Raw genomic sequence first — 56194 nt, 5'->3', positions numbered from 1 at the left:
GCACGAACTCACCGCCGCCGACCACGACCGCGTCTACCGACTATGGGATGAACTGGCCGCATTTCCCTCCGCCGAAATCGACAGCGCCTGGCGTCATCTCGCCGAAACGATCGCCGGCTGGATTGGCGCCAACACCGGCTTTTGGGTCGGCACCGTTCGCCTGCTCGACGGTGAGGCAGCCGAGGAGGACCTACTCCACGGTTGGCGGGTGAAAGTGATCACCTTCCTCCACCCTCCCAGCGAGGAAGAAGTGCAGGCCGCCCAGCGGGCCGTCGCTACCCGCCCGCCCGACCTCGGCATGGCCACCGTCGCTGCCGTCCGCGGCAGCGGCCGCTTTCGCGTTCACCGCCTGCACGATGGCTTCGTCGATTTAAAGGCGTTCCGCGAGACCGACTACTTTAAATCCCACTTCGTCGCCTTCGGCGTCGACGATCAACTGTGGGTCGCCGCGCCGATCAGTCCGCAAACCGAAGCTTATTTCGTTTTCAATCGCGCCGGTACGACGCGCTTCACGGAAGCCGACGCCGCCCTTGCCGGCTTCGCGCTCCGCGGCCTTAACTGGTTCCAACGCCAACTCTTTTACAGCCACGGTCTGCTCGTCGCGCAAGACCCGCTCACCCCGACGCAGCGCGACGTGCTGCAACTGCTGCTCTCCGACAAAACGGAAAAAGAGATCGCCGCGGAAATGGGCCAAAGCTTCCATACGACGCACACCCACGTGAAAGAGATCTTTCGCAAGTACAACGTGAAGAGCCGCGCCGGCCTGATGGCGGTGTGGCTGACGTAGCGTTCTGAGCGTCGCGCCGGCAGCAAGTCAAAACCTCGAGGACGGAGCCCATTCCCATGCCACCTCGCATTCTTGCCGTCGCATGCATCGCGCTGCTCTGCCTATCGAGCGCTGTCGCCGCAAGCAGACTCAACGCCGACGAGGTTGCCGCTGGAGCGCCAGACCATCGGCTCCTTGTCGCCGAAGTCGTCGACGATGAATCGGGCGAGCCCATCAAAGAATTCCTCGCGCTCCCCGGCGTGGGGCGCCTCAAGGTCTTAGGGTATCGTTGGCAGTGGCAGCCCCATCGAATCCGCAAATTCCAAGATGGGCGACTCGTCTGGCCTCCCGACGGAGAACGCGGTTACACGCAAGAGCAAGGCTTACGAATTGAAGCGGAAGGTTACCTGCCTTACGTCACTCCCACGATCAAACAGGCGGGGGAGCCCGCCGAGCCCCGTCGCAAGGACGAACAGCCTCCGGAACTCTCGCCGCCTTTAGTCATTACTCCCGGTCAGCCGGCTTCGCTCAAAGTCCGGCTCAAACGCGATCCCGGCATCGAGGGCCGCGTCGTCGACGCGCAAGGCCAGCCTCTTGCCGACGCGACGGTCGCCATCGGCATGGGGCACTTCCGCGGGCTGCACATTCGCGACGGCAAGCTTTACATTTGGCCTCCACAACGTCCGGACGAATCGTTGCAGGATGCCTGGTCGCGTCCCCGCCAAGTGCAGACCGACGCTGCCGGCCGATTCTGCATGCCGAGTGAGGTCGAAACGGCCCGCGTGCTTGTTGTGCATCCCTACGGCATGGCTGCGTTGCCTTACGAGGAGTGCGTCAGCGGGCACGACATTGAACTGCAGGCCTGGGGCGCCATCGAAGGGCAGGCGATCTGGAACGGCGTCCCCGCCAGCGGCGAGAAAATCCACCTCTTTGCCAAGAACCACCTTAACGAGGTCGTAGCAGACGTCGACGGCCGATTTCGCTTTGAACACGTGCCACCAGGCAAGGTGACGCTTGGCCGCGATTCCCTTCCTTCGGGCGATTGGACCTTCATCGCGACGAACCCCAATGCGACGGTCGATTTGCCTCCCGGCGAAACCATCGCGTGCACGCTCGGAGGAACAGGCCGGCCCATCGTCGGAAAGGTTGCCGGCTTCGATGATTGGCGGAACGTGTCGGTGAGCGTCCATCTCGATCTGCACTGGCCTTCATACAGCGTGCGCTCGGAAGATGATCCAACCATTTCTGCATTTTACGGCTTTGTTTCCTCAGAGTACTACCGGCACTACGACAAGCCGCCGTTCGGCATCGAGTCCGATGGATCGTTTCGTCTCGACGACGTTCCGGCCGAGCGGTACGCGATCGTCGTCACTGAGCGACGCGGCGACGAAATCGTTTGCCAAGGCGAGGGGCGTTTCCTCGTCAAAATGATGCCGACGGGAGCGAGCGCCGAGCCTCAAGACGTCGGCGTCATCGAGATTGCACCAGGTGTCCGTACCACCAGCAAGAAAATCGAGCTTAGCAAACCTGCGGCGAGCAAATGACGTAAACGCGGACCGCCCCGGCAAGCTGCGAGGCAATGCAAATCCGCAGTCCCGTGAAAGCGGGCGCGAGAGCTCGGATCGTCCTCCCGGGAGTCTTGTCGGCTCCAGCGTCCATGTGAAAAATGTGGATGTAACCAACGCAATAACACATTCCTCGATTTGTCACGTCCATCTACGATGTAACTAGGGATTGCGTCTTTTCTTCTTCTCCAGCGACGTCGCCCCTCGCCGCCTTTCGTTCTTATTGGGTTCGATTCTCTCTCACGAGACGGCGTGGTTTGCTAGCTCAAGGCGTGAGGTTCACATGTCATCGCGACAGCCGTTTCGCCGTGCTCACGGCGGATTTACGTTGGTCGAACTGCTGGTGGTGATCGCCATCATCGGCGTTCTAGTGGCCTTGTTGCTCCCAGCGGTGCAAGCTGCTCGGGAAGCGGCGCGTCGCAGCCAGTGTGCGAACAACCTGCGGCAGTTTTCGCTAGGGTGCCTCACGCACGAAGGCGCCATGAAGCGGCTGCCGGCTGGTTTCACGACGATGGCCGCCGGCGGCGACGTTCATCACACGTGGGCTGCCTACGTTTTGCCTTACCTTGAGCAGGGGGCGATGTTCAGCAATATCGATTTCAAAATCGCGTCGTGGGAGGCATGGGCAAAGGTCGGCTACGGAGACACCCAATCGCCGGCGGTCCCGTGGTTGTGGACGCAACTCGACATTCATCTTTGTCCCTCCGACCAACAGCGGAACATCCACACCGGCATTCCGCGCGCTTTCGCTCACGGAAATTACCTAGCCAACATCGGCTGGGGCTCGCCTTGGCAGCAAGTTGACACGGAAGCCGCATATGAGACTCGGCAGGCTCAAATGGTGATCAACGCCGCCAACTCGAATGATCCCGCGCAGAGCGGTGATTTGCGCGGCCCTTTCGAAAAGGTTTTCACTCCTCAGAACAAAGGCTTGTCGCTCAAGGCGATTACCGACGGAACGAGCAACACCGTCATGCTCGGCGAGGTTCGGCAGTACCCAGGCAATGACGGCCGCGGGCTGCTCTACCTTGGAAGCGGCCTCTACGATCATCGCTTTCCGCCCAACACGGCGTCGCAAGACCAGATGGAATTCTGTAGTGAAAAAGACGAAACGGGGGGCGTCAATCCAAGTGCGCCGTGCACCAACGCACTGGGCAAAGATTATCCGCGTCCTACGGCCCAAACGTCGCGCAGCCAGCACGCCGGCGGCGTGAATGTTTCGTTCTGCGACGGCCGCACGGTTTTCGTCAACGACGCCGTCGATCTCGCCGTCTGGAAGCGAATTTCCACCCGCGCCGGCGGCGAAGTCGCCAGCGAACTCTAACCGCAGTCCATGCCGTGCCTAGCCCCGGGCTCCGCCCGGGGGTGAGTCTCCACTCCGGAAGACGCAGTCGCGCGTGACGCCACCCCCGGGCGGAGCCCGGGGCTAGAAATACGCCACTCTGAACTTAGCCAGGCATCATTCGCATGATTCGCAACGCATCCAACGTCGCTCACGCTCAACGCCTCGCGTCGATGCTCTGCGTGCTCCTCGCCCTATCAGCAATCACCGGCTGCAATTCCGCCGGCTCGGGCCGCGCTGCCATCTCCGGCAAGGTCACTTTCGACGGCCAGCCGCTCAAATCGGGTGAAATCGTCTTCGAACCGCAGGGAACCGGCCGTCTCGGCATCGCCCAAATCATCGATGGCGCCTACCAGATGCCCGCCCAGCAAGGCCCCACACCCGGCAAGTATCTCGTCCGCATCACCGCCAACCGCCCCACCGGCAAGGCGGCGTCGCCCGCAGCCGATCCCTCCGGCCGTTCCACCGGCGTCGCATACGAACAGTACATCCCGGTGAAGTACAACGAGAAATCGACGACCACGGTCGAGGTCACCGCCGAACCGACCGCCGTCCACGACTTCGCGCTCACCGCTGGTTAGCGCGGAACTCGCTCAAGCTCAACGCGCGTCGAGCGACGTCGCTTCAAGCACTCCCTGGCGGCCGCTGCGCCAAATCATTTATTTGATTTTCGAGCGCGGCTCGGTTCTAATCCGCAACGAGTTCTGGGTCGGCCGCTTCGGCTGCGGATCAGATGCACTCCCTGATTCGCGGACGCGATGCAACGCCCGTGCTAGCCCCGCCGATTCTCCCGCCCTGCGCAAGTAGGTCGCCTGTTTGCTGCGGCCTGCGCAACACGCCGCCCCGCGGAACGTGCTGACGAACGCCACTTCCTGCTGTCGAGTCATCGAAGGAGATACCGATGAAAGCGGCGCGAATCCTCGAATACGGCAAACCCCTCGTCCTGGACGACGTTCCCGTTCCCGAGGTCCAACCCGACGAGGTGATGGTGGAGGTTCGGGCGTGCGGCATGTGCCGTTCCGACGTGCAACTCGTCGACGGGTACTTCCGGAGTTATGGCAACATTCCGATGCCGATCACTCCTGGCCACGAGATCACCGGCGTCGTCCGCCAACTCGGCGAGCTCGTTTCCAGGTCGTCGGCGATTCAGGAAGGCGATCACGTCGTCGTGGCGCCCGGCTGGGGCGACGGCACGTGTCGGCATTGCTTGGTCGGGAACACGCACATTTGCCCGAACGTCCGCTGGCCAGGGTTCGGATTGTACGGCGGCTTCGCGGAGTTCATTCCCGTTCCCGCTCGTTACGTCATCAAAGTCGATCAGCGGCTTAAGTTCGAGGAACTCGCCCCGCTCACCGACGCCGGCGTAACTCCCTACCGCGGTTTGAAGAAGCTTCGCGATGCCGGCGCTCTCGCCTCAGATCGCGTGCTGGGGATCTTCGGCATCGGCGGGCTTGGCGGATACGCGGTGCAATATGCGAAACTCCTCGGCGGAGGCGCCACCGTCGTCGCCTTCGCGCGTAACGCCGACAAGCTAGCCGTCGCGACCGAATATGGCGCCGACCATATCATCAACGTGATGGATAAGTCGCAGGCCGACGTCGTACGCGAGCTGAAGCAGGCGACAGGGCAGGGGGAGCTCGACGCGATCATCGACTGCGCCGGGGCGCCGCAAATGATGCAGCTGGCGTTCAGCCTGTTGTCGATCAGCGGCCATTACGTCGACGTCGGCCTCGTCGGCGATCGCATCGACATTCCGCTGTTTCCCCGCGTCTCGCGCGAGCAAACGTTCCACGGCTCGTTCTGGGGCAACAACCTCGATCTCAGCGAGATCATGGCCTTGGCCGCGCAAGGAAAAATCCGCCACACGATCCAAACGATCGAGTTCGATCAAATCAACGAGTACATCGACCGGCTGCGACAAGGCGAAATCGTCGGACGCGCCGTGATCAAGTTCTGAGCACCCTTCGGAGCAGGGCAATAGCGGGCAGGAGCGAAACTATTCTCACCGGCGTCGGTTGGTCTATGGAAAAAATCGTCGTCGTGAAGTGGAGAATTAAGGAGTCAGAGGCGCCGCGCATCTTGAAGCTGCTGCCCGAGTTGGCGGAACGAACCAGAGCCGAGGCAGGCAACGTTTCCTACGCTATCTACCAATCAGAGCAAGACCCTTGCGAACTGCTGCTGCATGAGCACTACCTCGACGCCGCTGCCGCCGAAGCGCACAAGCAATCGGATCATTACCAGAGAATCGTCGTTAACGAAATCATCCCCCATCTCGAGCTTCGCGAGATCGTTGTAGTGACGCGATTCGCGTAGCCTGATGGAATAACAAACCCGCCAACACGTCCGGCCAGAAACCATTTCATGTCAAAGAAAATTCTCATCATCGCATCGAACACCTCGTCAATCGGGCCGCACAAACGCCGCACCGGAATTTTTCTGCCGGAAGTCGCCCACCCCTACGCTGAGTTCGACCGCGCAAAGTACCAGGTCGACTTCGTCAGCCTCACGGGCGAGCCGCCGTTCCTCGACGCCCTGAATCTTGCCGCCGATCCCGACAACCTCGCATTCCTAGTCGGCAAAGGCTGGAGCGACATGCTCAAGGCGAAGAAGCTGGCGGACGTGGACGTGGGGACGTACGACGCCATCTTCATACCCGGCGGCCTGGCGCCCATGGCTGACATGCCGGAGCACCCGCTGCTGAAGCAAGTCATCCAACAGACCTACGAGCGCGGCGCCGTCGTCGGCGCCGTTTGCCATGGCCCCGTCTCGCTACTCAACGTGAAGCTCAGCAGCGGCGCCTACTTGATTGCCGGCAAGAACATCACGTCCTTCACGAACGACGAAGAAGAAAACTACGCGAAGGCCGACGTTCCCTTCGAACTGGAGACGGCACTTGTGAACCAAGGGGCCATCTTCCACAAAGTCGACCCGTGGCAGCCTAACAGCCTCGCCGACGGCAAGCTCGTCACCGGCCAAAACCCCGCCTCTGCGAAGGGCGTCGCTGAGAAAATGATCGCGCTGCTGAGTGCGGAGTAAGCTACTTCTCAACCACGGCGAAGCGTGTTTACGCCGACTGGTCGCCGACCTTAACCTCGATACGCCTTCTCGATTGCCGCAACGTCGATCTTCGTCATCTGCATCATCGCCTCGAACGCCCGCTTGGCGGCGGCTTGGTCGGGATCGGTGATCGCCTGTGAGAGGATAGCCGGCGTGATCTGCCACGAGATGCCCCACTTGTCGCGGCACCAACCGCACGCATTCGCCGCGCCGCCGTTGCCAATGATCGCGTCCCAGTAGCGATCGGTTTCCGCCTGATCGACGGTCGCGACCTGAAACGAAAACGCGTGGCCATGTTCGCAGCCGGGCCCGCCGTTGAGTCCGAGGCAGGGGATCCCCATCACGGTGAACTCCACGGTCAGCACGTCGCCTGCTTTCCCTGCCGGATAGTCGCCGGGGGCGCGGTGGATCGCGTCGACCGACGAGTCAGGAAACGTCGCCGCATAAAACCGCGCCGCCTCTTGGGCGCCGCCGTTGTACCAGAGGCAAATGGTGTTCTTGGCTGGCTTCGACATGAAAATTCTCCGTTGTGCTGAGCAGCCCGGCGGCGAACCGCTCCGGCTGATGAGATTGAAGGGTGTGTAGCTTGAGAGCGACCGTAACGCGATGCTGCGGGCCCTAAGAAACGCTGCAACTAAAGGAAAATATAGCGAGAACGAAGAACCACGGCGCAGCCTGCCAACCACAGCACGCGAGTCGCCGGTTCTGGAACAGCAAGCACCGAGCCGGCCGAAGCGCCGAAGTTGCTCTTCCAAACGCTCAACTGCTGCGGCCCAATCGCAACGCCCGTCGGATCATTGGGGAGCGCACCAGCCGCACTACCAACACTCCGCTGCCAAACCAAAAAATCGCCGCCATCGACGTCGCCATCGTCGTCGTAGTCTCCCGCCAGGCTCAGGTGCACGCCCGGGTCAATAAGGATCGCCTGCGAAAACGCCGGCAGCGTCAGCGTCGACGCGGGGACGTTCGCCAGCGTCCAGGCGCCATCGAGCGGATCGGTGTTGAGCGGATGAAACGTGGCGCCCGCGCCGCCGCTCGCCTGCCGCAGCCCCTGCAACCCGCTGACGTCGACCGACTGCGGCGTTGCGTTCGCGTTCACAATCCACTTTCCCCAAGCAAAATTCCAAACTTGGGGTTCATCGATCGCGGTGGCCGAACCGACTCCGTAGACGCCGCCTGTCTCGGGCGTCGGCAAGCTCGGCGTCGAGCCCGCCGCGGTCGGATTCGCTAGGTTCAGCCACTCGTTCCGCGCAAACGTAAACGTATTGGGCAGCGTCTCCGGCCCCACGTTTACGGCCGTGCTAAACTCCGAGGCGGTGTCGTTGTAAACGATGCGATTGTCGTGAAAGCTGCCGTTCTGCGTGTCGACGATCGCCGACCCGCTGTTCTCGTTCAAAATCCGGGCAACCCACTGGCCCGGTCGGCTCACGACATTGTGGTGAAAGGCGCCGCCGTCGATGTTCACCCACGAGAACGACGACGAGCCGCCGATGATGACGTTGCCTTCGGCGACGATCTGGTTCGCTTCGTAGTCCGAATCGCCGTCGACGAAGCGGAAAAACGGCGTCCCCGTCGATCCGCCCGCTTGCACCGCTCGGCCCGAGCCCCGCGGCAAGTCAATGCGGTTGGCCCGGAACGTGATATCCTTGCAGCCCCCTTTGGGCTGCAGCGTCGTGCCCGAGTTGGCCGAGTTCGTGTGAGTGAAATTCGAATTCTGAATCAACCCGCGATGACAGCCGACCATGTCGACCGCGCTGCCGCCGACTCCCCAGTTCAGCACGCGAACATTCTCAATCAAGAAATCGTTGACGCCCGACAGCTTGATGCCGTCGTTGTTGCCAGCGGTGACGATGTCGCGCACGGTGATGTTCCGCAGCGCCAGATTCGTGGCCGGCGTCTCGAACGTGCCGCCGTCGTCGATGTTCAGGCCGTTGCCGGTCTGATTGCGAAACACGAGATCGGCGATCGTCACGTTCGCCGGATCGCTGAGCTGGATCCCGTTGCTGCCGCCGTCGATGATCGCCTGATTGGCGGGGTCGGCGCTGCGGATCGTCACCCCCTGCAGGTTGGCGCGAAAATGCCCGCCGCCGTAGGTCCCCGGCTGCAAGATGATGGCATCTCCGGCGCCTGCTGCCGCAAGGGCCGCCGAAAACTGCGCGGTCGTCGAGACGACGCGATCGACGGCCGCGGCCTCGCTCAAGTGAAACGCCGCGAAACACCAAACAACGCCGATAGTTCTGCGATTGGAGCGGATCATCCGCGCATTATACCCGATTGCCGCCAACCTCGGGCGGCGCCGACGCGGTCGGAGGTTTATGGGCCCTAAGACGCATCACAAGTCGGGTGGGATAGTCTCAAAGGTCCCAAGTCGGGGCCATGCGGCAAGGGTTTCTGCACCGCAACGGCGTCTCGCGGGCTCGCGCCTTCGGGGGGCGAGAGCACGTCTCTCGGCCGTGATTTCGATATTAGAATCTCCAATAAATCTCCGACTTCGACGCAATTCGAGCGCGGTCCGCGCCGTGATTGTTGTGTTCGCATGTCGCTGTGGTATCCTAATCACCAGTCTATTTAGTCGCGTTTCTCCCGGAACAGAGATAAAGGTGACGCTAATGAAGTCTATTTCTAGGTGGTTCTTCGGAATCACGGCCGCCTGCCAATTGCTAGCCGTCGCGCCCAGCGTGGAAGCGGCCCCGCCCGCCGAGCCGCAGCCAATCGCAATGCTTTCGATTCCCAATGCTCCGCCCAACGAATATTTAGGACTGAGCTCTGCCACCGATGGGCAGCGTGTGTTTTTAGGCACGGGCAATCAGACCGCTTATCTCTTCGATCCATTCACGGCCCAGCAGCTCGCGAAAGTTAGTTTGCCCAGTAGTACCTGGTACGGCTCGGTAGCGCTGCAGGGCAACACCGGCGTGTTCGGCGGACAGAATACGGCGAAGGTCTTCGACTTCACGAACTTGGCTGCTATTACCAGCCAATCGCTGGTTCCCTCTGGCGGCGTGCTGAGCTCTTTCAACGCCAGCGTCGATATCAGCGGCGACAGCATCATTGTTGGCGCTAATTACGAAAACGCACTGGGCGGGCATTCAGGTGCGGCCTATCTGTTTAGCCGCACGACAGGCCTGCAATTCGCCAAGCTCACTGCCGGAGATGGGAAGACGGGAGACCTGTTCGGCACTTCAGTCGCAATCGACGGTAACTTAGCGGTCGTCGGCGCTCCGAAAACGGCTCATCCAGATAGCGCCGTCTATCTCTTCAACGTTGACCCGGGATTCGCGGGCAATCGCCAACTTGCAGAGTTTAACGTCGATCCATCCGACCCAAACCTGGGGGAAGGCTTCGGTTACGACGTCGACCTCGCGGGGAATAAGATTCTAGGCTTGGAGAATTCCGGCAGCGCTTTCTTGTGGCCGACCTCAGGGCAACCGACGCCATTGCCATATTCCAGCGGAGATCATTTTGAGCCGGGTAATACTACCATGGCGTTCAACGGCCAATACGCGGCGATTGGCGATGCATCGGCAGGGATAGTGAATTTCTACGACGCAGACGGGCACTTTATCAAATCGCTCGCTGGTCCCGCGAATGCGCCGATCGGCTTCGGAGCCTCGGTAGCAATCGGCGGCGACCTGCTAGTCGTCAGTGCACCCGGGGGAGACCCGAAAAAGAGCCTCGTTTACGTGTATCGGCTTTCCGAGGCTGTTGTGGTTACGCCCGAACCAGGGACGGCATCGCTCGCCGTTGCGGGACTACTGATGCTGGGCAGCATGGCGCGGGGTCGACGTCGGTCGGCGTTATGCTCGTAGGTAACGTGGCCGCCGTGGCGACAGTGTGCGAGTTAATGGGCGACTGCATGCGCCACGCGTCTGCGCTTCACGCGCGACGCGTTGGCGCTGCTCGCTCTCCCAATTCGCGTTGCTGAACGGAGGAGGTCGTCTTTCCCGCTCGGCTTGCTGCAACCCGATGGTACAGCTTGCGATCTAGGGCGCCGGCGCCGCACTGGCCGTCTGTTCCGGCTGCTTGAGCCGTACTAGCAACCACTGCTCCGTCTGATCCTTCCCAAGGTGCAGCAAGCAGGGCGCTTCATCCTTTGTGAGGTTGTACAGCCCCGTTTCAATCACGCTCGTCTTGTTGTCGCCCACGGTAAAGGCGACGCGTTGCGTCTGCTTGTCGATGGAACCCTGGACGACTTGATTCTGCTTGGTCGCCGAGTCGGTGTAGTTGCCGCGGATGACGCCCTCTTTGTTGACGGCCAACTGAATGGTGACGTCGGAAGTCTTCTGGTCGGGCTTCGTGAAGGCGAACACGCCGAGCGGCAACCAGTCGCCGTCGGGAGAGGCAGCTGCCGTGGCGCCTGCCGCGGCGATTTGGTCGGCTTGGTCGTAATACTGCTCCGACGTGCCAGCGTCGTCGCCGTTGACGTAGACGTTGCCGTCCTCGTAGGTAACGTTGTTGCCGTAGTCGTAGTACGCGGGTGGCACGTCCGAGTAACCGCAATAGGCCGACGCCGAATCCCAGGTGCAGGCGTTCCATACAGCGCCCGCCGCCCAACCGGCGGCGAACCAGGCGCCGGGGTACTGGGCGTACCAACCCCGCCCGTAGACACCCCAGTGCGAGAAGTTAGTTCTCACCGCCGCCCCGGCCACGTATCGGCCCGACGGCGTGACGCGCGCAAATCCTGCTGCCGCGCCGCGCGGTCCAGCGGTAGCGCCACGAACCGCGGCTCCCCCTTCAGGACCACGAACGCCTCCGACAGCAGCGACTTGGCCGCCGGGGCCGACGCCCACCGCACGACCCGCTTCGGCGCCGCCAGCGCCCTTCACCCCGCCCGCCGCCGCCACGCCGCCGCGCGGCCCTTCAGCAACGGCGCGACCGGCCGTATTGCCGCGCGGTCCGGTGACCGCAATGCCCGCCGCTTCGCCGCCGCGAGGCCCTTCGGCCGTGCCCTTATTCACGTCGAACGCTCCGCCGTCTCCCGCGGAAAGTTGATTGGCGGCACGATTCGCGCCAGCGCTTCGCCCGTGCATCCCTTCGTCGGACGGCAGTCCCAGGAAGCTGCTGAGTTGATCGCGACTCGGCGCGGAGTAGCGATTGCCCGCGGCGCCTGCGCCGGCTCCGCCAAACTCGCGACCAGCGGCGCCCCCGCCCGCGCGCTCGCCGGCAGCGCCAAAGTTCGCACCCCCACGGTTCTGTAAGCCATCTCCTCCCGGACTTGCGAGTCGCCCCGGCGAGGGCCTCTGTCCACCGCCGAAATTCGACTGGGCAGGTCTCGCTCCGCCTCCACCGTACCCACCACCTCCGCCGTAGGCGCCGCCGCGATATCCGCCGCCGCCATAACCTCCGCCCGGCCGCGCTCCGCCGGAGAATCCGCCGCCCCCGCCGCGACTCATACCGCCGCCGCCACCTCCGCCTCCGCCGCGGCCACGCCCCCACGCGAGATCAGTCGACAGCAGGCACATCGCGACGCAAACTAGAGTCAGCGCGAATCGAGAGGTCATGGAAACAGTCCCAATGAGAAGGAGTTTGTTAAGCATTTGGCCGGCGATTTGTTTTTGAACGGCTTACTCTTGAACGTGTTATTTCTTCACGTGTCATTTTTTTACGTTGCGACGCACAATCACTTCGTCACTGTCCGGCAACGACGTCGCGTCGAGCGAACGATCGACCGATTGCCAGGAGTATGCATTGTCGTCGAGTCGCTGCAGTCGATTGATAGCGGAAGTCGTGGCGCCATCGACCGTGACGCCGCTGACTGTTGCTTGCCAGCCCCCTTCAGTCGGCGTCCAGACTCCGACGGCGAACGAACCGTCGGCGCCGAAGTTCCACGACTGAACGTGCCCCGCTTGGGCGTTCCAGCCAATGATTTGCACGCCGCTCGTCTCGACGCCATCGGCGGCCTTCGTCGTGTACTTTCTCTCCACAAAGCTCTTGTCGCCAATCCATTGGCATTGAGATTTCGTCGTCACGCCTTCGTCCTCGGCCGTCCACGAACCGATGAGCCACTGCAAATCGGCGATATGCTCGTGAGCCGTGCCGCCGTCCGTCCGCGCCTCGCGCACGGAGGCCATCAGCCAACGCCCGTCGACTTTCGAGTGAACCACCGAGTAGTCGCTGCTCGTCGATGCGCCTGCGGGAGGGAGCGTCAGGACGGTGTGCCCATCTTCGATGGCGACCGTGGGGCTGACGAACCGCACTGAGTCGATTACCAGCGCGAGCGACGCGCCGGGATTCGCCTTGAAGAAATCGGCGTAGCAGCTTTCGATGGCCGCCTGGCCGGCGTGCTCGTTCCCCGATTCGTCGACGTACTCGCCGCCGGCCGTCCAAAGCGCGGCGACCGCCTTCGCATCGCCGCGATTGAAGGCGTCGGTAAACGCGCTGGCGGTCTTTTGGATCGCCGCCGTGTTTTCATCGACGGCTTTCACCGCCGGCGCTGTAGCGCCGGCTGCCTGCGGCTGTTGAGCGTGAGCCAACTGCCCGATCGCGGAGCAGGTAAGAACCAAAGTGGCCGCAGCCACGGTCCGAAGTTTCATAGAAGTGCCTGATTGATGAGACTGCGAACGCCGTCAGCGAACGGCGGGACCAACTGGAACAAACGCCAGAGCCAATCCTCGTGTAAGCTAGCCGCGGACGGCCAGGAACACAAGGAAATGAGAAGAGTTGGCACATGTAGGTTTGGCTTTCAGCCCAACCTACGCCGCATGCCACTCACCCTGCTATACTCCACCCCATGCAACCCCTCCGGTACTCCATCAACGTCACCCTCGACGGCTGCTGCCATCACGAGGGCATCGCGCCGGACGCACAATTGCATCGCCACGCGGTCGAGAACCTCAGTCGCGCCGACGCGCTACTGTTCGGCAGAACAACGTACGAAATGATGGAATCGGCCTTCCGCTCGCCCGAGTCGACGGCCGCGATGCCCGACTGGATGCAACCCTTCGCCCGCACGATCAATGCGGCGAAGAAATACGTCGTGTCGAGCACCCTCGAACGCGTCGATTGGAACTCGGAGCTTCTACGCGGCGATTTGAAAACGGCCGTCGAGCATCTCAAGCAGCAGCCGGGCAGGGGACTATTCACCGGTGGAGTGAAGCTGCCGCTGGCGCTCGCGGAGCTTGGCCTCATCGACGAGTACGAATTCATCGTGCACCCCCGCATCGCGGGCCACGGCCCTACGCTGTTCACTGGGCTGTCAACGCCTCTCGACCTGAAACTCGTCAGCCGGATGGAGTTCGACTCTGGCGCAATGGCGATGCGGTACGCACCGCGGTCGTAGCGGACCCCGCGCGCCGCCCTCTTAAAATGCCCGGGCGACTTCAGCCAGGAATTAGTTGGGAACGGGCGCGCGTAGCTGCACGCTGCCCTGGCTGTTAGAAGCCTCGAGCCGACGTTCAGGGCGTAGAAATCGCAGTGTTTTCCGACTTTGTCGATCGGAAACTGGATTTTTGGCGTTGGATTGTGTCACATATCCTTTTCTCCTGCGGCTCAGCGTCCTCGTTGCTGGGCTAAAAGTATTCACCGGAATCCCAACTATGTTCCTCTCGTCCGTATCGCGACGCGCGAGCGCTCTCTGCGCAACCTTCCTGCTTGCAATCGCCTGCCTCGCCGCCGCGCGGGCCGAAGAGCCCAAGCCTGAAATCGATGCCACGGCCGACAGCCGCATGCAGGCCATGTCGAAATACGTCGGCGGGCTTAAGCGGTTTTCGGTCGACGTCGACCACACGATCGAGATCCCGTCGGAAGACGCGGAGTCGCAAAGCCGCTCGGACAAACGGCACGTTGTCATCGATCGGCCCAATCGCTTCGCGGTCACGGCGTCCGCGGGCGGCGACAGCGAGGGGACGGTCATTTGCGACGGCAAGCAGCTCTTCGCCTATTGGCCGTCGGGGCAGCGGTACTTATTGGGAGATGCCCCGCAAAATTTCAACGAGGTCTTGCAAGAGGAAGCCGCCCTGTTGTTGGGATCGGGCCGCACCGTGCTGCAGTATGCAACGGGCAACTGGTACAAGCAGGCTGTCGCCTCGGCGACCAAGATCAGTCTGCTTGAACCCGAGCAAGTCGACGGAGTTGCCTGCGATCGCATCGAGGTTTCACAGCCGCGGGTGAAAATAATTCTGTGGATCGAGCAAGGCGACCACGCGTTGCCGCGGAAAATGGAAGCGATCCTGCAAATTGAGGAGGCTGATGCCGAAGCCAAACTCCCCAAGCAGTTGGTGACGTACGCGAACTGGGAACTCGAACCTGAAATCACGGACGAAACGTTCGCGATCGACGTACCGGAAGACGCCGAGCAAGTCGACTCGTTGCGTGAGGAAGAATCGAAGGGCGAAGCGCCTCATGCATTGTTGGGGGCAAAGGCGCCCGACTGTGAACTCAAATTGCTCGAAGGCGGCTCCCAGAAGCTGTCCGATTTTAAAGACAAAAAAGTCGCGGTGATCGATTTCTGGGCGCTCTGGTGCGGCCCCTGCGTCGCCGCGCTGCCGACCGTCGATCAAGTGGCGGCGAAGTTCGCTGATCGCGACGTGGCGTTCTTCGCAGTCAATCTCGGCGACGGTGAGGACGAGATTCGCGAGTTTCTCGAAAAGAAAAAATTAGAGCTCCCGATCGCCGTCGATATTGAGTCTGAACTCGGCAAACTTTTCGACGCCGACAGCATTCCCATGACCATCATTATCGACAAGCAAGGCGTCGTGCAGGTCGTAAGCATCGGCTACGAAGACGACCTCAAGCAGAAGCTCACCGAGAAGATCGAAGCCGTGCTCGCCGGCAAGCAACTCGCCGAAGACGAGCTCAAGGCGGCCCGCGCCGCCCAGCGCGGCGGCGCACCCATCCCGGCCGGCAAGGATGCATTCACCGCCAAGCAAGCCACTGAAGACCAGCTCGCCTTCAATCTCCGCACGAGCGTCGAAGCCTACAAAAAAGTCGGCAGTCGCGACGACGCCTGGGACGACGCGGCCATCGAATTCCTCACGCAAGCCTCCCGGCACTTCTCGTCAGCGAAGGGGCACAAGTCGCAAGTTGAGTTGATCGAGATGGCGGAGCCGCTCGCCGAGCAAGGTTGCGACGACCCGTTGGTGATGTATTGCCACGGCGCGATGTTGCAGGACGGCGTGACGGACGCGGCCGCGCAGGCCCGGGCATTGAGGCTCATCGAGAAGAGCTACCACGGTCTCGTCGAACGAGGCTATCCGGCCAACCGCCCCTTCGCGGCGGCCCATCGCATGTACGGCGCCCTGAAGGGTGACCCCGCTCAGGCGGAGAAGGCCGAAGAATTTCTCGCGCTCAGCGAGAAGCACGCGTTGGAGGCGATCTTGCTCGACGACCTGGAGACGAACGATGGCCGAACGCTCTACAGCCACTTAAATGCGATGGCGGAGGCGCTGCCGCCGGAGAGAAGAGAAAAGTTTTGCGAGGCCGCCCAGGCTCACGAAGAAAAGTCGCCCTTCGTCGTCAACATGCTGGTCGGCGAGCATCACCTAGACGCCGCGTGGAAGTCACGGGGCACCAATTTCGCACCGGAAGTGAGCGAAGAGGGTTGGAAAGGGTTCAGCGACCACATGGACCTCGCCCGCGATGCGTTCCAGAAGGCCTGGAAAGCCGCTCCCAAGCGGCCCGAAGCGCCGACCGCCATGGTACGAGTTGCGATGGGCGCCAGTCCGTCGCCCGCGCGAGAAATGAGAATGTGGTTCGATCGCGCCGTCCAGGCTCAACTTGATTACCGCACGCCCTACTCGCACCTGATCTACGGTTTGCTGCCGCGCTGGCATGGCACGCACGAGCGTATGTACCAGTTTGCCGTCGAATGCGCGGAAACCAACCGCTACGACACCGACGTTCCTTATGAGTTCTGCGAAGCGGTCTGGCAACTCATGCGGGACAATCAAAATCCTCTCGGCCTACGGTACGCCCAGCATCCCGGCCTCTACGAGAATGCGCGAAAAGTTTGCCAAGGGTACATCGATCAAGGCGAGGAGCGTAACGCCGTCTGGTGGAAAACGGTCTGGCTCGGCTTTGCCTACTTAAACGAACAATGGGAGGAGTCTGCCCGCTTGCTCGATGAACTCGACGGGGAGCTAAATGCAGATGCGCTCAGCCGCTTCCCGCTGCCTGCAGACGAGGTGATCCAAGCCGTTCGCCTCCATGCGAGTCCCCACGCCGACGAGATTCTGGCGGCGTTTCGCGCTGCCGACGATGGCGAACGCGAAGAGGCTGCCAAGGCGCTGAAAGCGATCCTTGAGGAAAAGGGACTTGAACCTTCGGTCGTCGCGCAAGTGGCCTCGCGGTTGCAAGGCTTGGATTGGAGCGTCGAATTTCAGGAAGGCGCTGCCGTCTCTCTCGTGCCCGCGGCCGATCTGCAGGGCTGGAAAGTGATCTCGGGCGATTGGACTCAAACGCCCACCGGCGAATTCCACGGCGTCTCCGACCGCGGCGGACCGATTCTCGAATGCCAGGCCAACTTCGGGACGCATTGGCAACTGAGCGGTGAAGTGGTGCACGGTAAGAGCCCGTACAATCCTTGGGACGCCGGTGTTTTTCTTAACGTCGACGGCCGGCCGCTTTTCGCGATGATGTTTAATCCCACGGAACGTTGGGTCGCCGCCGGCCCTTATCAAGAACTCAGAAAACACCGGCAGACCTACACCCGCGACGGCAAGGCGACGAAGTTTGTCTTGCGAGTTGCGGGCGATACCGTCAACGTCTGGCTCAACGACGTTCAGGTGATCGAGGATCAAGAGGTCGAGGGCCTTAGCACCCTCGCTACCGGTCGCGTGGCCATCGGCGCCAAGTACACTTGGATTGGCTCGAACCTGACCTATCGGAATTTGGAAATCGAACAGGTGGAGCCCGAGGAACAGGAGTAAATCTGCATCGGGCGGCATGCTCTCGCCACTCAGGCTTGAGCGTGCTACACCCTGGAGAGATTGCAGCGTATGCTGACGCGATCGCGACCACATGCCACTCGTCGCTAATTTCTGCAGGTTTGCATTTCGATCCGAGAGTAACGCATGGGCTGCCTTCCAATCTCGAAGAATTCGGCTTGGGTTGCACTGTTCGTTGGCGTCGGCCTGCTGCGCGCAGCGATCCCCGCGCACGCAGTGACTCCCGCAGAGGCTGACGCTGCTTTCGCCGCACTCAACGAAGTTTACTGGGACCCCGCCGCCAAATTTTTCCGGCGAGACGAGCACGGTGGGAGGAAAGCCGATTTCTGGTTCTCAGCGCAGCTCTGGGACACCGTGATGGATCAGTACGACCGCACGCACAGCGCGGAAGCGCGGCGGCAAATCGACGATCTCTACGAAGGCTTCATTGAAGAATACCCAGACTGGACGACTAACAAGTACAACGATGACATCATGTGGTGGGCGATCGCCTGCGCCCGCGCCTATGAACTCACGAACGACGAACGCTACCTCAAGAAATCGCAAGAAAGCTTCGACTTCGTTTACGACAATTTTCTCGACGACAAATTCGGCGGCGGCCTCTACTGGCTCAACGAGCGCACTTCGAAGAATAGTTGCATCAACAGCCCCGCGGCCATCGCCGCCGCGCGGCTCGCGGTCCTGCTGAAGGATCCCGCTTATCTGGAAAAAGCGAAATCGCTTTACGCCTGGCAAAAGCAAACGTTGACCGACGGAACCGGCAAGGTGTTCGACAGCATTGGACCCGACCGGCGTACCGGCAGGGTGCGCACCCGAGACTTCTCATTGACCTACAACCAGGGGACGTTCATCGGCGCCGCGGTGCTGCTCTACCAGCAAACCGGCGACAAAACCTACCTTGATGACGCACTCAAGACTGCCGACTGGACGAAGGCCAATCTGTGCGTCGGCGACGCGCGAATTTTGCGGAGCGAAGGGCAGGGCGACGGCGGCGCCTTCAAAGGGATCTTCGCCCGCTACATGCGTCGTCTCGTCGACGACTGCGCTCGTACCGAATACCTCCCCTGGATGAAAGCCAACGCCGACGCCGCTTGGCGAAACCGTCGCCCCGCCGACAACATCATGGGCCACGACTGGTCCGTCCACGCGGGAACAAAGATTGAAAGCCAGACGGCCACGAGCGCCGTGGCGATGGTCCTTTGCTTCGCGGACGAAGACGCCGAGTAGGTCGGGCTTTCAGCCTGATAGCACATCACGGGCGTAAATGCGCGCCAACGGCACCTCCGTCAGCCTAAAAGCCTGACCTACGCGCACCCCGTCACTTCAGCGGCTGCGCAGCCACCCCTTCATTCGTAATCCGAATCGGCTTGATAAAACCCTTCTCGTCGAATTCCATCCGGTCGATGCAAGTGACCCTCGCGTTGCCGTCGGTTTGGTCCAACGGCCGGCGATGGTACACGGCGTAGTAGTCGTCCGTCCCTGGAACTTGAATTACCGAATGGTGCCCGGCCCCGGTGGCAATCTTCGCATCCTGCTTCAGCACCGTATCGATCCGCTTGAACGGCCCGAACGGCGAATCGCCGATCGCATAGGCGACCTGGTAGTCGGGGCCGGTCCAGCCTCCCTCCGACCACATGAAGTAGTACTTGCCGTCGCGAATGAACATGAACGACCCCTCGACGTACCCCTCCGGCGTAATCTCCTTAAACGTCGTGCCGTCCTCGAAGGGAATGAACCCCGTGAAGTCGTCGTTCAGCCGCGCGATGTTGCAATGCCGCCAACCGCCGTAAATGAGGTAGTAGGTTCCGTCGGCGTCCTTGAACACAAACTGATCGATCGGTTGGGCGCCGTTGTGAAACTTATCAACGAGCGGCTTGCCCAAATGATCCTTGAACGGCCCCGCGGGCTCGTCGGCCACCGCGACGCCGATGCCGCCGTGAGCGTCGTTGTTTTGAATGTCGTTGGCGCCGAAAAAGAAATAGTACTTGCCGTCCTTCTCGACCACCGCCGGCGCCCACATCGCCCGCTTGGCCCACTTGATGGCGCCGTTGTCGAGAATCCGCGGATGCTTTTGCCAATTGACGAGATCTTTCGACGAAAAAGCGTCAAAGAACACCTGCTCGTCGTAAGGCGCCGAGTAGGTCGGATAAATCCAATACGTGTCGCCGAAGATGATCGCCTCGGGATCGGCATACCAACCGTCGAAGAGCGGATTGCCCGACATTTTTCTTTTCGGTTCGTCCGCTGCGAGCGGCGACGCGGTCAGGAGCAGCGTCAGGGCGATCATCAAACGAATGCTTCGGTTCATCGCGAGACCTTAAGCTGAATGCTGAAGAAAAGATGCGCCAACCGCCGCGGCCGGCAACGGCGGATTGTAGCATCGCTCGCGTGACATTGCTCAAATAGGCAAAGAGCCAAGTTTGACGTTCGGTTTCCTTCGAGGTTCCGAGTGCCATACCCTTGCCCCATGTCGACTTTCCGCGACGACATGCTAACCGCCTCGCGAATGAAATAGCAAATGAAAACGTTCCCAATTCCCCGTGATGCGATGGTGGTGACATCCACTTTTGTGATTAAGGAGCAGATGCCCATTCTGGAAGTCAGTCACGAAGACGACGAAGAAGGGGGAGGCCTCTGGCAATTCCATTGCGGAAATGGCGACTACAGTATGAGTAAAATGCAATTGGTTCGATTGGACACGATTTTGACGATGGATCCGAGTGTCAATCAGATCGCTGATTTAGAGATTGGTAAAACAGCGCATAGGAAAGGATTGGAATCCCCTTGGAGCGTTATTTGATGAGCTGCGCCAAAGGCCTAAGATTGGTGCTCGCGCACAGCGGGTAGCTCAGGTTAGCGTACTCGCCTACCTGGGCGCCGTAGTCGCAAGAGGCAGTTGCCGAATGCGATGCTTCCACCCTCAACGGCGTGGGCATGCCGAACCCTGAGTCGTTCTAGCCTCATGTCGATGCGATCGCGATGATCGGCGCCCGTGGCCTTCGCCTTCCGCACGAGCAAGGAATCTGCAGACTACTCCGCGTTGCAATCCACCTGCCGTCGTCGTGCGAATGCGTAGCAGATAGGACCGAGCACGGCCCCGATCAGAGCGCCCCATCCGCGCACGAGGGCATAGGTGCCTAGAATCGCACCGATAAGCTCCCACGGCACGCCCTTCTCTCCAAGGCGTGATAACAAGCCCCAATAAGCGGTCATCGCGACGCAAAACGCCAGGACGACGCTCGGGATCACGCCGCAGGCGAGCACTCCAATCAAGTGCGCCCATTGCAATCCGATCCATGCTCCACGCTTCACAGACTCCAACGTCGACGAGACGCCGTCAAAATTGGAGATCAGAATAAGGTGGCGAATGGTCTTCATTCTAAGCGATGAACCGCGCAGAGAGGTAAAGGGGGCGGGGCGTCAGCGTCCCTTCCACACACTAATCACTAGGAACCAAAACAGGCCGTAGGCCACCGCTGACCAAAACACGATGGCGAGCAGCAATAGGGGCTTAGAGAACTTCGGTTTCGGTGCATTGGTGCTCATGACAGCCAATCTCTCTCCGCAACGTTCCTATTGCAAGGGTTGGGTAGAATTAATCGCGCAGATCGAGTCGTAGTCCGTCTGCGACGGCTGGACAAGAGAATCCGGCGTAGTCCGTGCGGGGCGACGCTGGTGGCTCGCATGAAATTCCGAATGCAATGCCGGTGCTTCGGCGGCTAAAGAACCAAAAACTGGCAGTCGATCCACCCACTACGCCCCACCGTGGCAGAGGAGACGGCAACCCGTTAGTGGAAAAACCAGATGCGTGGCCACATTATTATCGCGTTGCTTATCTGGAGCGTCTTCGAGTTCGCGTACTACCGCTACATCAATCGCTAAGCGTGCTGTCGTCGCCGTTCGCCTTCAGCAGGTTTCCACTTACGCTGGACGATGAAACTGAGACAACGCATCCGACACGTCTCGCCACTGGAGGTTCGCGGATGACCATGCATCACCCTCAGTTGGCCCATTGCCCTCACTGCAGCGCCGAGGTGGAAGCCGCGTCGCAGAGCTGCCGCTACTGCGGAAAGTCTCTCAAGCAGGCGCCATCCAAGCGACAACTGAAGTTGAAGAGCGACCGACGGTGGGCAGCCTGGGTGATGGCCGGCTTCTTCGTCGCAACGCTCGTGGCTGTTTCTCTCATCAGTCAGAATCACTAGCGTAGGGTGGGTGCTCGCACCCACCTCGCCCGGCTTGAGGCTAGTTGCCTGCTTCCATTATCGCGGTTGGGGTGTAGCAGTATCGTCGCCAACCGCCTCGGCTGCGATTTGGTAAAGGTGGGTGCGAGCACCCACCCTACAAGCTAAAAGCAGGCACGCAGCGCGGCATCGTCCGCCACAGCCGTCGGCCTAAAAACCCGTCCTACCGCACGTGGTTCAACTTATTCAACCCGTTATAAGCCGCCACCTTGTAGCACTCAGCCAGCGTCGGGAAGTTGAACACGTTGTTAATAAAGAACTCGGCGTCCCCATTCAGCGCCATCACCGCCTGGCCGATATGAATCAGTTCGGTGGCGCCGGTGCCGATCGCGTGGACGCCCAAAATCTTGTGCGTCTCTTGGTGAATGAGCAGCTTCAGCATGCCGGAGTCGTCCCCCAGCAGCTTGCCGCGGGCGATTTCGCGGTAGTGAGCGACGCCTGATTCGTACGGAATTCCTTCGGCCGTGAGCTGCTCTTCGGTCTTGCCGACCATCGAGATTTCCGGCACGGCGTAAATGCCGTACGGGAACAGCTGCGTGTTGTAGTTGCCGACGTCGCACACGCCGAACGCGTGGCAAACCGCGCGGCGGCCTTGCTCCATCGCGGTCGACGCCAGCGACGGGAAGCCGATGACGTCGCCTGCCGCGTAGATGTAGTCGACGTTGGTTTGGTACTGCTCGTTCACCATCAGCCGTTCGCGGTCGTCGAACTCGATGCCGACCTTGTCGAGGCCGAGCGCCTTGCAGACGCCCTGACGGCCGACGGCGTACAGCAGCGTTTCCGCGCGCAGCGTCTTGCCCGATTCGAGCTGCGCTTGCACGAGGTGATGGAACTTGCCGTTTTGGATTTCGATTTCCTCGATCTTGCTCACCTTCTCGCCGAGGCGGAGGGTGATTCCCTTCTGCCGCATGTGGTACTGGAAGGCGTCGCTGATTTCGCGATCGAGGAATCCGAGCAAGCGGTTGCTCCCTTCGACGAGCGTCACCCGCACGCCGAGCGTCGCCATGATGCAGGCGTACTCAACGCCGATGACGCCGCCGCCGACGACGATCATCGTTTTCGGCAGGCGGTCGAGGCAAATGATCTCGTCGCTGGTGAAAATCGTCTGTTCGTTGAACGGCACCGAGCTCGGCCGGGCCGGCTTGGTGCCGACGGTGATTAGAAACTTGTCGGCTTCGAGGACTTCGGTCGAGTCGGCGTTTTGGACCCGCAGCAGGTGCGGACCTTCAAATTCCGCGCGGCCCCACAGGAGCTCGACGCCATTCCGCTCGAACTGCCGACGAATGACTTCCCACTCGTGGCGGATGACTTGCTGCGAGATCGCCGTCAGATCGGCGATCGTAATGTGCTTCTTCACCTGCTGCGTGGCGCCGAACAGCCCGCGCTGGTTGGCCCCGGTGAGGTAGAGCGCCGCCTCGCGCAGCGCCTTCGACGGGATCGTCCCGGTATTGATCTGGGCGCCGCCGAGGACCGGATTCTTCTCGATGATGGCGACGCGCTTGCCGAGCTTGGCCGCCTGGATGGCGCCCTTTTGGCCTGCGGGACCGGTGCCAATGATGATGCAATCGTAGTGCTTCATAAAACGCGCAATCGTCCCCCTCCCTTGAAGGGAGGGGCTAGGGGAGGGATTCGCATCCTTGAGCAGAGCCTTCTCAGCCCAAGACTGCAATTTACGCCGACGAAGCAAGCCTTCATCGCCGCATCGAAAGAATCGGTCCTTCCTTTAACCAAATTCAATCAGGAAAACTTTGCCGTTACTACCGGAAGCGTAAGGGGCGGGAGGGGCGCCGGCGGTAACGGTTGTGCGGAGTCTGCCGCAAGGAGGGAATGAAAGTATACAATGGTTTACCTGTCGCGAACATCGCGCGCATGAAAGCCACTCGCTCCGCCGGTGGACGAACCGCCAAACAAACTCGCCACGATCGCAGCGCTTACCACCACATCGTCCACCGGCGGAGCCGGTGGCTTGTATGGCAGTCGCCGCCCGCTCACGGCAAGACACTTCCTTACAACGTTGACAGTTTCCATGTCGCTCTTCGAAGCCGCCGAAGCCGAAAACCGCCGTTCCGCCCAACCCCTCGCCGCGCGGATGCGTCCCCGCACGCTCGCCGAGTTCGCTGGACAGCAACATTTCCTCGGCGAGGGAAAGCTACTTCTCCGGCTGATCAAAGCCGATCGCCTTACCGCGCTCCTGTTCTACGGCCCGCCCGGCACCGGCAAGACGACGCTCGCTCATTTGCTGGCCCGCGAAACCCGCGCCCGCTTCCGCCAACTCAATGCCGTCACCAGCGGGGTGAAGGAACTCCGCGCGATCCTCGACGAAGCCCGCGACGCCCTCTCCGCCGAAGCGACTCGCACGCTGCTATTCATCGACGAGATCCACCGCTTCAACAAAGCGCAACAAGACGCACTGCTGCCTGACGTCGAAGAGGGGGGCGTCATCCTTGTCGGCGCCACCACGTCGAACCCGTTCTTCGCCGTGAATGACGCGCTCGTGAGCCGCTCGCGGGTTTTCGAATTCCAGCCGCTAAGCGAAGACGACGTGAAGCAAGTCCTCCGCCGCGCGATCGCCGACAAAGACCGCGGTCTCGGCCGGCTGCCGATCGAAGCCGACGAAGAGGCCCTCGATTTCCTCGCAAAAGTGAGCGACGGCGACGCCCGGCAGGCCCTTTCAGCCCTCGAAATCGGCGTTCTTTCCTCCGACGAACGGCCGATCCGCATCACCCGCGAACTCGCCGCCGAAAGCGTCCAGCGGAAGGCGATCCAATACGACGCCGACGGCGATTCCCACTACGACTCGATCAGCGCGCTCATCAAATCGATCCGCGGCAGCGACCCCGACGCTGGTATCTATTGGCTGGCGCGGATGCTCGAAGGGGGCGAGGACGTGAGGTTCCTCTGCCGCCGGCTGGTGATCCTGGCCAGTGAAGACGTCGGCAATGCCGATCCGCAAGCGCTGCCAATGGCGGTCGCGACGATGCAAGCCTGCGAGTTCGTCGGACTGCCCGAGTGCCAACTCGCCCTCTCGCAATGCGTGGCATACCTCGCCTGCGCACCGAAGTCGAACGCCGCCACCGTCGCGATCGGCGAAGCCCGCGGCGACGTCCGCGAAGGCCGCCTCGTCCCGGTGCCGACGCATCTCAAGGATGGCCACTACGCCGGCGCCAAACGCCTCGGCCACGGCGAAGGTTATGAGTACGCCCACGACGCCAAAGGAGGCGTCGCCGCGCAAGACTATCTCGGCATCGAACGCGAGTACTACCGCCCCGTCGACCGCGGGTTTGAGGCGGAACTCGGCGAGCGCCTCGAAACGATCCGCGCCAAACTCCGCCAAGCGCGCGAGTGAGTGATCGGTTAAATCCCCAGTAGTACCGTACGGCGCCGCCAGTCCCGCAAGCCCGCGCAACCCTCCGCACTCAAATGTTAAAATCCGCAGATTGCACCACTTTTCCTTGACCAACCCCGCCGTTGGGTGGCAAGCTTACTTGGGTCCGCGGCGGCCCCATTCCCCAGGCAACTTCTCCAGTTTTCCAAGTTCACACGCGCTCGGCCTTCAGCCGACGGGAGCTTTCTAATGTTACGATTCGCGGTCGCAATTCTATGCGCAGCGTTTGTCGCCGAAGTGGCGCAGGCACAACAACCGGCGACTCCGCCGCCGGTCACTCCCGCGGCAACGGCGCCGGCAGCTCCCGGCACGCCTCCCGCTGCCGCGCCCGCAGTCGCCGACGACACGACCGCCGTCCAGCAAGCGATGGCCGCCTACGTCGAGGCCTTCAACCGCCACGACGCCGAGGCGCTCCTCGACCTCTGGACGCCCAATGGCACCTATGTCAATAAGGAAACCGGCGATCGCTCCAGCGGCCGCGAGGCCCTCGCGAAAGATTTCGCCAAGGTTTTCGACGCCACGCCCGAGATCTTCCTCTCTGGCGGCGCCGACGAGATCCGCGTCATCGGCGGCGACACCGCGATCGTCGACGGCGTCACCAACGTCGTCATCCCCGGCGCCGAACCTTCGCTCTCCGCCTACACCGCCATTCTGATCAAGCAAGACGGCAAGTGGCTCGTCGACACGGTCCACGAATCGGATTTGCCAGTGCCGGAATCGCCCCGTCAAGCGTTGAAGCCGCTCGAATGGATGGTCGGCGCCTGGCAAGACGAATCTGACTCGGCCACCGTCTCGTCGATCATGCGCTGGTCGCCGAGCGAAGCGTTCCTCATTCGCTCGTACGACGTCGTCCGCGAAGGCGAAGAGCCGTTCCAAGGAACGCAAATCATCGGTTGGGATCCGATCGCGAAGCAGATCCGCTCGTGGACGTTCAATTCCGACGGTTCGTTCGGCGAAGGGAGCTGGTCGCAAAACGGCGCCGAGTGGATCGTCCGCAAAACCGAAACGCAAGCCGACGGCCGCTTGGCCTCCGGCACGCAAGTGATCACGCAAATCGATCCGGTAACGGTCACCGTGCAAACGATCGCCAAAGAGATTGATGGCGCTCCGGAGCCGGCAAGCGAACCCGTCACGATGAAACGCATCGGCGACGCCCCCGCTACGGCCGCGGCGCCGACGACGCCTCCCGCGCCGGAAGTGGTTCCGGCGACTCCCCCGGCAGCACCCGGTGCTGCCCCGCGCGCCCCAGGCGCAGGAGCGACGCGATGAGGAAACACCTACACAAAACATCCGCCGTCGCTTGCATCGTCGCGATGCTGATGGCGTCGGCAGTTGAAGCCCGCCCTGGCGGCGGATTTGGCGGCGGTGGCGGCCATGGCGGCGGCGGGGGAGCGATGCGCGCCGGTGGCGGCGGAGGCGGCTTCCACGGCGGGATGCCGGGTGGCATGGGCGGCGGTGCGCGCCCGATGCCGCGACCAACCAGCGTTCCGCACATGTCGAGCTCGCGTCCTTCCGTGAATCGACCGATGCCGAGCCGGCCCTCGATGGGCGGCGGCTCCGGCGGAATGAATAGTCGCCCCTCGATGCCGACGCGCCCGACGATGCCAAACATGGATCGTCCGAGCGGCGGCATGCGACCAAGCATGCCCGGCTACGGCGGCGGTGGCAGCGGCCGGCCAAGCTTCAATCCCGGCGGCAGCGGCCAGCGCCCTGGCGGCGGTTCGGCCTCGCGACCCGGCAACAGCTTGCCGAGTTTCGGCGGCGGCCAATCAGGCGGGCGCCCCGGCGGCAGCGGCCGACCCAATTTTGAATTCCCCACCACGCGCCCCGGCGGCGGTGGAAGCGGTGGTAATCGTCCTGAATTCGGCACCCGTCCCGGCAGCGGGGGCGAACGCCCCGGCGCCGGTACGCGCCCGAATCCTGGCGGTGGCGGTGGGACACGCCCGAACCCCGGCACACGTCCTGAATTCCCCGGCACAGGCGGCGGCAATCGACCCGGCGCTGGCGGAAGACCTGGCGGCGGCACATTCCCCGGCACAGGTGGTCGTCCCGGTGGCGGCGGCACAGGTACGCGTCCCGGCGGACCATCCGCCGGCGACCTCGGCGACTTCCTTGGCATCGGCCGACCCGTTCGCCCCGACCCCGGCTTCAATCGCCCGGGCGGCGGCGGGACGCGCCCCGGTGAAGGGGGCGCAGGAACTCGTCCCGGCGACGGCAACTTCCCAGGCCGACCTGGCGACGGTAACCGACCCGGTCGACCCGGCGATGGCAATTTTCCCGGACGCCCCGGCGATGGAAATCGCCCCGGCCAACCTGGCGATGGCGGCCGACCTGGTCGCCCTGGCGACGGAGATCGTCCCGGCGGCGGTGGCGGCGGACGCCCCGGAGATGGCGATCGTCCAGGTCGCCCTGGCGACCGACCTGGCCGTCCCGGTGATCGACCTGGCGACCGCCCCGGCGGCACGCGTCCCGGCAGCGATTGGTGGTCGCAGAACCACAACCGTCCTGGATGGGGGCACACGATCAACCATCGCCCCGGTTGGTCGAACAACATCAACAACGGCACGATCAACAACATCAACAACAATTGGAACACGATCATCAATCGCCCCGGCGGCGACTGGCGCCCGCGGCCCGATTGGATCAACGATCGCAACAATTGGGGCAACAGCGTTCGCAACAATTGGAATCACCAACACTGGCACAACAACTGGTTCCATGACGATTGGTGGAACGGTCGTTGGAACAACTGGAACTGTTGGCACTACGGCTACGGCGGCTGGGGCTCCCGCGGTTGGCAGTACTGGTGGACCGTCCCCACCTGGGGAGCGCTGAACAATTGGTTCGTCTGGGGCACCCCCGGCACCTCCTATTGGCAGCAGCCGGTCTACTACGACTACGGCCCCGGCGGCAACGTGACGTTCCAAGACAACTCGGTCTACATTGGCGGCCAGCAAATCGCTTCCACCGATGAGTTTGCCCAAAGCGCCGCCGTCCTCGCGACAGTCGCGCCACCGGCGACCGAGGCCGACGCCCAAGCGGCCGAGTGGATGCCGCTCGGCACGTTCGCCGTTTCGACTAATGAAAAGGAAACCGACCCGACCCGCATCATGCAACTGGCGGTCGACCGGCAGGGCGTCGTCAGCGGCACCTACCACAACACGGTGACCGATCAAACCCAAGCGGTGCAGGGCCAAGTCGACAAGCAAACGCAACGCGTCGCGTTCCGCATCGGCGACAACGAAAACGTCGTCGCCGAAACGGGGCTCTACAACCTCACGCAACCCGAGGCGCAACTGCTGGTCCACTACGGAACCGAACGGACCGAAACGTTCCTGCTCGTGCGTCTCGACGCACCTAAGGACGACGGCTCCGGCAGTTCCGGAAGTACACAACCAGCGGCAACGTTCCCGTAACCAGAACGCCGCAATCTTAAAACCTCAACGCAGCGATCGGCCAACTAGCCGGATCGCCACGCGATCCAGTTGCGCTACCGGACGCCGTGGCCGTCCGGCTATTGGCTTGCGCTCGTTGCTAGGGCGACAGCGAGGTGTTTCTCGCAAAGCCGCGAAGCCTCAAAGGAAACGCAAAGAAGAAATTCACTCAGCCACGAAACACACGAAGGGAACGAGTGAAGAACTGAGGGAAGTCGGCAGTCGAGCAACTCCCCGTATTCCTTTGCGACGTCTTTGCGCCTTTGCGTGAGACACAAACCGCAGCTCAAAACCGGAACAAGTAGCGCTACTTCCCCTGCAACTGCTCCGTCAGCCGCTTGAAGCAATCGAGCGTCTGCTTGCTCACGTGGTGCTCGATCCCTTCAGTGTCGATCGCCGCGACCTTTTCGCTCACGCCGATTGCTAGCAAGAACTGATAAACCACTTCATGCTGGCGCCGCGACTTGGCTGCTAGCTGTCGCCCCGCCTCGGTCAGTTCGAGCGGCCCATACGGCTCGCTCGTGACGAGACCTTCGCGCTTCAGCCGCGCGACCACCTTCGTCACCGTCACGTGGCTGACGTCGAATTGCCGGGCCAAATCAACCACTCGGCACTTCCCCGACGCTCCGTTCACCTCGTCGATCGCTTCGACGTAATCCTCGGCCGTCTCCTGCGCGTGGTCGTTGCGCGTCCGGCGGTGGCGATCGGAAATGGCGGGCGGCTTGCTCATTGATAGCAGCGATGCGTCGTCAGGGAGCTGGGTGTAGCCTTTGCTACAAATTTGCCAAGGTCGAGTGACGGCGCCCCTGGTCGGACGCCGATAATTACCATGCTAGCCGGTACGCGTTCGTCGCGGCCGGCCGTTCCAGCGTAACACAAACGCCTGAAATGTTGCAGTTGTCGCGGGCGACAACTCCCGAAAACCCTTCCGTCGCGAAGCTTCTATGAAATCGTGTCGCCGGCAATGTGGGCAGTGCGCCGTCCGACGATTTGGCCAAAGCTTGGCCGTCGTCGCCGCGCTCAGCGGCCTCGATCTCGCCTGCCCCAACGCGGCGTTCGGCCAAGCGAACACGGTCTTCCGCTGGGGAACCGGCGACGGCGGCGAAACGAAGAACGCTGCGGAGAAACTCGCCGAGCCGCTGGTCACCGACCGTCCCGACTTCACCGAAGCCTCCTCGACGGTCGGCCTCGGCGTCTTCCAAATCGAAGGAGGTTACACCTACTCGTACGACGCCACCGCGACCTCGAGCACGAAGGGGCATTCGTACCCCGAGACGCTGTTCCGCTACGGCGTCTTCGCCGAGTGGCTCGAAGCCCGCGTCGCGTGGAACTACGCCTCCGTCGGCGAAACCGAGTTCGGCGGGAACCGCACGTCGGACGCCGGCGCCGAGCCGCTCTATCTCGGCCTCAAGATCGCGCTCACGGGACAAGAAGGTCTGCTGCCTGAAATGGCGCTCATGCCGCAGATGACCGTTCCCACCGGCCCTGCTCAATTCGGCGGCGACGAAACGCTCCCCGGCCTCGGCTGGCTCTATGGTTGGGACCTCAACGATTGGCTGTCGTTCGGCGGCGAGACGCAAGCCAACCGCGCGCTCGACGAAACAACCGCGAATCCTTATCTCGAATTCGCCCAATCGTTGACTGTCGGCTACCAACTTCACGATCGCATCGGCGCCTACACCGAATGGTTCGTCATCGCCCCCGACGGCGCCGACGTCGATCACACGCAAAACTACTTCAACACGGGCCTCACGTTCCTATTGAACGACAACCTGCAGTTCGACATCCGCTACGGCGTCGGCCTCAATGAAGCCGCCGACGACTACTTCACCGGCAGCGGTTTGTCCTGGCGATTGTAGTTCCGAACGCCGCTCCCGCACCCTAGCCCCGGGCTCCGCCCGGGGGTCGGTTTCCACGCCGCCAGTCGTGGCCTCATGCAACGGGAGCGCCGGGCGGAGAAGCTGATTCAACCGCAAGTTGCAGAATTCTCTGAGTAAATGAAACCATGAGGTCCCCTCCCCCCTGAGGGGAGGGTTAGGGAGGGGGCAGCAGCGTGTACCAGGGTTCCACCCCCTCCCCAGCCCTCCCCTCAAGGGGGAGGGAGCCACAATATTTCTCTTGAACAGCTTGCGGTTAAAGAAGCTTGGAAGCCCGGGGCTAAAAGTTCGCTCCTTCAATCGACCCGCTTGACCCCAAACGTAGCCACGGCTAAACTTCCTGCACGAGTGTAGCCGGGGCTACAAATCAAGCGGGCGGCGAGTCGAGTCAAGGAGCGAATTGCATGGCGTTCAAACAAAAGCAAGCCTTCACGCTGGTCGAACTCTTGGTCGTTATCGCCATCATCGGCGTCCTCATCGCGCTGCTACTTCCGGCGGTGCAAGCCGCTCGCGAAGCCGCCCGCCGCACCGAATGCGTCAACCACCTCAAGCAACTCGGCCTCTCGCTCCTTAACTACGAGGCCGCCCAACAAGCGTTCCCCTCTGGTTACATTTCCGATCGCACTGCCGATCCAAATTCCGATCCCTCCACCTGGGACGCCGCCCCCGGTTGGGGCTGGGGCGCCTTGCTGCTCCCCTACCTCGAGCAAGCGTCGCTCCGCGCGCAGGCCCCGCTCGATCAGCCCCTCTGGCGACCCGAGTATCGCGATCTCGTCACGACGCGGCTCCCCGGCTTCCTCTGCCCCTCGGCTAGCGGGGGCAGCGATGCATTCGTCGTCGCCGACGAATCGGGCAACCCGCTCGTGAAGGATGGCCGCGAACTTGAACTCGCCCGCTCGCACTACGTCGCCAGCCACGGCCAAGAATCGTGTTGGGGCGGGATGTCGGGACCCAGCGGCGGCTTCGACGGCGACACGTCGCGCATCGCCGACGGTCCCTTCTATCGCAATTCAAACGTGCGAATCAAAGATGTGAGCGACGGGCTCACTAACACCGTCTTTCTCGGCGAGCACACCTCGCTGCTCAGCGACAAGACCTGGGTCGGCGCCGTGCCCGGAGCGTTTGTTCATCCGAAGCTCGACTCGCCCGACAACGCCCCTGAGTCGGCCGCGACGCTCGTCTTCGCCCATAGCGGTCCCGCCGCCGGCGAACGCGACGCGCTCGGCAACCCGATCATCCACCCGCCGAATTTTCCCACGCTGCACGTTTGTCAAATGCAGTCGGAACACCCCGGCGGCGCCAACCTGATGATGGGCGACGCCTCGGTGCAGTTCATCGCCGATGGCGTGCACCTGGAAACCTACGCCGCGATGACCAGCATCGCCGAAGAGGAGGTCGTCGATGTCCCGTTTTAACGTTTGGAAAGCGTTCGTGCTCGGAGCAGTCGTTTTGGCCACCACCGGCTGCGGCAATCACCCGCCGCTCGAACGTCCCAGCTATGATCTAGCCAAAGCCCTCTACGCCGTTTGCAACCGTCAGTCGACCGAGGGCCTGCAAAAGTTCGACACCGTCCTCGCCGAATCAATCGCTGAGGGAAAAGTCGGCCCCAACGAAGAATCAGCCCTCCGCGCGATCGCCGCAGTCGCCGCCGCCGGCGACTGGCAAGCCGCCCAAGAACAGGCCCGCGAGTTGATCGCCAGCCAAAACCCGTAAAAATCAACCAAACCAATTCCGCGCATTCCCCTCTCTGCGCCTTTGCGCCTCTGCGAGAAACCTCTTCGAAGAGGTTTCTCGCAGAGGCGCAAAGGCGCAGAGGAAGAAAAGAAGAGAAGTACGGTATCGCATGTCACTTGATCGTAGATGGTTCGCATGGTGCGCGCTCACTTTGCTCAGCGTTGCAATTGGCTGTGGCAAGTCGTCCTCTGATCACGAAGGCGATGCACACGACGCACCAGCCAAGGCTCACAAATTCTCCGGCGAGCACCCGATAAAAATCGTCGCCACTACCGGCCCCGTCACCGAGATGGTCCGCCGCGTCGGCGGTGATCACGTCGCGGTCGAAGGGCTCATGGGCCCCGGCGTCGATCCCCACCTCTACAGCCCCGTCGCCGCCGACGTTCGCAAGCTCTCCGACGCCGACACGATCGTGTACAACGGCCTCCATCTCGAAGGCCGCATGGCCGACCTGTTCCAGAAGATGTCGCGCAACAAGGCGACCTTCGCGGTGACCGGTGGCCTTGAAGCACGCCACGACGATCGCCTCCGCGCGACCCCCGCGTTCGACGGCCTCCACGATCCCCACATCTGGCACGACCCGACGATCTGGGCCGACTGCGCCGCCGATGTCGCGTACGAACTCGGCGAGTTCGACCCCGCCCACGCCGCCGACTACCAGAAGAACGCCGCCGCCTACGCCGAGGAACTGAAAGCGGTAGACCAATTCTGCCGCGAGCAGATCGACCGCATCCCCGCCGACCGCCGCGTACTCGTCACCGCTCACGACGCCTTCAGCTACTTCGGCAAGCGGTACGGCGTCGAAGTCTTCGGCCTCAAAGGGATCAGCACCGAAGAGGAGAAGGACCTCAAGCATCAGGAAGAAGTCCAGCGAATGCTCCTTGAGCGAAAGATTCCCGCGGTCTTCGTCGAGTCGGCCGTCGCCCCGCGAATGGTCGCGTCGCTTGTCGAACCCTGCCGTGCCCAGGGCCTCGACCTGCAAATCGGCGGCGAACTCTACGCCGACGCCCTCGGCGCCCCCAATAGCGACGCCGCCGACTATGGTGGTATGATTCGGCATAACGCCAAAACGATTGCCGACGCCCTCGCGAAGTAGAAACGCTCATGCCGCGCCTGAATCTCGTTGTGCTGCGATGCACCGATATCGACGCGGCGGCAGAGTTTTATGGACAACTCGGGCTAGTGTTTGAGAAGCACGCCCACGGTTCCGGCCCTGAGCACTACGCGTCGGAGCATGCGGGAATCGTTTTTGAGCTTTACCCTGCGAGTGCAAAATCACCAGTCACCAAGTCCACCAGAATCGGCTTCGTTGTCGATGACGTTGGTGCTTGCATGGCATTGGTCGAGGCAGTGGGCGGATCGATTGCCTCACTTCCCGCCGATTCGCCATGGGGACGACGCGCCGTCGTCAGAGACCCAGATGGCCACACGGTGGAATTAACCGCGAAAGCCAGGTCGGCTGAAAGTAGATGATGTCTGAGAATTTGACAGGATGACAGGATTTCACGGATCGACAGGATTTAGGCAGGGAATTTATTCTTCGATGTCTTCAATAAACTAAGCGAGATACTGAAGCACCCCATTCTCTCCCCGAATTCATCCTGTAAATCCGCGAAATCCTGCAATCCTGTCAATTTAAGTCAACCAACTAAGCCCGCTAAAAGATGCCCCAAGTCGCCCTCGAAATTCACGACATGACCGTCGCCTACCACCGCCGACCGGTGCTGTGGGACGTCGACCTTCAAGTCCCCGAGGGAAAACTCGTAGGCGTCATCGGCCCCAACGGCGCCGGCAAGACGACGCTCATCAAAGCGGTCCTCGGCCTCGTCCCGCTCGCCAGCGGCAAGGTCGAAATCTACGGCCAGCCCTACGAAGACCAACGCAAGCTCGTCGGCTACGTGCCGCAGCGCGAATCGGTCGATTGGGATTTCCCCGTCACCGTCCGAGACGTCGTCCTGATGGGAACTTACGGCCGGCTCGGTTGGTTCCGCCGCCCGCGTCGCCCGGAGCGCGAACTCGCGGAGCATTGCCTCGAACAAGTCGGCATGGCCTCGTTCGCCCGCCGGCAGATTCGCCAACTCTCCGGCGGCCAACAACAGCGCGTCTTCCTGGCCCGCGCGCTCGCCGAGCAGGCCCAAGTTTATTTCCTCGACGAACCCTTCGCCGGCGTCGACGCCGCCACCGAGTCGGCGATCGTCGACTTGCTGCAGTCGATGCGCTCCGCCGGCAAAACGGTCTTTGTCGTGCATCACGATTTGCAAACCGTCCGCGAATACTTCGACTGGGTGATCTTGCTCAACATGCGGCTCGTCGCGTGCGGCGCCGTGAGCGACACGTTCACCCCAGAGAATATGCAGAAGACCTACGGCGGCCGACTGACGATCCTCGAGGAGGCGGCCGAAGCGATGCGCAACCGCGAGCCCGTGCGATGACCGGCCTATCGCTCAGCGACAAAGTGACGATCGGCTCCGCACTGCTCGGCGGGGCCGCGGGCGTGGCGGGGAGCTTTGCCGTCCTTCGCCGCCGCTCGCTCGTCGGCGACATGCTCGCTCACGCCTCGCTTCCCGGCGTTTGCATCGCGTACGCAATCACCGGCTCGCGCGAACTGCTCGGCCTCTCGATCGGCGCCCTCATTAGCGGCCTCATCGCGATCGGCCTGATGACGCTTGTCGTCCGGTGGACTCGCACGAAGGAAGACGCCGCCATCGGCATCATGCTCAGCGGCTTCTTCGGCCTCGGCATCGTGCTGCTGTCGGTGATCACTCGCTCCGCCGCGGCCGGCGGTAGTGCGGGGCTCAGTTCCTACATCTTCGGCGAACCGGGCAACATGCTCGACAGCGATCTGCTCACCCTCGCCGCGGTCGGCGCCGGCGTGCTGTTGCTGGTCGTCTGCTTCTACAAAGAATTCAAGCTCGTCTCGTTCGACCACGAGTTCGCCAAATCGCAAGGCTGGCCCACGCTCTGGCTCGATCTCGGCATGATGTCCGCGGTCGCGCTGGTGACGATCATCGGGCTGCCGATCGTCGGCGTCATTCTCATGGCGGCGATGATCATCCTCCCCGCCGCCACGGCTCGCATGTGGACCAACCGCTTCAACGTCCTGCTGGTCCTCGCCGGCGTCATCGGCGCCACAACCGGCGCCGTCGGCGTGCGGCTCAGCTCCAGCCTTCCCACCGGCCCGACGGTCGTGCTCACCGGCGCCACGATTTTCGTCGCATCAATTCTGTTCGCCCCCGAACGCGGCGTCATCGCTCGCGTCTGGAGCGAAACCCGCCTCCGCATTCGCGTCGCCCGCGAGCATTTGCTCCGCTCGCTATACGAACTCAACGAACCGACGCTACCTCGCTTGACGCCGACGTCGTTCCAAACGCTGTTGTCGCACCGTTACGCCACGCCCTGGATGCTCCGCTGGCTCGTCGACCGCAGCGAACATCGCGGCCTGGTCGCCCTCCGCGGCGATCAAATCACGCTCACGCCGCTCGGCTTCCGCCGCGCCGCCGAGGCAACCCGCACGCACCGCATGTGGGAAATCTACATGATGGAGTTCGCCGGCTCAGCCCCCGACCACGTCGACCGCTCCGCCGACGCCGTCGAGCACTTGCTCCCCGAGTCGCTGCTAGTGGAACTCGAAGAGCGCCTCGCCCGCGAGGGCCGTCTTCCCGCGATCGCGACCGAAGTCCCGGCGTCGCCGCACGAAGTCAGCGCGGAGGGGAACGGCTAAACCGATCGCCATGACACACGCACTCATCATCGCGACGACGTTTTCCGATCTGTGGAACACGAACGGTCTGTGGATCGTCGCCACCGCCGCAGCTACCAACTGCGCCTGCGCCCTCGTCGGCTGCTACCTCGTGCTTCGCCGCATGAGCCTCATGGGCGACGCCCTCTCGCACGCCGTCCTCCCCGGCCTCGCGGTCGCCTTCATTCTCTCCGGCGCCTACGACATCGGCCCGCTGATGATCGGCGCCGTCGCCGCCGGCCTCCTCTCGACGTTCCTCATTCAAACGCTCCACCAATACGCCCGCGTTCCCAGCGACGCGAGCATGGGCGTCGTCTTCACCGGCCTGTTCGCCCTCGGCGTCGTCCTCATCAAAAAGGGGATCCCGCCCGGCGTCCATTTTGACATCGCCTGCGTCTATCAGGGAACGCTCGAACTCACCCCCTTCGACACGGTGAACATGTTCGGCCGCGAAGTGCCGCGGGCCTTCGCCGTCACCGCGGGCGTCTTCCTACTCAACGCCGCGATCATCGCCGCGCTCTGGAAAGAGCTAAAACTGAGCGCGTTCGACCCCGCCCTCGCCACGACAATGGGTTTCTCGGCGTCGCTGCTCCACTACCTGCTGATGGCGCTCGTCGCGGTCACCGCCGTCGCGTCGTTCGAGGCGGTCGGCTCGATCCTCGTCGTCGCGATGCTGATCATCCCCCCGGCGACCGCTCACCTCCTCAGCGATCGCCTGGCGCCGATGGTGCTCATCTCGCTAGTTGTCGCGATCGCTGCCGCGATCCTGGGCTACATCCTCGGCACGCTCCTCAACACAAACCTCGCCGGCATGATCACCGTCGCCGCCGCCGGCCTGTTCGGGCTCGCCGTGCTCTTCGCGCCGCAGCATGGCGTCGTCAGCGCGCTCGCCCGCAACCTCAGCGTGTCGCTCCGCGTCGTCCGCGAAGACCTGCTCGCGATGCTCTACCGCATCGAAGAACTCGGCAGCCCGCGCCGTCTCGCCGCCGCCGAAGCGAGCGCTGCCGTCGGCGGCGGTTGGCTCGCCCGCCTCGGCCTCGACGGACTCGTCCGCGAAGGAAGCGTCACCCGCACTGGCAACCGCCTCGACCTCACCCCCGCCGGCCGCGAAGCTGCCCGCCAACTCGTCCGCTCCCACCGCCTCTGGGAAACCTACCTAGTGAAGCACTTGGGCCTACCGCTCGACCACGTCCACGAACCAGCCCACCGCGTCGAACACTTCATCGGCGACCAAATGCGCGAGCAACTGCAACAAGAACTCGACGCCGCCAGCAAAGACCCCCACGGCCGCGAAATCCCGGAGTGATCTCAGAGTATTTTCTTTGCGCCTTTGCGTGAGACAATTCGCATTCGAGATCTCACGCAAAGGCGCGAAGGCGCAAAGAGGAGGGTGGGCAGGGGAAGCCTTGCTACTCTATTAGCCCCCGCAGCGTCGCCAGATTAATCTCATCCAAATCCCGCCCCTTCTCCTCCCCCTTCGGCGTCTCCAAATACATCGGCGTCTTCTTAAACCGCCGATCGTTCATGAGATGCCGGAACGGCGCCAGCCCCATCTCCCCGCGGCCGATCGCCGCATGCCGATCGACGCCCGACCCGAACTTCGCCTTGCTGTCGTTCACATGAAACGCCCGCACCAGCTTCAGCCCCACCGTCTTGTCGAGGGAGCGCATCGTCGCCTTCCACTCAGCCTCCGTCTCCAGCGCATACCCGGCCGAGAAAATGTGGCACGTATCGACGCACACCCCCAGCCGATCCGGATCGGCGACGCCGTCAAGAATCGCGGAGAGGTGCTCGAACTTGCACCCTAAACAAGACCCTTGCCCCGAAGTCGTCTCAAGCAAGATCTGCGCACTCGCCCCCGCCGTCTGCCCATGCACCTCGTCGAGCCCCGCCGCAATCCGCACGAGCCCGAGCTCCTCGCTGCTGGTGGTATACGCCCCCGGATGGGCGACGATGTAAGGAATGCCGAGCAGCTCGGCCCGCTCCACCTCGACGACCATCGCATCAATCGACTTCTTCCACAGCGCGTCGTCGGGACTCGCCAGATTGATCAAATAAGAGTTGTGCGCAATCGGCGCCCCAATCCCCAAGTTCGCCAGCGCCTCCCGGAACCGCCGTACATCATCGCCAGTAATCGGCTTCCCCGCCCACTGGTTGTTGTTTTTGGTAAACAACTGCACGCAGTCGCAGCCCACGCGCTTCGCGGCCTCCACGGCTTTGTAATAGCCGCCGGCCATCGACATGTGGGCGCCGAGAATTGCCATCGATCGATCTCATGGTTGCAGGGAAGGGCGGCGTCGCTGTTGCGAGTGCGGCGAAGCATAGCCTAGACTGCTATGGCCGGCTTGGCTATTCGCGCCGTCGCGCGTCTCGTTTGAGAAACGCGATCCTCACGCTCCTACTAAACTCTCGTGAACTACTACAACGCGTTCATTCGACTGGCGCCCGACAGCGTTGCGACGCACAGCGCCGTTCCGCCGGCGCGCGGCGAGAAGCGGACGATCCCCGTGATAGAATACGAATTGCTGGCTGCGAAGCCCTACTTCTACACGCAAGAGGAACTCCAGTTCGCCGTCCACGTCGAGCGCGAGGGGATCAAGCCGGCGCAGCTCAAAACGAAACGCCGGGAACTCTGGGCGGAGTTCTTTGGCAAGCCCCGCGCCTGCCTACGCTGCTCGTCGCTCCCAAAGAAATACGGCTGGGGGCTGCACTTTGACGAGAAGGGCCGTATCGGGCTCATTGCCGTCGAGAGCGCGGCCTACAAGAAGTTTAGCGGTTCAAAATCGCTCAAGGTCGTGCCGGCAATGAACAGCAAACGCGCTTGATTTAACTAGGGGAGCACTCGCGCTGTCCCAGCGTCAATCCGTTGCCGCGGCGAAAGCGCTGAGCGGCCATCACGCTATCATGTCTGGGCAAGATGCCTGCACTTTCCTGCCTCCGACCTCGCTTTTCAATCCGAGCTTTGCTCGTAGTGATGACGCTGTTCGCTCTTTTCTTTGGCTACCACCTGAATTGGATTCGGCAACGTCAACGAGTCATCAATTCCGGCTATGTGGAGCAGCCAACGCTTGCCACAACTCGCCGGGATCGTGCGCCCGGCCTTTTGTACTTTTTTGGCGAGCCGGGCCTAACTCAATTGGGCGTGCACGCCCATGCCCCAGAGAGCGAGCACCGAAGAGTGAAAGCTCTATTTCCAGAAGCTAGGCTCTACAGAACACTCGTAACCCCACGCGTTTACCCTCACCATTTGAGAGTAAAGATCGGAAGTACGAGAATGCAGCCCAGCAAACCATGATCCTCCCCGCCAAACCATTCAAGCTGCGTTTTTCCATCCGAGCCATGCTCGTGGTGATGACGCTACTCGCCCTCTGGTGCGGCTACGGCATGAATTGGATACGCCAGCGTCGAGAGTTCATGGATTCCGATATCATGACTGGGATCGGCGGGCATACCCGTGCCCCTGGACTCCTGTTTCTGTTGGGAGAGCGAGGGTACAGCATCCTTCATGTCGATTTCGAAGAAGGCGATCCTAAGATTGGGCGTATTCAAGCCCTCTTTCCCGAAGCCGAGTGTATGGGCTATGAAACAATCAGCAGGGAGTGACTACGAGCATCCGGCTCGCTTGCTCTAGCATCTCGCCAGTCAAAACTCAAACGGCTTCGCCCGCTCCAACTTCCCAGCCATTCTTCTCCAAACGCCAATCGCATGAAACCAGCCCCCCCCGCCCACGATCCCGGCGGCAAAGTCCGCCCCGCCTGGCCTGCGGATTCCACCGTCACCGCCCGCTTTTCCGACTGCCAGCGCTATCGCTACCAACTCCGCGAAATCTGGAACCCCGCGCAGCCGCTTGTCCTCTGGCTGCTGATGAACCCCAGCGTCGCCTGCCTCGACTACGCCGACCCCACGCTCCGCAAGACGGGCAAGTTCGCCCGCGCCTGGGGCTACGGCGGCCAACTCGTCGGCAACGTCCACGCCTACCGCGCGACCGACAAGATGCGACTCCTCGAAGTCGACGACCCCGTCGGCCCCGACAACGACCGTCTCATCCTTGCCATGGCCGCCGAGGCCCAAACCATCGTCCTCGCCTACGGCCAACCGCCGAAAGCCCTCCGCCAGCGTGGCCAGGAATTAACCGCCCTGCTCAGCACTCACCAAGAGCTCTGCCATCTGCGGCTAGCGAAGGACGGCACGCCGGTCCATCCGCTTTACCTACCGGAATCGCTACGGCCGCAACCGCACCGCCAGTAGCCGCGGGGCAACGCCCCCGCCGGAGCGAATCTCGATTCGCGCCGCCCCGCGCATTTCTTCTCCCGGGTTTCCGCGCGACGCGTCAATCCCCAAATATCGGCCACGCATCCAGTTTATTAGCCCCCGGTTCTTCAAACCGGGGGCGAGCAGCGTCGCGCCCTTCTCTCACGCCGCAATAAAATACGCGGTGGCCAAATTTAGTTGTCGAAACTGGGCCACCCCTTTTGCTAACGTGAACTCGCGTCCGTGAAGTGCACATTCTAGCCCCGGGCTCCGCCCGGGGGTCGCGCACCGCCGGACGACGCGAACCAACGCGACCAAGTCACCCCCGGGCAAAGCCCGGGGCTATTTACACGTTCACACAAAGGGGACCATCACATGCAACGTCAATACATCCGCCAGCGCGAACGCGTCTTCACCGAAGAAATGAAAGTGAAATTCTGCGAGCTAGTCCGTAAGAGCTATTCGCTCGCCGAAGCCGCCCAAGGCGTCGGCGTCACGCTCCGCACGGTGCAGCGCTACCGCCGCGAGGAAGAAGATTTTGATCAAGAAGTGCGGATGGCGAAACTCGCCAAGCCAGACCCATTAAAGCTGATGGAGTCGGCCGCCAGAACGCATTGGCGGGCCGCAGCCTGGCTGCTCGAACGCACCAAACCCGAAACCTACGCCCGCAAGCGGGGCGACCTCGCCTCCGGCCTGAAAGTCACGAAGGCGCTGCGACTCATGATGGAAACCGCGCTCGCCAACACGCCGGAGGAAGCCCGCAGCGAGCTCTTCAAGCACCTCGATAAAACCTACGAACACGTGCTCGACTGCTGCTTCCCGAGCCTCGGCCCCTGGGACCGCCCGCGCGATCCGAAAATGGCCGACACGCCCATCGTCTTCCGCGAACGCGCCAAGTCGGCGCCCGTGATCCACAACTACGGCCTCGGCACCCCCGACGAATGGTCCTTCGCCGCGCCGCAACCAACCTTAGCCCCCGGTTCTTCAAACCGGGGGCCCAACGCTCCGCCACCCAACGTAGGGTGGGTGCTCGCACCCACCACGCCCAGCGAGGAGCAAGTCGCCCCACCGCTGGCCGAACAACCTCCAGCGCAATCAACGACCTCCTGCAATGCCGCACCAAACGAACCCGAAACGGCAACGGTGGGTGCGAGCACCCACCCTACGGAAGCGGAGCGCGCCCAACGCCACCAAGAGCTCCTCGACTGCGGCCTGCGTTTGATGCAAAACGAGCAGCGTCAAAAAGACCGCGACAAGTACGACCGCTTAATGTCGCGTAAAACGAAGAAAGCGACAACAGCGACGCGACATCAAAAGCGACAACAGAAACCCCGCCGCGCCGCTTAGCCCCCGGTTCTTCAAACCGGGGGCTCGATCGACGTCGCCCGAACGCCCCGCGAATGCCGCGGGAGCGGCGAAGATGCTACGTTCCCACGCAGAGCGTGGGAACGAGAAGACGCAGAAAGAGGACCAAGCCGTTCGCCTACGCGCGGCGGCGAAGCCGCACAGAAATTCCCGCAACGCCCACCGCCGCGCCAAGCATCAGCAGGCTCGAAGGTTCCGGCATGGGCAAGACGTTCACCGAAATCTGATCGCCCAATTTGAATCCAAACACAAACTCCGATGCATCCATGCCGTTGAGCGCGACGGTGCTCGGCGACGTAAGCCACGTCGAATGGCTAGCCAAGGCGAAGTTCGCCGCCAGATCGGCGTTGACGTTGTCGAACGCAAAGAACCATAGCTTCGTGCCAGCGCTCAGAGCTGTGAAGCCCGACCCCGAGAACGAGCCGTCAGGAGCAACGTTGGCTCCAGCTCCAATCGGAATGAAGTTGCCGTCCGCAATCGCCTGAGTCAGGCGAGGAGAGTCCATATTGCCCGCACTATCGATGCCGTAGACGTACTTGTAGTTGTCAGGATTGAACGTCGGCTTGAACGTCCCGGCAACGACGTAACCCGAAGTGACGGTGGCGCCGTAGTTCGTCAACTGGCCTTGGTAGTTGACGATACCGGCGTTGGCAACGTTGATCGCGCTCCACAGACATGGAGCGACGAAAACGAGCGAGCAAAGAGTCAATGCGAGGCGGTTCATGAGCATCCCTACCACTAAGCGTCGAATAGAGGATAACAATTGATGGATAAACTGCCGCTCAGCATAGACTTTCGCGGCCCCGATGTCCAATTATCACAAAAAATCCGCGGACTGGTCGCTTCAGCAACCAGTTTGAACCCGCGACGCCGCCCTCTTTAACGCAAATCGCGCCTTTTTCAGAGGAATAAATAGATCCCAACAAAAACGTGTAAACTAGTCTCCATGCCATTTCCTCCCACTCTCCGTCCCCGCTTTACGCTGCGAGCGCTGCTCGTCGCGATGGCGGCCCTCTGCGTGGTGATGTGGCTCCATCTCGATTGGATCGCCCGTCGCCGCGCGGCGCTTAGCGACCAGCGCGTGACCGCGACGCCGATTCTCGACGCTGCGGGCAGCGAGCCACGGCCCCCGTGGCTGCTGGGGTGGTTCGGCGAGAGCGGCCAGTCGCTGCTGATCGTCCACGGCTGCGAGGACGAAGTCGACTGGCAACGCGACGAGGCGAGGCTTGCCAGGTTATTTCCCGAAGCCGAAATCCGCCGGGCGCTCGCCGAGCCGATCTTCAACGACCCGCAGAGTGAGTCGACGTTCCGTCGCTAATGAGGCTTACAAGACCGCTAGTAGGCCGGTTGAGCGACGCCCGCCATTCCCCTACAATCCGGGGTTTCACGGCGGCCGCGGGCCAGGTTCTGGTTCACTGCCTTTCCCCGATCACCAGTCACCGATTCCCGATCACGAAACATGGAACGCACCTTCATCCTGCTCAAGCCCGATTGTGTCCAGCGCCGCCTCATGGGCCGCATCATTACGCGGTTCGAAGAGAAGGGGCTCAACGTGATCGCCGCGAAGATGCTGGTGATCACCCCCGAACTCTCGAAGCAGCACTACGCCGAACACGTCGCCAAGGGTTGGTACCCGACGCTCGAGGCGTTCATCACCGGCGGCCCGGTGCTGGCGGCAGTCCTCGAAGGTCTTGAAGCCGTGAAGGTCGTGCGCGACATGCTTGGCGCCACCAACGGCCTGAACGCCGCCCCCGGCACGATCCGCGGCGACTTCAGCTCGAGCCGCCAAATGAACCTCGTCCACGGCTCCGACGGCGCCGAAGCGGCCGCTCGCGAGATCGCGCTCTACTTCAAGAAGGAAGAGCTCTGTGCGTACGAGCCGACCATCACCAAGTGGATGCGCGCCGGCGACGAGTAAGAGTGAAACGAGTCGCTTGTTTAATTGACGGGATAACAGGATTGATAGGATCGACAGGATGAATGCCTTTGGCGGGCAATCCTGTCGATCCATAAAATCCTGTAATCCTGTCCATTTTTCATGCAGACGTCGATCGTCGGCAAGCGTATGAAGTACTAGTGAGGATCCGGCGGGACATACTCGCCCACGATCTCGACGTTGGCGCCTTCGGCGGGGATCGAAGCCTCCCGCCCGAGCCCCCACAGTATCGCATTCACCAGCAACCGCCGCGGACCTTCCTTCAAGAAGTCCCGCGGATGGCCGAGGCTCGTAAAGAACACGCGCTGCACGCCGCCATCTTTGAGCGGCAGCTCGCGCGTCCAAGTCATCGGCTCGCGGTTCCCGAACTTCTCCCCGCCCGGCTCGGTCCCCTTGGTCGCATCGCCGACCATCAGGACCGTGCAGTCCTCCGGTAGCTTCACGTCCCCTTCGTTCACCACATAGAGCCACGAGTTCAACCACTCCGGCGACGAGACGCCTCGGAGGATGGGATTGTCCGCTTTCGCCTCGCTCTCGACGACGTGCGCCTCGGTCGAGTTGCCGTGGCCGTAGTGGGAGATCCACTTGTGGCCGAAGTACTTCATCGGGAACTCAGCGTTCCAACGGTCGCGTGGCGCCTCCGCGTAGTTGAAGGCGTGGCTGCTCGTCCGAAGGCCGATGAGCGGCTTGCCCGATTCGGCGAACTTGACGATCTCGTCAAGCTGCTCCTGCGGCAGCTGGCGAAACCGCATGTAGAACACGGCGAGATCGGCGTCGCGGAGCGCTTCGAGCCCCGGGATGCTGTTGCCATGGCGATCTCGCTCCCCTTTTTCGTTGACGGCGTAGAGTACGGTCGTCTTGATGCCGTGATGCTTTTCAAGGATCGCGGCGATCATCGGCATCGAGAGTTCAGACGAGTACTCGTCATCCCCCGTAACGAACACCACATGGGGGCGCTCATCCTCGGCGTCCGCTGCTTCAGCAGCGCACCCAGCACGCGCACTCACCCCGGCAACCACAACCGCACAAGCCACAAGAAACCAACGGTGCAAAAGCATGAGTAAACCCGCCGGGATGAAAAGGACCGTCAGCCGACGCCGCCCATCATACGCCGCGGCGGTCGGCTTCCAAACCATACCGGCGAATTTTTCGGTCGAGCGTCGAACGCTCGATCCCGAGAATCGTGGCCGTCTTGCTCTTGTTCCACGCCGTCGCGGCGAGAGTTCGCAAGATGTGGGCCCGTTCGACGTCGGCCAGCGAAACGGGCTGGTAGCTCGCTTGCGGCTCGCTTCGCTCCATCCCCATTTCAGTATCGCCGGCCGTGTTGAGCCGCGAGAGGACCAGATCGTCGTGGTCGATGAAGTCGGCCCGCGCGAGGACTACCGCCCGCTCGATAACGTTCTTCATCTCGCGGACATTGCCCGGCCAGCGGTAACGCAGCAGCTCTTCCATCGCCCGCGGCGTGTAGCCGCGCAGCTTGCGGCCGGTCTCTTCGTTGAACTTCCGCAAGAAGTGGGCCGCCAGCTCCGGAATATCCTCCGGCCGCTTCCGCAATCCGGGAACGATGATCTCAAGCACATGCAGCCGGAAGTAGAGATCGCGGCGGAACTTCCCCTCGGCGACGTCCTTTTCCAGATCGCGGTTAGTGGCCGCGATCGAACGGACGTCGACCTTGATCGCTTCCGTGCCGCCGACCCGTTCAAACGGATGTCCTTCCAACACGCGAAGGAACTTGGCTTGGATCGAGGGACTCATCTCGCCGATTTCGTCGAGCATGAGCGTCCCCTTGTGGGCCTGCTCGAACTTGCCGATCTTCCGCTCGGTGGCGCCGGTGAACGCGCCTTTCTCGTGGCCGAACAGTTCGCTTTCCAGCAGCGTCTCGGAGAGGGCCGCGGCGTTCAAGCAGACGAACGGCCCCTTCTTCCGCGGGCTGGAGAAGTGGACGGCGCGGGCGACGAGCTCCTTGCCGACGCCGCTCTCGCCGCGAATGAGGACCGTCGCACGGCTTGGCGCCGCGCGGGCGATCTGCTGCGTGACCCGCATCATCACTTCGCTCGAGCCGACGATCTCGCTCTGCACGCCCAGCTGCTCGCGCAGTTGGACGCACTCAGTTTGCATCTGGTTGAGATTCTCGGCGAGCTCTTGCCGACGGTTGAGGTTCTCGAGCGCCACGCCGAGCGTGTCGGCCACCGCGAGGGTGAACTCTAAGTCCTCGGGATCTGTCGATTTATCAGGGTCGGTCGAGTAAAGGTGGACCAATCCCAGCAGCTCGCCGCCGAGGCGGACCGGAGCGCAAATCACGCTAGTCGCCAGGATCTCGCCGCGGCTGTCGCGGTTGCCGAGCTGGCTGTCATCCATCACGTTGCGGGCCATCACCGCTTGGCCGTCCCGCATCACGGTCGCGGCGAGGAACGACGAAACGCGGTGATAAGCGTGCACGCCGTCGCTGCGAGAGGAGACGATCTCAAGCTCCTCGCTGTTGCGGACGCCCCGCTCGTCGCGGCTGCGGAGCAGGATGGCGCCGGCGTCGACCTGCGTCCCTTCGAACAACCCGGCGAGGGCGTCGTTGGCCAGCGAGAAGACGTCGGTGCTCTTCGCCAGCTCGAACGCCAGCCGGCAAAGTTGCGCGGTCGCGCGGTTGACCTTCGGGCTCGAAGCGCTCGGGTCCTCGCCGCTCCCTTCGAGGAAGCGGCTTTGGCCCTTGCGATGGGTGATCATCGTCGGTTCGAAGGCGTCGAACACGCTTTCGTCGTCGCCGTTCACCGCGACGCCGATGCCTGTTTCACCTTCGACTGGCTTCGAGGTCTTCAGCAGCGTACTGGTATCGGGGAACGCCTGGGCCAGATCGTGCACAAACGCCAAATGCGAGTTGCCAATCTGAATAATATCGCCTGGCTGCAGTTCGTAGTCGCCGCTGATCCGCTGGCCCGAGACGACGGTGCCGTTGCGGCTGTCGAGGTCGCGGAGCTTCCACGCACCGCTCGCTTGGAAGACCTCGGCGTGGTTCCGGCTGCAGCGTTCGTCCTTCACGACGACCGCGTTCGTGGGGCCGCGGCCAATGGTGACCGACTCGCCCGGCACGAGCCGGAAGACGTCGGCCCATTTGGACCCTTCACGAATGATGAGGTAAGCGTTCGACATGTAGCGTTTTAATACAACGGCTTCGTCGTCTGCCGGTCCCTGACGGCGGCGCGTAGCGCGTTTCCTACCTTACACCTTATTCGCAACGCCCCCCTTGTTTCAAGCTGATCGGCAAACCGAAAGCGGAGACAGGGCAGGGGGTTAGGACGATTGAGCCGCCTACAGACCGTTCCGCGGGCTTCGGACTGTGCAGCCGAATCCCGGTCGATTCCCGCCCTGCGGCCGCCCGGACGAAAACTGTTGAACTACAACACCTTAGCAACTACGCTAAAGACTTGCGGAGGCCTCGGGGGCGGCGTTTCGGGCCGGTCGGCGGCTTCGCATACTTCTAGAGCACTTTCCGCGCTTCGGGCTGGCGTTCTGCCGGCCGAGGGGCGGTCGTTACGGATCAGGAGAAGCTTTCGATGACGCGGTCGACATTCGGCTTGTTAATTCTTGCATGCGGGCTCGTCGCGGCGAGTCTGCGCGACTGTCCGGTCGGCGTAGCGGGCGGCGGTTTGTTCCAAAACCGTGCGGTGGGCGGCGTGGCCGTCGACGCCAATGGCGTCCTCGAAGCCCCGACTGTCCAAGACGATCAGGAGCTCGCTCAGCTCCGTGAACAGACCAAGCTGCAAGTGCCGGCCGGTCTGCAGGAGTACACCGACCTGCGGGCCGTCTCGCTGAAGCAGCTTGAAGCGACCCTCAAGCAGTGCCACGATGAAATGAAGCCGATTCCGGATGAGGTGAAGTACCTCGCCGGCCTGCAACGCGTGCAGTACGTCTTCGTTTACCCCGACCGCAATGACATCGTCATCGCCGGCCCGGCCGAAGGGTGGCAGTTCGACGCCCTGGGGAACGTTGTCGGCGTGACGACCAATCGCCCGGTGATCTTGCTGGACGACCTGATGGTCGCCCTCCGCAGTGGCTCGACCTCGCGTACCGAACCGATCACTTGCTCGATCGATCCGACGCAAGAAGGCCTCGCTCGCCTGCAAGCGGCGGTGAGCCGGATGCGGACGATTGGCGACTCGGAGCAGACGCTCAATCGCATTGAAGAAGCCCTCGGCCCGCAGACGATTTCGGTCACCGGCGTTGCCGACACGAGCCACTTTGCTCGCACGATGGTAGCGGCCGACTTCCGGATGAAGCGGATTGCGATGGACTTCGAAGAGTCGCCTGTGAAGGGGATGCCGAGCTTTCTATCGATGGTCGGCAGCGGCGGCAAAGGCATGAACAACATGCTGCCCCGCTGGTGGTTGGCTCCCGATTACAAGCCGTTGGCCCGGACCTCCGACGGCCTCGGCTGGGAACTCCGCGGCCAAGGCGTGAAGTGCATGAGCAACGAAGATTACGTCGATTCGACCGGCGAGCGGACCGTCGGCGTTTCGAAGAACCCGGTCGCCGAGAAGTGGGCCAACACGATGACCGAGAAGTACTCGGAATTGGCCGAGAAGGATTCCTCCTTCGGCGAATTGCGGAACATCATGGACCTTGCCGTGATCGGCGCCCTGATCGAGAAGGAGCAACTGCTCAACACCGCCAGCCTCAAACTGCCGCGGCTGATGGGCGAGCAATCGCTGGAGCGTTACCCGGCTCCGAAGCACACCGCTAGCAAGGCGAGCGCCATCAAGAAGCGCGGCCAGTGGGTGATCAGCGCTTCGGGTGGCGTCGAGATGCTGCCGTGGCACATCGCCAACGAGACCGAGACGGTCGAAACGGTGGGTGACGTGCGAAGCGACCTTTCGGCCGACGTGAAAGAGTTCTGGTGGGAGTAACTCGCCGCGGCGAGTTGCCTGCTTGCTAGAACTGATTGGAAGACAAACGACAAGAGGCCTGGAACCAGACGTGGGTTCCAGGCCTCTTTTTTTGTTGGTTCGGCGACGGGGCGTCGGTGTTACCCGGCTTCGCTCGCGCCGTCAGCCGTGGGCTTTTCCGTGCTCGCCGGCTCATGCGTAGCGGCTGCCTCGATTTCCGGCTCCTTCGTCGATTTACCTTCTCGGTACCGGACGTCGGAGACGACTCCTTGTTCGAATTCCACCGTCAGCCATTTCAATCGGTACTTGCTGCCGAGGCTAAATTCGTCGAGATAGTGGACGTAGAGGTATTCCAGGCCGCTGGGGGCGTAGACAACGTCTTTCGGGCAATGCCGCGTGCCGTTGGGCGGACCGAGAATGCTTAGCGCTTCATCGCGAGTGGTTTTTCCGATCACGAGTTTTTCGCGCTTGTCGGCATCGAAGTCGGTGTGGTTCGACTCGTACGACGAGTAGCGAGCCTGAGCGATCACCAGCTTGTCCTTGACGACAAACAGCTGATTCTCCAACGGCATGTCGTCGCCGTCGCGGCAGCCTTTGACCTGCGGATCGTACTTCAGGCTGTAGAGAGCGTACTGAGTTTCGGGATCGCCGTTATTGAACACCGCGCTCGGCAGAGGATCGCCAAACTGCCTCTCGAGTTCCGCCAGCGTGGTTTTGCCCAGCCTGACGGAGGACGTCGCTGTGCGTTCCAACGGCCAGGAAATGATCGCCGTCGGATAGCGAAGGAGTTTGTTTTCCTTGGTGGGCCGGCTCAGTCCCAGGCCCATCGCGCAGCCGGAAGTCATCGTTAGCAGGACTAGGAGCGCAACAACGCTCGCCTGTCGAGGGAGAGAGATCTTCCCGCGAGCGTCCTGCTCAATCGTTGATCTTGGAGTTACCATTCCCTGGTAAACGGCGCCTTCGCTAGCGACGGAGTAGCAGATAGCACGCGGACTGTAGTGCTTCCGCCTGCCGGCGGCAACACCGACATGACGGCGGCTGGGCAGAGCGGAATGGCGGATCCGGCTAGCCGGAGGGCGGTGCTAGCCCACGCCCGTGTCCGTGGGTGGCCCCGACACTCGGCCGCGGTTGATGAGCCATTCGTATTTCATCAGCTCGGCCGCATGTCGGGGTCGCGCAGCGACAAGAGGCGAGCGACGTTGAGGGAGGCGCAACACCTCCAGTTGCCGTTGGCAACACCGACACCCCGGCGTCTGAGCGCAGCGAAATGGTGGATTAATCGCGCCGGGATGTCGGTGCTACCCGATCCCCGCGGCAGAAGCTTGGCTTAGCCCGCTTGCTGCTTCGTCCACACCCGCGGCAGGACGACGTTCTTCACCAAGCCCACCTTCTGCAGCGCGCGGATCGTGATCCAGGTGACGTCGAATTCCCACCACTTGTGGCCGTGGGCGGCGGCCCGTTGGTCGGCGTGGTGATTGTTGTGCCAGCCTTCGCCGTTGCTCCAGAGGCCGACGAGCAGATTGTTACGGCTGTTGTCGTCGGTGTCGTAGTTGCGATAGCCCCAGACGTGGGTCACCGAGTTGATCGACCAAGTGATATGCCACGTGAGCACCGTGCGGACGAAGACGCCCCACACGACGAGGCTCAGGCCGAACTGCATGCCGGCGTCCAGCGAGCCGGTCATCGGCCAGCCGACCGCCAAGCCGCCCAGGAAGAAGACGGCCATGCTGCCGAGGTAGATGTAGAGCCAGTTCTGGCCGCGCTCAAGCTTCATGTAGAAGGGATCGCGGAGCAGATCGCGCGTGAACCGTTGGTAGTAGTTCACGTTGAGGAAGTCGCGGTTCTTGAAGATCAACCAACCGCAGTGGCCCCAAAAGAAGGTCACCAGCGGACTGTGCGGATCGGGCTGCTCGTCGGAGTGTTTGTGGTGGATGCGGTGCATCGCCACCCAGCAGGCGGGGGTGTCTTGCAGCGTGCAAACGCCGAGGACCGCGAGGCTGTGTTCGAGCCACTTTGGCGCGACGAACCCTTGGTGGGTCAACAGCCGGTGGTAGCAGAGGTTGATTCCCAGCGTGCCGAAGACGTACAGCCCCAGGATCGCAAAGACGACGCCAGTCCAGCTGAAGAAGTAGGGGACGAACGCGAGGCACGCCAGGACGTGGATCATCGGAATGCCGATCGCGTACCGCCAGCGGACTTGGCTCGGCTTCACCGTTGTTTCGGGGCGTGGCAGGACGCGGCCAGCAGCAGAGCACTCGCCCGATTGATCGGAGAGAGGAGCGACGGCCTCAAGATCGGCGTCGACTGCACTTTCGGGCAGGAGGTCGGTGGACATGAAAACTCGCGAGGGGAGGGCGTCAGGTTCTGCAGACTCTGACTGGAGTTTGACGATCGCAACGATCAGGCAAGAGGCCCATTATACAGGCGACTGCCAGCGGGCCAATCTGAATGCGCTCGGCTTTCGCCGCGGCCCCGGCTGCGCTCAGCGAGTTATCGGCGGCCTGCAACCGATTCCCCCAGCAACGCCCCGGCAATCGGCAAACTCACCGCCATTGAACGGGCCGCCGATAGCTGTTTTCAGCCCGGCCCCTCGCCGGGGCGGGGGACTCTCGCCTCGATGGGAGGCGTGGCTCGCAGATTGACCAACCGCGTGGGCGGGAGCTCCGGGGCCATCAGGGCCAGGATCGAGTCGATGTACCCGACAGCCGCCAGGGCGCTCAGTTCACGGCTCGTTTTGCGGCGGGGCAACGCCGACTTCAGAAGGACGAATTCGTCGGCCAGCAAGGCGGCGGCGAGGCGGCCGGCGATCGAATCGCTGGTCGTGTCCCAATTGCTCGGGAGCCAGGTTCCGGGGAGGCCTGGTTCCGACCGCCGCATCCAGGGCGCCGGGCCAAAGATCGTCGCCCCCTCTTCGCCGACCCGCTGGCAAAGCAGGCGGTCGTCTTCAACCAGCGGCATCTCCGGCAGCCACGAATGGAGCAGGTGAGCGGTGACCGTGAGCAGGTCGACGCACATCCAGTGCGCGGCGGCCTCTTCGATCGGCTCGGCCGCATTCCAAGCACGGACCTGCTCGACGAGCGGGCCGCCGCCGGCGATCAGCACGTTGTGGGCGGGCGGCTGTTGCGCAAGCCAGCCCCGCAACCTTTCGGGCAGGTCGGGGAGATCGAACAGGCTTCCGCCAACTTTTACGACGCGAATCATCTGCAGGTGGGGTGAGTCTCCAACTCGCGCGCCAGCACGGCCAGCGCGTGGGCTGGGGCGCAGCGGCTGACCACGGGCCCCAACTCTTCGGTCAAGGATAACACGTCGCAGCGCCAGTGAAGGCGATCCAGCAAATGTTGCAGCAGAAACTCGCCATGCCCGCTGAGGATGACCCGCTGCGGAGGGCCATCGAGTCGGGCGGCGACTTTTTCGACAGCGCGCTGCAACTGGTTGAGCTGGGCCTCGCGGACCGTCGCCGCCGCCAAGCGGGCGTCTTCCGCGGTGAATGAATCGGCGTCGGCGCACACCATGCGGGCGAGGCGGGCGAGCGCGTGGGGCCAAGTTTGGGGGCGGCCGTCAGCGGTTGAGAGCTCGTGCGGGTCTTCGGCGAGTTCGCCCTGCATGAGGTAAGCGTCGGCGGTGGTGGCGAAGAGTTCCGCGGCGACCGGGCAGTCGTGGCCTTGCCACGGTAGTTCGCGGACGATCGCGCATAGGGGGGTGCGCTCGACGCCGGTGTAGACCAACTCGCCGGCGAGGAGGCGTTCGCCGTCGGACATGCCGAGGGCGCGAGGGCCGTTTGGCGTGAGCGGAATGACGTCGGCGGTCGTCGAGCCGAGGTCGAGGAGTAGCGCGGGTTCGGCGTCGACGTAGCGGCAGGCGAAGGCCGCGAGGGCGTGCCAGTTGCTCGCCGCGGCGAGGGCCGGCATACGCTGCACTGCGTCGATTGGCAGCAGTCGACCGTCGACTTGATAGACGAAGGCGGGAAGGTCGCCCGCGGCGGCTTGCACCCCCGCGAGAATCTGCCGCACGCCTTCGGATTTGGTCTCGAAGCAATCGGCGAGTTCGGCCGTCATCGTGATCGCCAGCGACTCGGCGGCAGGGGCTGCGGCGAGGAGTTCTCGCAGTTCCAGCGCCAGGCGTTCCGGTTGCCGCCAGATGGCGAACGGGCGCGAGTCGGCGTAGCCGCAGCCGTCCGCCGCTTTCAGATTGGCGCCGCCGATGTCGATTGCCAGCCAGCTCATGGGGACATTCTTTCGGCGATCTGCTAACTGCGGGTGAGCCAAACGTTGCCGTCGGCCGCGAATTCGATCGCTCGGCTGCGAACAGTGAGCTCGACCGGCTTGCCCTCGATCGTATCGAGCAGCGCGCCGGCGAGGTTTTGGTTCACCGCCTGCCGCAAGCCGACGTAGGAGGTCGTCGCTCGCGGGTTCACCTCGATGACGGCGTCTTCATCGCCGAAGACGTTCGGGCCAAGGATAAGGTCGATGCCGACGAAGCCGCGAGCAGCGGGGAGGGCGGCGAGCGTGCGCTTGGCGAGCTCGACGGCGCGATCCGCCAGCCCTGCTTCGCCGATGAGGCCGCCGCCAAGGTAAGTCATGCGGCCGTCGTCGCTGAGGCGTTGCCACGTCGGCGGCAGGAACGTCGCGCCGGCCGGGCCGCAAATGGCGGTGATGCTCGCCGGGCGGCCTGAGTGGAACTGCTCAAGGCGCCGCGTCCACGCGTACGCCGGCGGTTCGTCGTGGTGGCTTGTGACGAGGTAAGTGTCTTGCGAGCCGGCGCCGTCGACCGGCTTCAATACCGCGGGATAGCTGAAATCGGCCGGCAGTTTGGGTTCGCCTTCGTCGAACAACCGCCCGGCCGGTGCGGGGAGGCCTGCTTGACGGAGAGTCTCGGCGGTACGGTGCTTATCGGCTGTGAGGGCGATGAACTCCGCGGACGCGTTGAGCGTGCGGCCGCCGACGTCGGCCGCGCGATCGGTCAGCTTGGCGAGGATGCGATCGAACTCCGGCGCGACGACGAGCGTGCGATCCGCTACGGCGGCAAGGCGGGCGAACTCTTCCTGCCACTCAGCGCCGGATTGAATGTCGAGCACCTCGCAGCCGGGGAACTGCAGCGACTCGAGTCGCATATCGCGCAGGAGCGTGACGCGGCAATCAGGCAGCTTCGCGAAGTCGGCCGCGAGCGCCGTCGCCATGGCCGATCCTTCGCGTAGAAGCGTCGGCGGCAGCGAGCCCGACTCTCTAATCAAACCGCCGCCGGTGATCCACTCGTACAGAAAAACGTGCATGCGGCGTGAGCCTGCAATCGACGACGGGTGGCTTTGACGTTGAAGGCGGCGAGGTTGCGAAGGCGAGGTCTAGAAAATCCCGAGTTGATCGCGAGCGTCTTCGGTCATGCGATCGGGCGTCCACGGCGGATCGAGCACCATGCGGACGTCGACGGCGGCGACCCCTTCGATGTTGCCGACGGCGGCCTTCGATTGGCCGAGCAACTGCGGACCGGCGGGGCACGCCGGGCTCGTCATCGTCATTTCGACGTCGACGTTGCACTTGCCTTCTTCGACGTCGGAGATTTTGACATCGTAGATCAGGCCGAGGTCGACGATGTTGACGAACAACTCGGGATCGATAACGGTCTTGAGCGCTTCGCGCACGGTGTCTTCGGCGATGGCCATGGGATGCTCCTCGTTTAAGCGTGGTCGTTGAGTCGCACGAGCACTTGATCGCCCTCGATCTTCACTTCGTGGGCGACCGTTGGCTTCGTGGCGGGCATTGTCACCGCGGCGCCGGTCGCGAGGTCGAATTTCGCCCCATGCCGCGGGCAAGCGATCGTCTTATCGCCAGTGTCGACGGGGCCGTCGCTCAGCGGGCCGCCGTCGTGCGTGCAGACGTCGTCGAGCGCGTACCAGTGGCCGGCGGCGTGGATCAACACGATCAGTCGATCATCGACTTCAACCAGCATCGAACCGGGATCAACAACTTCGCCGACTTTCGCAGCCGGGATAAATTCAGACATCGACAGGAAACCGCCTTACTTCAAACGATCGCCACGCACGGTGCTTGGCGTTAGTGGACCGAAGAATTCGGCCCTTGTTAAATATCGCGAACCCGCTGCCCAATCGCTTCGCCGAGGGCTTCGCTGACGCTTTCGATCGGGATGCGATCGAAGACTTGTTGGAAGAAGCCTTCGACGATCATGCGGACCGCTTCTTGGCGGGTGTAGCCGCGGGTCATCGCGTAGAAAACTTGCTGTTCGTCGACGCGGCCGCTCGTGCTGCCGTGGGTGCAGCGGACGTCGTCGGCTTCGATTTCGAGACCAGGAATCGAATCGGCGCGAGCCGTGCGCGACAACATGAGGTTGTCGTTGCGCTGGTAGGCGTCAGTTCGTTGGGCCGGCTTGTCGACCTTGATCATACCGCGCCACACGGTGCGCGAATCGTCCTGCAGCGCCGCCTTGTAGAGCAGGTCGCTGCGGCAGTGGGCCGCCATGTGATGCTGGTGCGTGTTGTACGAAAGGTGTTGGCGACCTTGCGTGAACATCACGCCGTTCACCTGGGCCTCGGCGTCTTCGCCGGTGAGGGCGACGTGCTGGTTGACCTTTGCCAAGCGGCTGCCGAGGGCGCCGATCGTCCACTGCAAGCGGGCGCGTGACGCGATGTGGGCCTTCTGGTGGGCGAAGTGCCAGACTTGGTTGCCCCAGTTTTGGAGATTCACGTAGCGGAGCTTCGCGCTCGGTTCGACGATCAGCTCGATCGAGCCGCAGTGGAAGCCGCCCCCGTTCTCCGAGATGCTGGCCGTTTCCGACAGCAGCGTCGCATCGGCGCCTTCCTCGAGGATGACCAACGTCTTGTTCAAATCAACGCCGCCGTCGGAGAGCGCTGACAGGGCATGGAGCGGTTCGTCGATCGTCACGCGTCGCGGCACGTACAACAACGCTCCACCGGCCCAAGCGGCGGCGTTCAGCGCAGAAAATTTGTCGTGATTCGGATTGACGACGTTCCGTTCGAAGAAGGGCCGCAGCACGTCGCCATGCTCGGCGACCAGCGTGGCAATGTCGCCGAACAGCACGCCCTTGGCGGCCCACTTCTCGGCGAGTTGGGAGCCAACGACGTGGCTGTCGCTCGTGACGGCGCTGCCGCCAAGTTCAACGCCTTCAGCGAGCAATGCCCGCGGCATGTCGCTGCCAATCGGCGGCACGGCGGGGAAGCCGAACCGGTCGAGCTTGAACAGCCGAATGTCGGTGCGGACCCACTCTTCGTCGTTGCGAGCGGGCATGCCGAGCTCGCAGAAGCGAGCCCACGCGGCGCGACGCAGATCGAGGAGCCAACCGGGCTCGTTGCGCGACGCAAGGAACGAATCAAATGCCTCCTGAGCGAACCCAGCGGCCAGTAACGTGTTTGACATCAATCTCTACTTGTTCAACGACTTTGTCTTACTCAAATAACTCGTCGACCAGCATCTGCCAGCCAGGGACGGCGGGCTCGGCTTCGGCAAGCTCGCCGCGGCGGTAGGCGGTCGGAACTTCCGGCGCCGCTGCGCGGTAAACCTTTACAACTTCTTCGCTGTCTAAATCGACGTCCCAGACGACTTTCGTGCCAGCTGCGAAATAATCGGCTCGCTTCTTGGCCATTGCTCGTTCGGCGCCGGGACCGTAGTCGCCTTCGCTGCGGACTTCCGCTGCAAAGTCTGGCGCCTGCGGCAGGAACTTCTTACCAGCGCGAGGGCCAGTGTAGTAAGAAGCGTCCGGAGCGAATGACTTGCGATGCT

At 62.6% G+C, this 56194-nt stretch carries 52 protein-coding genes (2 of these 52 running past the window's edge); 31 read left to right on the top strand and 21 right to left on the bottom strand.

The features are described from left to right. From ACQY7R_RS02725 to ACQY7R_RS02695, 7 genes are all read left to right on the top strand, one after another. On the top strand, positions 1 to 787 hold the 3' portion of the coding sequence (locus ACQY7R_RS02725; RefSeq protein ID WP_428304065.1) for a response regulator transcription factor. It extends 8 nt beyond the left edge of the window; only the last 787 of its 795 coding nucleotides appear in the window; its start codon lies beyond the left edge, outside the window; the stop codon is at positions 785 to 787. Positions 788 to 843: 56 nt separating this feature from the next. Beyond that, positions 844 to 2310 (top strand): hypothetical protein, encoded by a 1467-nt coding sequence (locus ACQY7R_RS02720; RefSeq protein WP_428304064.1) that lies wholly within the window; start codon positions 844 to 846, stop codon positions 2308 to 2310. A gap of 304 nt (positions 2311 to 2614) precedes the next feature. Further along, entirely contained in the window at positions 2615 to 3655 is a 1041-nt protein-coding gene (locus tag ACQY7R_RS02715) for a DUF1559 domain-containing protein (protein ID WP_428304063.1), read from the top strand. A gap of 143 nt (positions 3656 to 3798) precedes the next feature. Next, on the top strand, positions 3799 to 4254 hold the full coding sequence (locus tag ACQY7R_RS02710) for a hypothetical protein (RefSeq protein ID WP_428304062.1): 456 nt from the start codon (positions 3799 to 3801) through the stop codon (positions 4252 to 4254). A 320-nt stretch (positions 4255 to 4574) separates the two neighbouring features. Further along, positions 4575 to 5630, top strand: coding sequence for an NAD(P)-dependent alcohol dehydrogenase (locus tag ACQY7R_RS02705; RefSeq protein WP_428304061.1), 1056 nt, complete (start codon positions 4575 to 4577; stop codon positions 5628 to 5630). A gap of 65 nt (positions 5631 to 5695) precedes the next feature. Then, positions 5696 to 5986: a putative quinol monooxygenase gene (locus tag ACQY7R_RS02700; protein WP_428304060.1), complete on the top strand. Its 291-nt coding sequence runs from the start codon at positions 5696 to 5698 to the stop codon at positions 5984 to 5986. A gap of 48 nt (positions 5987 to 6034) precedes the next feature. Beyond that, entirely contained in the window at positions 6035 to 6709 is a 675-nt protein-coding gene (locus tag ACQY7R_RS02695) for a type 1 glutamine amidotransferase domain-containing protein (RefSeq protein ID WP_428304059.1), read from the top strand. 50 nt (positions 6710 to 6759) lie between these two features. On the opposite strand, the gene ACQY7R_RS02690 is transcribed toward ACQY7R_RS02695, so the two are convergent. Then, positions 6760 to 7245 carry a VOC family protein gene (locus ACQY7R_RS02690; RefSeq protein ID WP_428304058.1) on the bottom strand — a complete coding sequence of 162 codons (486 nt, stop codon included), beginning with the start codon at positions 7243 to 7245 and terminating at the stop codon, positions 6760 to 6762. A gap of 119 nt (positions 7246 to 7364) precedes the next feature. Beyond that, positions 7365 to 8987, bottom strand: a complete 1623-nt coding sequence (locus ACQY7R_RS02685) for a hypothetical protein (protein ID WP_428304057.1) — start codon at positions 8985 to 8987, stop codon at positions 7365 to 7367. 460 nt (positions 8988 to 9447) lie between these two features. Between ACQY7R_RS02685 and ACQY7R_RS02680 the strand changes: the two genes are divergently transcribed. Continuing rightward, positions 9448 to 10536, top strand: a complete 1089-nt coding sequence (locus ACQY7R_RS02680) for a hypothetical protein (RefSeq protein ID WP_428304056.1) — start codon at positions 9448 to 9450, stop codon at positions 10534 to 10536. A gap of 174 nt (positions 10537 to 10710) precedes the next feature. On the opposite strand, the gene ACQY7R_RS02675 is transcribed toward ACQY7R_RS02680, so the two are convergent. Next, positions 10711 to 12228 (bottom strand): protocadherin, encoded by a 1518-nt coding sequence (locus ACQY7R_RS02675; protein WP_428304055.1) that lies wholly within the window; start codon positions 12226 to 12228, stop codon positions 10711 to 10713. A 93-nt stretch (positions 12229 to 12321) separates the two neighbouring features. Beyond that, on the bottom strand, positions 12322 to 13260 hold the full coding sequence (locus ACQY7R_RS02670; RefSeq protein ID WP_428304054.1) for a YybH family protein: 939 nt from the start codon (positions 13258 to 13260) through the stop codon (positions 12322 to 12324). A 197-nt stretch (positions 13261 to 13457) separates the two neighbouring features. Between ACQY7R_RS02670 and ACQY7R_RS02665 the strand changes: the two genes are divergently transcribed. The 3 genes from ACQY7R_RS02665 to ACQY7R_RS02655 all read left to right on the top strand — a co-directional run bounded on the left by ACQY7R_RS02665 (position 13458) and on the right by ACQY7R_RS02655 (position 18837). Next, positions 13458 to 14006, top strand: coding sequence for a dihydrofolate reductase family protein (locus tag ACQY7R_RS02665; RefSeq protein ID WP_428304053.1), 549 nt, complete (start codon positions 13458 to 13460; stop codon positions 14004 to 14006). A gap of 256 nt (positions 14007 to 14262) precedes the next feature. After that, positions 14263 to 17592 (top strand): DUF2092 domain-containing protein, encoded by a 3330-nt coding sequence (locus ACQY7R_RS02660; protein ID WP_428304052.1) that lies wholly within the window; start codon positions 14263 to 14265, stop codon positions 17590 to 17592. A 144-nt stretch (positions 17593 to 17736) separates the two neighbouring features. After that, positions 17737 to 18837, top strand: coding sequence for a glycoside hydrolase family 76 protein (locus tag ACQY7R_RS02655; protein ID WP_428304051.1), 1101 nt, complete (start codon positions 17737 to 17739; stop codon positions 18835 to 18837). 91 nt (positions 18838 to 18928) lie between these two features. Here ACQY7R_RS02655 and ACQY7R_RS02650 read toward each other — a convergent pair whose 3' ends face one another. After that, entirely contained in the window at positions 18929 to 19918 is a 990-nt protein-coding gene (locus tag ACQY7R_RS02650; RefSeq protein WP_428304050.1) for a glycoside hydrolase family 43 protein, read from the bottom strand. A gap of 210 nt (positions 19919 to 20128) precedes the next feature. Here ACQY7R_RS02650 and ACQY7R_RS02645 point away from each other — a divergent pair, with 210 nt between their 5' ends. After that, the gene (locus ACQY7R_RS02645) at positions 20129 to 20410 is read left to right on the top strand and encodes a hypothetical protein (RefSeq protein ID WP_428304049.1); all 282 of its coding nucleotides are present in this window, start codon (positions 20129 to 20131) and stop codon (positions 20408 to 20410) included. Between the two features lie 230 nt (positions 20411 to 20640). Here the strand turns inward: ACQY7R_RS02645 and ACQY7R_RS02640 are convergent, their stop codons facing one another. Further along, on the bottom strand, positions 20641 to 20988 hold the full coding sequence (locus tag ACQY7R_RS02640) for a hypothetical protein (RefSeq protein ID WP_428304048.1): 348 nt from the start codon (positions 20986 to 20988) through the stop codon (positions 20641 to 20643). A gap of 605 nt (positions 20989 to 21593) precedes the next feature. On the opposite strand from ACQY7R_RS02640, the gene ACQY7R_RS02635 reads away from it, so the two are divergent. Continuing rightward, entirely contained in the window at positions 21594 to 21812 is a 219-nt protein-coding gene (locus ACQY7R_RS02635) for a hypothetical protein (protein WP_428304047.1), read from the top strand. Positions 21813 to 22014: 202 nt separating this feature from the next. On the opposite strand, the gene sthA is transcribed toward ACQY7R_RS02635, so the two are convergent. Then, positions 22015 to 23430, bottom strand: a complete 1416-nt coding sequence (sthA, locus tag ACQY7R_RS02630; protein ID WP_152098998.1) for a Si-specific NAD(P)(+) transhydrogenase — start codon at positions 23428 to 23430, stop codon at positions 22015 to 22017. A 447-nt stretch (positions 23431 to 23877) separates the two neighbouring features. Between sthA and ACQY7R_RS02625 the strand changes: the two genes are divergently transcribed. From ACQY7R_RS02625 to ACQY7R_RS02615, 3 genes are all read left to right on the top strand, one after another. Then, positions 23878 to 25197 carry a replication-associated recombination protein A gene (locus ACQY7R_RS02625; RefSeq protein WP_428304046.1) on the top strand — a complete coding sequence of 440 codons (1320 nt, stop codon included), beginning with the start codon at positions 23878 to 23880 and terminating at the stop codon, positions 25195 to 25197. A gap of 228 nt (positions 25198 to 25425) precedes the next feature. Further along, positions 25426 to 26505: a YybH family protein gene (locus ACQY7R_RS02620; RefSeq protein ID WP_428304045.1), complete on the top strand. Its 1080-nt coding sequence runs from the start codon at positions 25426 to 25428 to the stop codon at positions 26503 to 26505. Next, complete coding sequence (locus tag ACQY7R_RS02615; protein WP_428304044.1) at positions 26502 to 28652, top strand: mu-protocadherin- cell-suface protein; 2151 nt, start codon at positions 26502 to 26504, stop codon at positions 28650 to 28652. Before ACQY7R_RS02620 ends, ACQY7R_RS02615 begins: the two co-directional genes overlap by 4 nt. 325 nt (positions 28653 to 28977) lie before the next feature. Here ACQY7R_RS02615 and mntR read toward each other — a convergent pair whose 3' ends face one another. After that, a complete protein-coding gene (mntR, locus tag ACQY7R_RS02610) occupies positions 28978 to 29400 on the bottom strand; it encodes a manganese-binding transcriptional regulator MntR (RefSeq protein WP_152099002.1) in 423 nt (140 codons plus the stop codon). A gap of 214 nt (positions 29401 to 29614) precedes the next feature. Here mntR and ACQY7R_RS02605 point away from each other — a divergent pair, with 214 nt between their 5' ends. From ACQY7R_RS02605 to ACQY7R_RS02570, 8 genes are all read left to right on the top strand, one after another. Beyond that, entirely contained in the window at positions 29615 to 30529 is a 915-nt protein-coding gene (locus ACQY7R_RS02605; RefSeq protein WP_428304043.1) for a transporter, read from the top strand. Between the two features lie 422 nt (positions 30530 to 30951). Continuing rightward, positions 30952 to 31962, top strand: a complete 1011-nt coding sequence (locus tag ACQY7R_RS02600; RefSeq protein WP_428304042.1) for a DUF1559 domain-containing protein — start codon at positions 30952 to 30954, stop codon at positions 31960 to 31962. Beyond that, positions 31949 to 32260 (top strand): hypothetical protein, encoded by a 312-nt coding sequence (locus tag ACQY7R_RS02595; RefSeq protein ID WP_428304041.1) that lies wholly within the window; start codon positions 31949 to 31951, stop codon positions 32258 to 32260. The genes ACQY7R_RS02600 and ACQY7R_RS02595 overlap by 14 nt, the downstream gene beginning before the upstream one ends. Positions 32261 to 32390: 130 nt before the next feature. Then, positions 32391 to 33377, top strand: coding sequence for a metal ABC transporter solute-binding protein, Zn/Mn family (locus tag ACQY7R_RS02590; protein ID WP_428304040.1), 987 nt, complete (start codon positions 32391 to 32393; stop codon positions 33375 to 33377). An 8-nt stretch (positions 33378 to 33385) separates the two neighbouring features. Continuing rightward, the gene (locus ACQY7R_RS02585; protein WP_428304039.1) at positions 33386 to 33754 is read left to right on the top strand and encodes a VOC family protein; all 369 of its coding nucleotides are present in this window, start codon (positions 33386 to 33388) and stop codon (positions 33752 to 33754) included. Positions 33755 to 33945: 191 nt separating this feature from the next. Then, positions 33946 to 34713, top strand: a complete 768-nt coding sequence (locus tag ACQY7R_RS02580; protein ID WP_152099007.1) for a metal ABC transporter ATP-binding protein — start codon at positions 33946 to 33948, stop codon at positions 34711 to 34713. After that, positions 34710 to 36002 carry an iron chelate uptake ABC transporter family permease subunit gene (locus ACQY7R_RS02575; RefSeq protein ID WP_428304038.1) on the top strand — a complete coding sequence of 431 codons (1293 nt, stop codon included), beginning with the start codon at positions 34710 to 34712 and terminating at the stop codon, positions 36000 to 36002. The genes ACQY7R_RS02580 and ACQY7R_RS02575 overlap by 4 nt, the downstream gene beginning before the upstream one ends. 10 nt (positions 36003 to 36012) lie before the next feature. After that, complete coding sequence (locus ACQY7R_RS02570) at positions 36013 to 37326, top strand: metal ABC transporter permease (protein ID WP_428304037.1); 1314 nt, start codon at positions 36013 to 36015, stop codon at positions 37324 to 37326. Between the two features lie 103 nt (positions 37327 to 37429). On the opposite strand, the gene ACQY7R_RS02565 is transcribed toward ACQY7R_RS02570, so the two are convergent. Beyond that, positions 37430 to 38284 carry a deoxyribonuclease IV gene (locus ACQY7R_RS02565; RefSeq protein WP_428304036.1) on the bottom strand — a complete coding sequence of 285 codons (855 nt, stop codon included), beginning with the start codon at positions 38282 to 38284 and terminating at the stop codon, positions 37430 to 37432. Between the two features lie 147 nt (positions 38285 to 38431). On the opposite strand from ACQY7R_RS02565, the gene ACQY7R_RS02560 reads away from it, so the two are divergent. The 4 genes from ACQY7R_RS02560 (at position 38432) to ACQY7R_RS02545 (ending at position 41618) form a co-directional block, all read left to right on the top strand. Further along, positions 38432 to 38845, top strand: coding sequence for a DUF6157 family protein (locus tag ACQY7R_RS02560; protein WP_428304035.1), 414 nt, complete (start codon positions 38432 to 38434; stop codon positions 38843 to 38845). 466 nt (positions 38846 to 39311) lie between these two features. Further along, positions 39312 to 39623, top strand: a complete 312-nt coding sequence (locus ACQY7R_RS02555; RefSeq protein WP_428304034.1) for a hypothetical protein — start codon at positions 39312 to 39314, stop codon at positions 39621 to 39623. Positions 39624 to 39725: 102 nt separating this feature from the next. Next, positions 39726 to 40268: a DUF1643 domain-containing protein gene (locus tag ACQY7R_RS02550; protein ID WP_428304033.1), complete on the top strand. Its 543-nt coding sequence runs from the start codon at positions 39726 to 39728 to the stop codon at positions 40266 to 40268. Between the two features lie 378 nt (positions 40269 to 40646). Further along, positions 40647 to 41618, top strand: coding sequence for a hypothetical protein (locus ACQY7R_RS02545; RefSeq protein ID WP_428304032.1), 972 nt, complete (start codon positions 40647 to 40649; stop codon positions 41616 to 41618). A 136-nt stretch (positions 41619 to 41754) separates the two neighbouring features. Here the strand turns inward: ACQY7R_RS02545 and ACQY7R_RS02540 are convergent, their stop codons facing one another. Beyond that, the gene (locus tag ACQY7R_RS02540; RefSeq protein WP_428304031.1) at positions 41755 to 42360 is read right to left on the bottom strand and encodes a PEP-CTERM sorting domain-containing protein; all 606 of its coding nucleotides are present in this window, start codon (positions 42358 to 42360) and stop codon (positions 41755 to 41757) included. A 222-nt stretch (positions 42361 to 42582) separates the two neighbouring features. On the opposite strand from ACQY7R_RS02540, the gene ACQY7R_RS02535 reads away from it, so the two are divergent. Continuing rightward, positions 42583 to 42954, top strand: coding sequence for a hypothetical protein (locus ACQY7R_RS02535; protein WP_428304030.1), 372 nt, complete (start codon positions 42583 to 42585; stop codon positions 42952 to 42954). Between the two features lie 141 nt (positions 42955 to 43095). Beyond that, on the top strand, positions 43096 to 43554 hold the full coding sequence (gene ndk / locus ACQY7R_RS02530; RefSeq protein WP_152099025.1) for a nucleoside-diphosphate kinase: 459 nt from the start codon (positions 43096 to 43098) through the stop codon (positions 43552 to 43554). Between the two features lie 155 nt (positions 43555 to 43709). Here the strand turns inward: ndk and ACQY7R_RS02525 are convergent, their stop codons facing one another. Both ACQY7R_RS02525 and ACQY7R_RS02520 read right to left on the bottom strand, forming a co-directional pair. Beyond that, positions 43710 to 44630: a ThuA domain-containing protein gene (locus ACQY7R_RS02525; protein WP_428304029.1), complete on the bottom strand. Its 921-nt coding sequence runs from the start codon at positions 44628 to 44630 to the stop codon at positions 43710 to 43712. 46 nt (positions 44631 to 44676) lie between these two features. Then, positions 44677 to 46713: a sigma 54-interacting transcriptional regulator gene (locus ACQY7R_RS02520; protein ID WP_428304028.1), complete on the bottom strand. Its 2037-nt coding sequence runs from the start codon at positions 46711 to 46713 to the stop codon at positions 44677 to 44679. Positions 46714 to 47117: 404 nt separating this feature from the next. Between ACQY7R_RS02520 and ACQY7R_RS02515 the strand changes: the two genes are divergently transcribed. Beyond that, positions 47118 to 48467 carry a DUF1598 domain-containing protein gene (locus ACQY7R_RS02515; RefSeq protein WP_428304027.1) on the top strand — a complete coding sequence of 450 codons (1350 nt, stop codon included), beginning with the start codon at positions 47118 to 47120 and terminating at the stop codon, positions 48465 to 48467. A gap of 119 nt (positions 48468 to 48586) precedes the next feature. On the opposite strand, the gene ACQY7R_RS02510 is transcribed toward ACQY7R_RS02515, so the two are convergent. From ACQY7R_RS02510 to ACQY7R_RS02470, 9 genes are all read right to left on the bottom strand, one after another. Then, positions 48587 to 49291: a hypothetical protein gene (locus ACQY7R_RS02510; protein WP_428304026.1), complete on the bottom strand. Its 705-nt coding sequence runs from the start codon at positions 49289 to 49291 to the stop codon at positions 48587 to 48589. A gap of 482 nt (positions 49292 to 49773) precedes the next feature. After that, positions 49774 to 50781 carry an acyl-CoA desaturase gene (locus tag ACQY7R_RS02505; RefSeq protein ID WP_428304025.1) on the bottom strand — a complete coding sequence of 336 codons (1008 nt, stop codon included), beginning with the start codon at positions 50779 to 50781 and terminating at the stop codon, positions 49774 to 49776. 242 nt (positions 50782 to 51023) lie between these two features. Beyond that, the gene (locus ACQY7R_RS02500; protein ID WP_428304024.1) at positions 51024 to 51647 is read right to left on the bottom strand and encodes a hypothetical protein; all 624 of its coding nucleotides are present in this window, start codon (positions 51645 to 51647) and stop codon (positions 51024 to 51026) included. Beyond that, positions 51644 to 52669 (bottom strand): hydantoinase/oxoprolinase family protein, encoded by a 1026-nt coding sequence (locus ACQY7R_RS02495; RefSeq protein ID WP_428304023.1) that lies wholly within the window; start codon positions 52667 to 52669, stop codon positions 51644 to 51646. Before ACQY7R_RS02495 ends, ACQY7R_RS02500 begins: the two co-directional genes overlap by 4 nt. Before the next feature lie 23 nt (positions 52670 to 52692). Then, complete coding sequence (locus ACQY7R_RS02490) at positions 52693 to 53715, bottom strand: ATP-grasp domain-containing protein (RefSeq protein ID WP_428304022.1); 1023 nt, start codon at positions 53713 to 53715, stop codon at positions 52693 to 52695. A 69-nt stretch (positions 53716 to 53784) separates the two neighbouring features. Next, on the bottom strand, positions 53785 to 54102 hold the full coding sequence (locus ACQY7R_RS02485; RefSeq protein WP_428304021.1) for a metal-sulfur cluster assembly factor: 318 nt from the start codon (positions 54100 to 54102) through the stop codon (positions 53785 to 53787). Positions 54103 to 54116: 14 nt separating this feature from the next. Then, positions 54117 to 54443 carry a Rieske (2Fe-2S) protein gene (locus tag ACQY7R_RS02480; RefSeq protein WP_428304020.1) on the bottom strand — a complete coding sequence of 109 codons (327 nt, stop codon included), beginning with the start codon at positions 54441 to 54443 and terminating at the stop codon, positions 54117 to 54119. A gap of 77 nt (positions 54444 to 54520) precedes the next feature. Continuing rightward, positions 54521 to 55831, bottom strand: a complete 1311-nt coding sequence (sufD, locus tag ACQY7R_RS02475; protein ID WP_428304019.1) for a Fe-S cluster assembly protein SufD — start codon at positions 55829 to 55831, stop codon at positions 54521 to 54523. A gap of 28 nt (positions 55832 to 55859) precedes the next feature. Beyond that, positions 55860 to 56194 carry the 3' portion of a Uma2 family endonuclease gene (locus ACQY7R_RS02470; protein ID WP_428304018.1) on the bottom strand. It continues 220 nt past the right edge of the window, so only the last 335 of its 555 coding nucleotides appear in the window; its start codon lies beyond the right edge, outside the window; it ends in the stop codon at positions 55860 to 55862.

The organism is Lacipirellula sp., assembly GCF_965279485.1.
In the GTDB taxonomy this organism is placed as follows: Bacteria; Planctomycetota; Planctomycetia; order Pirellulales; family Lacipirellulaceae; genus Lacipirellula.
This window is presented reverse-complemented; position numbering and strand designations above follow the sequence as displayed.

What these genes read in the sequence shown, in the direction of transcription:
- ACQY7R_RS02525 (WP_428304029.1), bottom strand. Translation starts at nt 44,630, where the DNA reads ATGCTTTTGCACCGTTGGTTTCTTGTGGCTTGTGCGGTTGTGGTTGCC.
- ACQY7R_RS02615 (WP_428304044.1), top strand. Translation starts at nt 26,502, where the DNA reads ATGAGGAAACACCTACACAAAACATCCGCCGTCGCTTGCATCGTCGCG.
- ACQY7R_RS02600 (WP_428304042.1), top strand. Translation starts at nt 30,952, where the DNA reads ATGGCGTTCAAACAAAAGCAAGCCTTCACGCTGGTCGAACTCTTGGTC.
- ACQY7R_RS02620 (WP_428304045.1), top strand. Translation starts at nt 25,426, where the DNA reads ATGTTACGATTCGCGGTCGCAATTCTATGCGCAGCGTTTGTCGCCGAA.
- ACQY7R_RS02580 (WP_152099007.1), top strand. Translation starts at nt 33,946, where the DNA reads ATGCCCCAAGTCGCCCTCGAAATTCACGACATGACCGTCGCCTACCAC.
- ACQY7R_RS02510 (WP_428304026.1), bottom strand. Translation starts at nt 49,291, where the DNA reads ATGACTTCCGGCTGCGCGATGGGCCTGGGACTGAGCCGGCCCACCAAG.
- ACQY7R_RS02715 (WP_428304063.1), top strand. Translation starts at nt 2,615, where the DNA reads ATGTCATCGCGACAGCCGTTTCGCCGTGCTCACGGCGGATTTACGTTG.
- ndk (WP_152099025.1), top strand. Translation starts at nt 43,096, where the DNA reads ATGGAACGCACCTTCATCCTGCTCAAGCCCGATTGTGTCCAGCGCCGC.
- ACQY7R_RS02680 (WP_428304056.1), top strand. Translation starts at nt 9,448, where the DNA reads ATGCTTTCGATTCCCAATGCTCCGCCCAACGAATATTTAGGACTGAGC.
- ACQY7R_RS02690 (WP_428304058.1), bottom strand. Translation starts at nt 7,245, where the DNA reads ATGTCGAAGCCAGCCAAGAACACCATTTGCCTCTGGTACAACGGCGGC.
- ACQY7R_RS02625 (WP_428304046.1), top strand. Translation starts at nt 23,878, where the DNA reads ATGTCGCTCTTCGAAGCCGCCGAAGCCGAAAACCGCCGTTCCGCCCAA.
- ACQY7R_RS02495 (WP_428304023.1), bottom strand. Translation starts at nt 52,669, where the DNA reads ATGAGCTGGCTGGCAATCGACATCGGCGGCGCCAATCTGAAAGCGGCG.
- ACQY7R_RS02505 (WP_428304025.1), bottom strand. Translation starts at nt 50,781, where the DNA reads ATGTCCACCGACCTCCTGCCCGAAAGTGCAGTCGACGCCGATCTTGAG.
- ACQY7R_RS02660 (WP_428304052.1), top strand. Translation starts at nt 14,263, where the DNA reads ATGTTCCTCTCGTCCGTATCGCGACGCGCGAGCGCTCTCTGCGCAACC.
- ACQY7R_RS02670 (WP_428304054.1), bottom strand. Translation starts at nt 13,260, where the DNA reads ATGAAACTTCGGACCGTGGCTGCGGCCACTTTGGTTCTTACCTGCTCC.
- ACQY7R_RS02700 (WP_428304060.1), top strand. Translation starts at nt 5,696, where the DNA reads ATGGAAAAAATCGTCGTCGTGAAGTGGAGAATTAAGGAGTCAGAGGCG.
- ACQY7R_RS02485 (WP_428304021.1), bottom strand. Translation starts at nt 54,102, where the DNA reads ATGGCCATCGCCGAAGACACCGTGCGCGAAGCGCTCAAGACCGTTATC.
- ACQY7R_RS02515 (WP_428304027.1), top strand. Translation starts at nt 47,118, where the DNA reads ATGACGCGGTCGACATTCGGCTTGTTAATTCTTGCATGCGGGCTCGTC.
- ACQY7R_RS02550 (WP_428304033.1), top strand. Translation starts at nt 39,726, where the DNA reads ATGAAACCAGCCCCCCCCGCCCACGATCCCGGCGGCAAAGTCCGCCCC.
- ACQY7R_RS02590 (WP_428304040.1), top strand. Translation starts at nt 32,391, where the DNA reads ATGTCACTTGATCGTAGATGGTTCGCATGGTGCGCGCTCACTTTGCTC.
- ACQY7R_RS02545 (WP_428304032.1), top strand. Translation starts at nt 40,647, where the DNA reads ATGCAACGTCAATACATCCGCCAGCGCGAACGCGTCTTCACCGAAGAA.
- ACQY7R_RS02555 (WP_428304034.1), top strand. Translation starts at nt 39,312, where the DNA reads ATGATCCTCCCCGCCAAACCATTCAAGCTGCGTTTTTCCATCCGAGCC.
- ACQY7R_RS02665 (WP_428304053.1), top strand. Translation starts at nt 13,458, where the DNA reads ATGCAACCCCTCCGGTACTCCATCAACGTCACCCTCGACGGCTGCTGC.
- ACQY7R_RS02480 (WP_428304020.1), bottom strand. Translation starts at nt 54,443, where the DNA reads ATGTCTGAATTTATCCCGGCTGCGAAAGTCGGCGAAGTTGTTGATCCC.
- ACQY7R_RS02645 (WP_428304049.1), top strand. Translation starts at nt 20,129, where the DNA reads ATGAAAACGTTCCCAATTCCCCGTGATGCGATGGTGGTGACATCCACT.
- ACQY7R_RS02650 (WP_428304050.1), bottom strand. Translation starts at nt 19,918, where the DNA reads ATGAACCGAAGCATTCGTTTGATGATCGCCCTGACGCTGCTCCTGACC.
- ACQY7R_RS02705 (WP_428304061.1), top strand. Translation starts at nt 4,575, where the DNA reads ATGAAAGCGGCGCGAATCCTCGAATACGGCAAACCCCTCGTCCTGGAC.
- ACQY7R_RS02710 (WP_428304062.1), top strand. Translation starts at nt 3,799, where the DNA reads ATGATTCGCAACGCATCCAACGTCGCTCACGCTCAACGCCTCGCGTCG.
- ACQY7R_RS02490 (WP_428304022.1), bottom strand. Translation starts at nt 53,715, where the DNA reads ATGCACGTTTTTCTGTACGAGTGGATCACCGGCGGCGGTTTGATTAGA.
- ACQY7R_RS02500 (WP_428304024.1), bottom strand. Translation starts at nt 51,647, where the DNA reads ATGATTCGCGTCGTAAAAGTTGGCGGAAGCCTGTTCGATCTCCCCGAC.
- ACQY7R_RS02640 (WP_428304048.1), bottom strand. Translation starts at nt 20,988, where the DNA reads ATGAAGACCATTCGCCACCTTATTCTGATCTCCAATTTTGACGGCGTC.
- ACQY7R_RS02570 (WP_428304037.1), top strand. Translation starts at nt 36,013, where the DNA reads ATGACACACGCACTCATCATCGCGACGACGTTTTCCGATCTGTGGAAC.
- ACQY7R_RS02540 (WP_428304031.1), bottom strand. Translation starts at nt 42,360, where the DNA reads ATGAACCGCCTCGCATTGACTCTTTGCTCGCTCGTTTTCGTCGCTCCA.
- ACQY7R_RS02685 (WP_428304057.1), bottom strand. Translation starts at nt 8,987, where the DNA reads ATGATCCGCTCCAATCGCAGAACTATCGGCGTTGTTTGGTGTTTCGCG.
- mntR (WP_152099002.1), bottom strand. Translation starts at nt 29,400, where the DNA reads ATGAGCAAGCCGCCCGCCATTTCCGATCGCCACCGCCGGACGCGCAAC.
- ACQY7R_RS02585 (WP_428304039.1), top strand. Translation starts at nt 33,386, where the DNA reads ATGCCGCGCCTGAATCTCGTTGTGCTGCGATGCACCGATATCGACGCG.
- sthA (WP_152098998.1), bottom strand. Translation starts at nt 23,430, where the DNA reads ATGAAGCACTACGATTGCATCATCATTGGCACCGGTCCCGCAGGCCAA.
- ACQY7R_RS02605 (WP_428304043.1), top strand. Translation starts at nt 29,615, where the DNA reads ATGAAATCGTGTCGCCGGCAATGTGGGCAGTGCGCCGTCCGACGATTT.
- ACQY7R_RS02635 (WP_428304047.1), top strand. Translation starts at nt 21,594, where the DNA reads ATGACCATGCATCACCCTCAGTTGGCCCATTGCCCTCACTGCAGCGCC.
- ACQY7R_RS02595 (WP_428304041.1), top strand. Translation starts at nt 31,949, where the DNA reads ATGTCCCGTTTTAACGTTTGGAAAGCGTTCGTGCTCGGAGCAGTCGTT.
- ACQY7R_RS02675 (WP_428304055.1), bottom strand. Translation starts at nt 12,228, where the DNA reads ATGACCTCTCGATTCGCGCTGACTCTAGTTTGCGTCGCGATGTGCCTG.
- ACQY7R_RS02520 (WP_428304028.1), bottom strand. Translation starts at nt 46,713, where the DNA reads ATGTCGAACGCTTACCTCATCATTCGTGAAGGGTCCAAATGGGCCGAC.
- ACQY7R_RS02565 (WP_428304036.1), bottom strand. Translation starts at nt 38,284, where the DNA reads ATGGCAATTCTCGGCGCCCACATGTCGATGGCCGGCGGCTATTACAAA.
- ACQY7R_RS02695 (WP_428304059.1), top strand. Translation starts at nt 6,035, where the DNA reads ATGTCAAAGAAAATTCTCATCATCGCATCGAACACCTCGTCAATCGGG.
- ACQY7R_RS02535 (WP_428304030.1), top strand. Translation starts at nt 42,583, where the DNA reads ATGCCATTTCCTCCCACTCTCCGTCCCCGCTTTACGCTGCGAGCGCTG.
- ACQY7R_RS02655 (WP_428304051.1), top strand. Translation starts at nt 17,737, where the DNA reads ATGGGCTGCCTTCCAATCTCGAAGAATTCGGCTTGGGTTGCACTGTTC.
- sufD (WP_428304019.1), bottom strand. Translation starts at nt 55,831, where the DNA reads ATGTCAAACACGTTACTGGCCGCTGGGTTCGCTCAGGAGGCATTTGAT.
- ACQY7R_RS02720 (WP_428304064.1), top strand. Translation starts at nt 844, where the DNA reads ATGCCACCTCGCATTCTTGCCGTCGCATGCATCGCGCTGCTCTGCCTA.
- ACQY7R_RS02575 (WP_428304038.1), top strand. Translation starts at nt 34,710, where the DNA reads ATGACCGGCCTATCGCTCAGCGACAAAGTGACGATCGGCTCCGCACTG.